Annotated in this window: 54 protein-coding genes and 2 pseudogenes (1 of these 56 only partly in view); 28 read left to right on the forward strand and 28 right to left on the reverse strand. The window is 71.8% G+C overall.

Annotated features, from left to right (window positions below):
• The 5 genes from polA to ASG32_RS13660 all read left to right on the forward strand — a co-directional run.
• Positions 1-2,893 carry the 3' portion of a DNA polymerase I gene (gene polA, locus ASG32_RS13645; RefSeq protein WP_056526885.1) on the forward strand. It extends 266 nt beyond the left edge of the window, so the window shows 2,893 of its 3,159 coding nt (coding positions 267-3,159); its start codon lies off the left edge, out of view; it ends in the stop codon at positions 2,891-2,893.
• A gap of 220 nt (positions 2,894-3,113) precedes the next feature.
• Positions 3,114-5,201: a PAS domain-containing sensor histidine kinase gene (locus ASG32_RS13650; protein ID WP_056526888.1), complete on the forward strand. Its 2,088-nt coding sequence runs from the start codon at positions 3,114-3,116 to the stop codon at positions 5,199-5,201.
• Positions 5,202-5,256: 55 nt separating this feature from the next.
• Entirely contained in the window at positions 5,257-6,228 is a 972-nt protein-coding gene (locus ASG32_RS13655) for an NADPH:quinone oxidoreductase family protein (RefSeq protein ID WP_056526891.1), read from the forward strand.
• Between the two features lie 120 nt (positions 6,229-6,348).
• Complete coding sequence (locus ASG32_RS35805) at positions 6,349-6,759, forward strand: MCP four helix bundle domain-containing protein (RefSeq protein WP_348271890.1); 411 nt, start codon at positions 6,349-6,351, stop codon at positions 6,757-6,759.
• Between the two features lie 120 nt (positions 6,760-6,879).
• Positions 6,880-8,100 (forward strand): HAMP domain-containing methyl-accepting chemotaxis protein, encoded by a 1,221-nt coding sequence (locus ASG32_RS13660; RefSeq protein ID WP_348271891.1) that lies wholly within the window; start codon positions 6,880-6,882, stop codon positions 8,098-8,100.
• A 54-nt stretch (positions 8,101-8,154) separates the two neighbouring features.
• Here the strand turns inward: ASG32_RS13660 and ASG32_RS13665 are convergent, their stop codons facing one another.
• The 7 genes from ASG32_RS13665 to ASG32_RS13695 form a co-directional block, all read right to left on the reverse strand.
• Positions 8,155-9,168: an adenosine kinase gene (locus tag ASG32_RS13665; RefSeq protein ID WP_056526894.1), complete on the reverse strand. Its 1,014-nt coding sequence runs from the start codon at positions 9,166-9,168 to the stop codon at positions 8,155-8,157.
• Positions 9,169-9,220: 52 nt separating this feature from the next.
• Positions 9,221-9,772: a Uma2 family endonuclease gene (locus tag ASG32_RS13670; RefSeq protein ID WP_244491937.1), complete on the reverse strand. Its 552-nt coding sequence runs from the start codon at positions 9,770-9,772 to the stop codon at positions 9,221-9,223.
• A gap of 76 nt (positions 9,773-9,848) precedes the next feature.
• Entirely contained in the window at positions 9,849-11,258 is a 1,410-nt protein-coding gene (locus tag ASG32_RS13675; protein ID WP_056526900.1) for an MFS transporter, read from the reverse strand.
• Between the two features lie 99 nt (positions 11,259-11,357).
• Entirely contained in the window at positions 11,358-12,287 is a 930-nt protein-coding gene (locus tag ASG32_RS13680) for a glutaminase (RefSeq protein WP_056526903.1), read from the reverse strand.
• 308 nt (positions 12,288-12,595) lie between these two features.
• Positions 12,596-14,365, reverse strand: coding sequence for an ABC transporter ATP-binding protein (locus tag ASG32_RS13685; protein WP_026604824.1), 1,770 nt, complete (start codon positions 14,363-14,365; stop codon positions 12,596-12,598).
• Between the two features lie 204 nt (positions 14,366-14,569).
• The gene (locus ASG32_RS13690; RefSeq protein WP_042669687.1) at positions 14,570-15,946 is read right to left on the reverse strand and encodes an MFS transporter; all 1,377 of its coding nucleotides are present in this window, start codon (positions 15,944-15,946) and stop codon (positions 14,570-14,572) included.
• Positions 15,943-16,752 (reverse strand): PRC-barrel domain-containing protein, encoded by an 810-nt coding sequence (locus ASG32_RS13695; RefSeq protein WP_056526906.1) that lies wholly within the window; start codon positions 16,750-16,752, stop codon positions 15,943-15,945. Before ASG32_RS13695 ends, ASG32_RS13690 begins: the two co-directional genes overlap by 4 nt.
• Positions 16,753-17,091: 339 nt before the next feature.
• Here ASG32_RS13695 and ASG32_RS13700 point away from each other — a divergent pair, with 339 nt between their 5' ends.
• Positions 17,092-17,499 carry a hypothetical protein gene (locus tag ASG32_RS13700; RefSeq protein ID WP_026604823.1) on the forward strand — a complete coding sequence of 136 codons (408 nt, stop codon included), beginning with the start codon at positions 17,092-17,094 and terminating at the stop codon, positions 17,497-17,499.
• 111 nt (positions 17,500-17,610) lie between these two features.
• Here the strand turns inward: ASG32_RS13700 and ASG32_RS13705 are convergent.
• The 3 genes and pseudogenes from ASG32_RS13705 to ASG32_RS35605 all read right to left on the reverse strand — a co-directional run.
• A pseudogene (locus tag ASG32_RS13705) lies at positions 17,611-17,964 on the reverse strand (PRC-barrel domain-containing protein); the annotation flags it as partial.
• A 118-nt stretch (positions 17,965-18,082) separates the two neighbouring features.
• Positions 18,083-18,568: a DUF2721 domain-containing protein gene (locus ASG32_RS13710; protein WP_042669689.1), complete on the reverse strand. Its 486-nt coding sequence runs from the start codon at positions 18,566-18,568 to the stop codon at positions 18,083-18,085.
• A gap of 49 nt (positions 18,569-18,617) precedes the next feature.
• A complete protein-coding gene (locus ASG32_RS35605; protein WP_020092516.1) occupies positions 18,618-18,740 on the reverse strand; it encodes a hypothetical protein in 123 nt (40 codons plus the stop codon).
• 243 nt (positions 18,741-18,983) lie between these two features.
• On the opposite strand from ASG32_RS35605, the gene ASG32_RS13715 reads away from it, so the two are divergent.
• Positions 18,984-19,343 carry an SWIB/MDM2 domain-containing protein gene (locus ASG32_RS13715; protein WP_012320460.1) on the forward strand — a complete coding sequence of 120 codons (360 nt, stop codon included), beginning with the start codon at positions 18,984-18,986 and terminating at the stop codon, positions 19,341-19,343.
• A 341-nt stretch (positions 19,344-19,684) separates the two neighbouring features.
• On the opposite strand, the gene ASG32_RS13720 is transcribed toward ASG32_RS13715, so the two are convergent.
• The 5 genes from ASG32_RS13720 to ASG32_RS13740 all read right to left on the reverse strand — a co-directional run bounded on the left by ASG32_RS13720 (position 19,685) and on the right by ASG32_RS13740 (position 25,475).
• Positions 19,685-20,482, reverse strand: a complete 798-nt coding sequence (locus ASG32_RS13720; RefSeq protein WP_056526909.1) for an SDR family NAD(P)-dependent oxidoreductase — start codon at positions 20,480-20,482, stop codon at positions 19,685-19,687.
• A gap of 68 nt (positions 20,483-20,550) precedes the next feature.
• A complete protein-coding gene (locus tag ASG32_RS13725; RefSeq protein ID WP_082557869.1) occupies positions 20,551-21,978 on the reverse strand; it encodes an MFS transporter in 1,428 nt (475 codons plus the stop codon).
• A gap of 221 nt (positions 21,979-22,199) precedes the next feature.
• Positions 22,200-23,546, reverse strand: coding sequence for a hybrid sensor histidine kinase/response regulator (locus ASG32_RS13730; protein ID WP_056526969.1), 1,347 nt, complete (start codon positions 23,544-23,546; stop codon positions 22,200-22,202).
• Entirely contained in the window at positions 23,543-24,745 is a 1,203-nt protein-coding gene (locus ASG32_RS13735) for an FIST N-terminal domain-containing protein (protein WP_244491938.1), read from the reverse strand. Before ASG32_RS13735 ends, ASG32_RS13730 begins: the two co-directional genes overlap by 4 nt.
• Positions 24,746-24,905: 160 nt before the next feature.
• Complete coding sequence (locus ASG32_RS13740; protein ID WP_026604819.1) at positions 24,906-25,475, reverse strand: c-type cytochrome, methanol metabolism-related; 570 nt, start codon at positions 25,473-25,475, stop codon at positions 24,906-24,908.
• A gap of 250 nt (positions 25,476-25,725) precedes the next feature.
• Here ASG32_RS13740 and ASG32_RS13745 point away from each other — a divergent pair.
• From ASG32_RS13745 to ASG32_RS13750, 3 genes and pseudogenes are all read left to right on the forward strand, one after another.
• The coding region (locus tag ASG32_RS13745; RefSeq protein ID WP_244491940.1) for a transglutaminase-like cysteine peptidase at positions 25,726-26,076 on the forward strand (351 nt) is incomplete at its 3' end.
• 3 nt (positions 26,077-26,079) lie between these two features.
• A pseudogene (locus tag ASG32_RS35075) lies at positions 26,080-26,210 on the forward strand (transglutaminase); the annotation flags it as partial.
• A gap of 103 nt (positions 26,211-26,313) precedes the next feature.
• Positions 26,314-26,640 carry a hypothetical protein gene (locus ASG32_RS13750; RefSeq protein ID WP_020092509.1) on the forward strand — a complete coding sequence of 109 codons (327 nt, stop codon included), beginning with the start codon at positions 26,314-26,316 and terminating at the stop codon, positions 26,638-26,640.
• 93 nt (positions 26,641-26,733) lie between these two features.
• Here the strand turns inward: ASG32_RS13750 and ASG32_RS13755 are convergent, their stop codons facing one another.
• The 4 genes from ASG32_RS13755 to ASG32_RS13770 form a co-directional block, all read right to left on the reverse strand.
• On the reverse strand, positions 26,734-27,144 hold the full coding sequence (locus ASG32_RS13755; RefSeq protein ID WP_234083060.1) for a low molecular weight phosphatase family protein: 411 nt from the start codon (positions 27,142-27,144) through the stop codon (positions 26,734-26,736).
• Between the two features lie 106 nt (positions 27,145-27,250).
• The gene (locus ASG32_RS13760; protein ID WP_020092507.1) at positions 27,251-27,733 is read right to left on the reverse strand and encodes a UPF0262 family protein; all 483 of its coding nucleotides are present in this window, start codon (positions 27,731-27,733) and stop codon (positions 27,251-27,253) included.
• A gap of 10 nt (positions 27,734-27,743) precedes the next feature.
• On the reverse strand, positions 27,744-29,039 hold the full coding sequence (gene hisD, locus ASG32_RS13765) for a histidinol dehydrogenase (RefSeq protein ID WP_056526918.1): 1,296 nt from the start codon (positions 29,037-29,039) through the stop codon (positions 27,744-27,746).
• A gap of 21 nt (positions 29,040-29,060) precedes the next feature.
• Entirely contained in the window at positions 29,061-29,507 is a 447-nt protein-coding gene (locus tag ASG32_RS13770) for a DUF2948 family protein (RefSeq protein WP_020092505.1), read from the reverse strand.
• A gap of 188 nt (positions 29,508-29,695) precedes the next feature.
• On the opposite strand from ASG32_RS13770, the gene ASG32_RS13775 reads away from it, so the two are divergent.
• Complete coding sequence (locus ASG32_RS13775) at positions 29,696-30,091, forward strand: hypothetical protein (RefSeq protein WP_056526921.1); 396 nt, start codon at positions 29,696-29,698, stop codon at positions 30,089-30,091.
• Between the two features lie 48 nt (positions 30,092-30,139).
• Here the strand turns inward: ASG32_RS13775 and murA are convergent, their stop codons facing one another.
• Complete coding sequence (gene murA / locus ASG32_RS13780) at positions 30,140-31,429, reverse strand: UDP-N-acetylglucosamine 1-carboxyvinyltransferase (protein WP_056526924.1); 1,290 nt, start codon at positions 31,427-31,429, stop codon at positions 30,140-30,142.
• Between the two features lie 86 nt (positions 31,430-31,515).
• Positions 31,516-31,695: a hypothetical protein gene (locus ASG32_RS35080; RefSeq protein WP_082557870.1), complete on the reverse strand. Its 180-nt coding sequence runs from the start codon at positions 31,693-31,695 to the stop codon at positions 31,516-31,518.
• A 320-nt stretch (positions 31,696-32,015) separates the two neighbouring features.
• Here ASG32_RS35080 and hemA point away from each other — a divergent pair, with 320 nt between their 5' ends.
• The 8 genes from hemA to ASG32_RS13820 all read left to right on the forward strand — a co-directional run bounded on the left by hemA (position 32,016) and on the right by ASG32_RS13820 (position 38,894).
• The gene (gene hemA / locus ASG32_RS13785) at positions 32,016-33,311 is read left to right on the forward strand and encodes a 5-aminolevulinate synthase (RefSeq protein WP_020092502.1); all 1,296 of its coding nucleotides are present in this window, start codon (positions 32,016-32,018) and stop codon (positions 33,309-33,311) included.
• 279 nt (positions 33,312-33,590) lie between these two features.
• Positions 33,591-34,388 carry an inositol monophosphatase family protein gene (locus ASG32_RS13790; protein WP_026604817.1) on the forward strand — a complete coding sequence of 266 codons (798 nt, stop codon included), beginning with the start codon at positions 33,591-33,593 and terminating at the stop codon, positions 34,386-34,388.
• Between the two features lie 70 nt (positions 34,389-34,458).
• Positions 34,459-35,004 (forward strand): adenine phosphoribosyltransferase, encoded by a 546-nt coding sequence (locus ASG32_RS13795; protein WP_012320444.1) that lies wholly within the window; start codon positions 34,459-34,461, stop codon positions 35,002-35,004.
• A gap of 168 nt (positions 35,005-35,172) precedes the next feature.
• On the forward strand, positions 35,173-35,307 hold the full coding sequence (gene rpmH, locus ASG32_RS13800) for a 50S ribosomal protein L34 (protein WP_007558110.1): 135 nt from the start codon (positions 35,173-35,175) through the stop codon (positions 35,305-35,307).
• Between the two features lie 79 nt (positions 35,308-35,386).
• Positions 35,387-36,007, forward strand: coding sequence for a ribonuclease P protein component (rnpA, locus tag ASG32_RS13805; protein WP_056526927.1), 621 nt, complete (start codon positions 35,387-35,389; stop codon positions 36,005-36,007).
• Positions 35,997-37,847 (forward strand): membrane protein insertase YidC, encoded by a 1,851-nt coding sequence (gene yidC, locus ASG32_RS13810; protein WP_020092499.1) that lies wholly within the window; start codon positions 35,997-35,999, stop codon positions 37,845-37,847. The genes rnpA and yidC overlap by 11 nt, the downstream gene beginning before the upstream one ends.
• Before the next feature lie 13 nt (positions 37,848-37,860).
• Positions 37,861-38,514 (forward strand): ribosome biogenesis GTP-binding protein YihA/YsxC, encoded by a 654-nt coding sequence (gene yihA, locus ASG32_RS13815; RefSeq protein WP_056526930.1) that lies wholly within the window; start codon positions 37,861-37,863, stop codon positions 38,512-38,514.
• Positions 38,511-38,894, forward strand: a complete 384-nt coding sequence (locus ASG32_RS13820) for a DUF423 domain-containing protein (protein WP_056526933.1) — start codon at positions 38,511-38,513, stop codon at positions 38,892-38,894. Before yihA ends, ASG32_RS13820 begins: the two co-directional genes overlap by 4 nt.
• 132 nt (positions 38,895-39,026) lie before the next feature.
• On the opposite strand, the gene ASG32_RS13825 is transcribed toward ASG32_RS13820, so the two are convergent.
• Positions 39,027-39,701 carry a metallophosphoesterase family protein gene (locus tag ASG32_RS13825; RefSeq protein ID WP_056526937.1) on the reverse strand — a complete coding sequence of 225 codons (675 nt, stop codon included), beginning with the start codon at positions 39,699-39,701 and terminating at the stop codon, positions 39,027-39,029.
• Between the two features lie 53 nt (positions 39,702-39,754).
• A complete protein-coding gene (locus ASG32_RS13830) occupies positions 39,755-40,918 on the reverse strand; it encodes a mandelate racemase/muconate lactonizing enzyme family protein (protein WP_056526941.1) in 1,164 nt (387 codons plus the stop codon).
• Positions 40,919-41,037: 119 nt separating this feature from the next.
• On the opposite strand from ASG32_RS13830, the gene ASG32_RS13835 reads away from it, so the two are divergent.
• A complete protein-coding gene (locus ASG32_RS13835; RefSeq protein WP_056526944.1) occupies positions 41,038-41,952 on the forward strand; it encodes a LysR family transcriptional regulator in 915 nt (304 codons plus the stop codon).
• On the opposite strand, the gene ASG32_RS13840 is transcribed toward ASG32_RS13835, so the two are convergent.
• A complete protein-coding gene (locus ASG32_RS13840) occupies positions 41,928-42,575 on the reverse strand; it encodes an RraA family protein (protein WP_020092493.1) in 648 nt (215 codons plus the stop codon). The genes ASG32_RS13835 and ASG32_RS13840 overlap by 25 nt on opposite strands.
• Before the next feature lie 113 nt (positions 42,576-42,688).
• Positions 42,689-43,183 (reverse strand): pilus assembly protein N-terminal domain-containing protein, encoded by a 495-nt coding sequence (locus ASG32_RS13845; RefSeq protein ID WP_056526947.1) that lies wholly within the window; start codon positions 43,181-43,183, stop codon positions 42,689-42,691.
• Between the two features lie 298 nt (positions 43,184-43,481).
• Between ASG32_RS13845 and ASG32_RS13850 the strand changes: the two genes are divergently transcribed.
• The 3 genes from ASG32_RS13850 to ASG32_RS13860 all read left to right on the forward strand — a co-directional run bounded on the left by ASG32_RS13850 (position 43,482) and on the right by ASG32_RS13860 (position 45,206).
• Positions 43,482-43,646 carry a Flp family type IVb pilin gene (locus ASG32_RS13850; RefSeq protein WP_012320434.1) on the forward strand — a complete coding sequence of 55 codons (165 nt, stop codon included), beginning with the start codon at positions 43,482-43,484 and terminating at the stop codon, positions 43,644-43,646.
• A gap of 207 nt (positions 43,647-43,853) precedes the next feature.
• The gene (locus ASG32_RS13855) at positions 43,854-44,405 is read left to right on the forward strand and encodes a prepilin peptidase (RefSeq protein ID WP_056526972.1); all 552 of its coding nucleotides are present in this window, start codon (positions 43,854-43,856) and stop codon (positions 44,403-44,405) included.
• Positions 44,406-44,471: 66 nt separating this feature from the next.
• Positions 44,472-45,206: a SprT family zinc-dependent metalloprotease gene (locus tag ASG32_RS13860; protein WP_056526950.1), complete on the forward strand. Its 735-nt coding sequence runs from the start codon at positions 44,472-44,474 to the stop codon at positions 45,204-45,206.
• A gap of 40 nt (positions 45,207-45,246) precedes the next feature.
• Here ASG32_RS13860 and ASG32_RS13865 read toward each other — a convergent pair whose 3' ends face one another.
• Entirely contained in the window at positions 45,247-45,621 is a 375-nt protein-coding gene (locus ASG32_RS13865) for a hypothetical protein (protein ID WP_020092489.1), read from the reverse strand.
• 231 nt (positions 45,622-45,852) lie between these two features.
• Here ASG32_RS13865 and ASG32_RS13870 point away from each other — a divergent pair, with 231 nt between their 5' ends.
• The 4 genes from ASG32_RS13870 (at position 45,853) to ASG32_RS13885 (ending at position 50,708) form a co-directional block, all read left to right on the forward strand.
• Complete coding sequence (locus ASG32_RS13870) at positions 45,853-46,341, forward strand: invasion associated locus B family protein (RefSeq protein WP_210383334.1); 489 nt, start codon at positions 45,853-45,855, stop codon at positions 46,339-46,341.
• A 23-nt stretch (positions 46,342-46,364) separates the two neighbouring features.
• Entirely contained in the window at positions 46,365-47,042 is a 678-nt protein-coding gene (locus ASG32_RS13875; protein ID WP_056526976.1) for a hypothetical protein, read from the forward strand.
• A gap of 127 nt (positions 47,043-47,169) precedes the next feature.
• Positions 47,170-49,077, forward strand: a complete 1,908-nt coding sequence (locus tag ASG32_RS13880; RefSeq protein ID WP_199866118.1) for a glycosyltransferase family 2 protein — start codon at positions 47,170-47,172, stop codon at positions 49,075-49,077.
• Positions 49,074-50,708: a glycosyltransferase gene (locus ASG32_RS13885; RefSeq protein ID WP_056526954.1), complete on the forward strand. Its 1,635-nt coding sequence runs from the start codon at positions 49,074-49,076 to the stop codon at positions 50,706-50,708. The genes ASG32_RS13880 and ASG32_RS13885 overlap by 4 nt, the downstream gene beginning before the upstream one ends.
• 6 nt (positions 50,709-50,714) lie before the next feature.
• Here the strand turns inward: ASG32_RS13885 and purC are convergent, their stop codons facing one another.
• On the reverse strand, positions 50,715-51,509 hold the full coding sequence (gene purC / locus ASG32_RS13890; RefSeq protein ID WP_010684691.1) for a phosphoribosylaminoimidazolesuccinocarboxamide synthase: 795 nt from the start codon (positions 51,507-51,509) through the stop codon (positions 50,715-50,717).
• Between the two features lie 241 nt (positions 51,510-51,750).
• Positions 51,751-52,431, reverse strand: coding sequence for an endonuclease III (gene nth / locus ASG32_RS13895; protein ID WP_056526981.1), 681 nt, complete (start codon positions 52,429-52,431; stop codon positions 51,751-51,753).
• Positions 52,432-52,670: 239 nt separating this feature from the next.
• On the opposite strand from nth, the gene ASG32_RS13900 reads away from it, so the two are divergent.
• On the forward strand, positions 52,671-53,192 hold the full coding sequence (locus ASG32_RS13900; protein ID WP_020092482.1) for a DUF2244 domain-containing protein: 522 nt from the start codon (positions 52,671-52,673) through the stop codon (positions 53,190-53,192).
• Positions 53,193-53,688: the final 496 nt, after the last annotated feature.

The raw sequence follows: 53,688 nt of genomic DNA on the forward strand, positions 1-53,688 counted from the left end.
CTCGTTCCGCAAGGAGATGTTCCCCGACTACAAGGGCCACCGCCCGGACGCGCCCGACGACCTGAAGCGCCAGATGCCGCTGATGCGCGACGCGGTGCGCGCCTTCGGCCTGCACGCGGTGGAGCTGGAGCGCTACGAGGCCGACGATCTCATCGCCACCTACACCCGCCAGGCCGAGGCGCGGGGCGCGGGCGTCATCATCGTCTCGTCCGATAAGGACCTGATGCAGCTCGTCGGGCCGCAGGTGCGGTTCTACGATTTCGAGTCGGGTGCCAAGGGCAAGCCCGGCTACCGGCCCGAGCGCAACCTCGACGTCGAGGCGATCGTCGCCAAGTGGGAGGGCCTGCAGCCGAACCAGATCGGCGACGCGCTGGCGCTCATCGGCGACACCTCCGACAACGTGCCGGGCGTGCCCGGCATCGGCCTGAAGACGGCCGCGGCGCTGATCAAGGAGTTCGGCAGCCTCGAGGCCCTGCTGGAGCGGGCAGGCGAGATCAAGCAGCCCAAGCGGCGGGAGACGCTGCTCGCCAACGTCGATCAGGCCAAGCTGTCGCGCAGGCTCGTGGCGCTGATGGAGGACGTGCCCGTCCCGGTGCCGCTGGACGACCTCGGCGTGCCCCAGCCCAATCCCGAGAAGCTGGTCGGCTTCCTGAAGGCGATGGAGTTCAACACGCTGACGCGCCGCATCGCCCAGATGCTGCACGTCGATCCCGAGGCGGTGAAGCCCGATCCGCGCCTCCTGCCGGGCGCCCGGCCGCACGGCTACGGCAACGCCGCCGGGGGCAGCGACGCGGTGCCGTTCTTCGGCGATTCCGTGCCGCCGGATCCCGAGACCGCGGCCGCCGGGGCCGAGCGACCGCCGGGCGCCGCCCCGCCGGAGGGCGGCGAGATCGATCCCTTCGCCGATCTCGACCTGCCGGACGCGCCCGCCAAGCCCCGGGCGCCCGTCGAGGCGACACCCGGCAACGTGGTGGCGGCCCGGGCCGCGGAATCCGTGGCGCCGTTCGACACCGCCGCCTACGAGACGGTCTCGTCCCTGGAGCAGCTCGACGCCTGGATCGCCGAGGCCGAGGAGGCTGGCGTGATCGCGGTCGACACCGAGACCGACTCGCTCGATGCCCACAGGGCCGGCCTCGTCGGCGTCTCGCTGGCGGTCGCCACCGGCCGGGCCTGCTACATCCCGCTGGCCCACGTCCAGGCCGCCAAGGTGCAGGCGGACGCCACCGACCTGTTCGGCGAGGGCGCCGCGCCCTCCGACGTGGTCGAGCCGGTGCCGGGCCAGATCCCCCTGAAGGAGGCCGTCGCCCGGCTGAAGCCGCTCCTCGAGCACCCCGGCGTCCTGAAGGTCGGCCAGAACCTCAAGTACGACTGGGTGGTGCTCGCCCGCTACGGCATCGAGGTCGCGCCGTTCGACGACACGATGCTGATCTCGTACGTGCTCGACGCCGGCAAGGGCGGCCACGGCATGGACGAGCTGGCCCGCCGGCACCTCGGCCACCAGCCGATCACCTTCTCGGACGTGGCCGGCACCGGCCGCAACAAGGTGACGTTCGACCGCGTCGCCATCGACAAGGCCACCGCCTACGCGGCCGAGGACGCCGACGTGACCCTGCGCCTGTGGCGGATGATGAAGCCGCGCCTCGTGGCCGAGCACCGGGTCGCCGTCTACGAGACCCTGGAGCGGCCCCTGCTGCCGGTGATCGCCCGGATGGAGCAGCGCGGCATCCGCGTCGACCGGGAGATGCTGAGCCGCCTGTCCGGGGATTTCTCGCAGATCCTCGTCCGCCTGGAGGAGGAGATCCAGGAGGATGCCGGGGAGAAATTCTCGGTCGGCTCGCCGAAGCAGATCGGCGACATTCTGTTCGGGAAGATGGGTCTGCCGGGGGCCAAGAAGACGCCGTCGGGCCAGTGGGCCACGCCCGCGACCTTGCTGGAGGAGCTGGCCCAGGCGGGCCACGAGTTGCCTAAGAAGATCCTGGAATGGCGGCAGCTCTCGAAGCTGAAATCCACCTACACGGACGCGCTCCAGGCCCATGCCGACCGCGAGACGGCGCGGGTCCACACCTCGTTCTCGCTGGCGGCGACCACCACGGGGCGGCTGTCCTCCTCCGAGCCGAACCTGCAGAACATCCCGATCCGCACCGAGGAGGGTCGCCGGATCCGCCGCGCCTTCGTGGCGGCGCCCGGCAACCGGCTGATCTCGGCCGACTACTCGCAGATCGAGCTGCGGCTGCTGGCCCACATGGCCGACATCCCGGAACTCCGGAAGGCGTTCGAGGACGGGATCGACATCCACGCGGCGACCGCCTCGGCGATGTTCGGCGTGCCGCTCAAGGCGATGACGCCCGACCTGCGGCGTCGGGCGAAGACCATCAACTTCGGCATCATCTACGGCATCTCGGCCTTCGGCCTCGCCGACCGGCTCGGCATCGGCCGCGAGGAGGCCTCGGCGTTCATCAAGCAGTACTTCGAGCAGTTCCCGGGCATCCGGGACTACATCGAGACCACCAAGAAGAGCTGCCGCGACAAGGGCTACGTCACCACCCTGTTCGGCCGCGTGTGCCACTACCCGCAGATCCGCTCCAACAACCCCTCCGAGCGCGCCAGCGTCGAGCGGCAGGCGATCAACGCGCCGATCCAGGGCTCGGCCGCCGACATCATCCGGCGGGCCATGACGCGGATGGAGGCGGCCCTCGCCGCGAAGAAGCTCAGGGCGCGCATGCTGCTGCAGGTGCACGACGAGCTGGTGTTCGAGGCGGCCGAGGACGAGGTGGAGCGGACGATCCCGATCATCCGCGGCGTCATGGAGGAGGCGCCGGCGCCGGCCCTGACCCTGAAGGTGCCGCTGGTGGTCGAGGCCAACGCGGCGGGCAACTGGCAGGAGGCGCATTGACGGGTCGGACCGAGGCTCAGCCGGCCGTCTTCGCGAGCGGAGCGAGGCGATCCCGTCGGCGCCGCGCTTGCCGACGTCCCGTAGCCCTGGGTCGCTTCGCTCCGCTCGCGAGGACGGCGGCGCGCTGAGACGACGTCGTCGAACCGCGACCGGGCAGCTTGGAGATGCCGCCGAAGACGGTCATACGCCGTACGCCCATGACCTGCATTGCTCAGAGCCCGTGACCGACCCCTTCCCCTTCCTCTCCGGCGGCGGCGAGGCCGCGCGGATGATCCGCGCGCGCGACTGGTCGGGTCATCCCCTGGGGCTTCCGGAGACATGGCCGGCGGAGTTCCGCGCGGCCCTGTCGCTCGTCCTCAACTCGCCGGAATCGATGATCCTGGCCTGGGGGCCGGACCTCCACTTCTTCTTCAACGACACCTACTTCCCGCTGCTCGGTCCGCGGCTGCCCTGGGCGATGGGCGAGCGGTTCGACGTGGTCTGGGCCGATGCCTGGGATCAGGCCAAACCGATCATCGACGCCGCCATGGCGGGCCGTCCGGAGCGCTTCGTCGATCTGCCGTGGCAGCTCGACACCGACCGCGGCGCCCGGGAGACGTGGTGGACCTTCTCGTACTCGCGGGTTCTCGACGCCGAGGGCCGGGTCGCCGGCCTGTTCATCCTCACCAACGAGACCACCGGCCGGGTCCTGGCGGACGCCGCCCTCAAGGAGAGCCAGGGCCGGCTCGAGGCGGCGCTCGCGGAGCTGCGCGACCTGAACGCGACCCTGGCGCACCAGGTCGAGGAGCGCACGGCCGACCGCAACGCCCTGTGGACGCTCTCGTCCGACATGATGCTGCGCTGCCTGTTCGACGGGACCATCACCGCGGTGAACCCGGCCTGGACCGAGGTGCTGGGCTGGCGCGCGGACGAGCTGATCGGAACGAAGCTCATCGCCTTCGTCCACCCGGACGATCTCGACCGCACCGTCGAGGGCGCGCGCCAGCTCTCCGCGGGGTCGAGCCTCGCGCGCTTCGACAACCGCTACCGCCACCGGGACGGCGGCTATCGCTGGATCAGCTGGGCGGCCCGGCCGGGGGAGGGCGTCATCAACGCCGTCGGCCGCGACTTCACCGCGGAGCGCGAGCGCGCCGACGCCCTGGCCGCCGCCGAGGAGGCCCTGCGCCAGTCGCAGAAGATGGAGGCGGTCGGCCAGCTGACCGGCGGCATCGCCCACGACTTCAACAACCTGCTCGCCGGCATCTCCGGCTCGCTGGAGCTGATCCAGACCCGGCTCGGCCAGGGCCGCGTCATGGACGTCGACCGCTACATCAACGCCGCGCAGGGGGCCTCGAAACGGGCCGCGGCGCTGACCCACCGGCTGCTCGCCTTCTCGCGTCGCCAGACCCTCGACCCGAAGCCCACCGACGTGAACCGGCTGGTGGCCGGCATGGAGGAGCTGATCCGCCGCACCGTGGGCCCCGCCGTGGTGGTCGAGGTCGTGGCGCCGCCCGGCCTCTGGCCGGCCCTGGTCGACCCGCCGCAGCTCGAGAACGCGCTCCTCAACCTGTGCATCAACGCCCGGGACGCGATGCCGGAGGGCGGCCGCATCACGATCGAGACCGCCAATGCGTGGCTCGACGAGCGCGCCGCCCGGCGCCACGACATGCCGCCGGGCCAGTACCTGTCGCTGTGCGTCACCGACACCGGCAGCGGCATGGCGCCGGAGATCGTCGGCAAGGTGTTCGAGCCGTTCTTCACCACGAAGCCCCTGGGGCAGGGCACCGGCCTCGGCCTGTCGATGATCTACGGCTTCGCGCAGCAATCGGGCGGCCAGGTGCGGATCCACTCGGAGGTCGGCAGGGGCACGACGGTCTGCCTGTACCTGCCCCGCCACCGCGGCGCGGTCGCCGAGGAGGACGCGCACGCCGCCGTCGGCGCGCCGCCGCGGGCCGCGCCGGGCGAGACCGTGCTGGTGGTCGACGACGAGCCGACCGTGCGCATGCTGGTCACCGAGGTGCTGGAGGATCTCGGCTACACGGCGATCGAGGCCGCCGACAGCGCGGCCGGCCTCAAAGTGCTGCAATCCGACGTGCGCATCGACCTGCTGGTGTCCGACATCGGATTGCCGGGGGGCATGAACGGGCGCCAGATGGCCGAGGCCGGGCGGCTCACGCGGCCGGGCCTCAAGGTCCTGTTCGTCACCGGCTACGCCGAGAGCGCGGTCTTCGGCAACGGGCCCCTCGAGGCCGGGATGCAGGTCATCACCAAGCCATTCGTGGTGGAGGTGCTGGGCGCCCGCATCCGCGAGATGATCGGAACGGCTTGACCGCACGGTCGGTTCGGGCCTGATCGGCCGGGACACGCCGGGGAGGAGGGACGCCATGCGGGCGCTGCTGTGCACGAGGCTCGACGGGCCGGACCATCTGGAGATCGTCGAGCGCCCCGACCCGGTGCCGGGCCCCGGGCAGGCGCTGGTGCGGATGCGGCTGGCGGCCCTGAACTTCTTCGACACGCTGATCACCGCCGGGCGCTACCAGGTGAAGCCGACCCTGCCGTTCTCGCCGGGCGGCGAGGGGGTCGGCGTGGTCGAGGCGCTGGGCGAGGGCGCCGCGGGCGTGTCCGTGGGCGAGCGGGTGATCGTCCATGCCGGGCACGGCTGCTGCGCGGAGCTGATCGCCCTCGACGCCGCCCGGCTCACACCGGTGCCGGACGGCGTGCCGGACGAGCAGGCGGCCGGGCTGACCATCACCTACGGCACCTCGCTGCACGCCCTGGCGAACCGCGCGCGCCTGCGGCCCGGCGAGTGGCTGGCGGTCCTCGGCGCCTCCGGGGGCGTCGGCCTCGCCGCCGTCGAGCTCGGCCGGCTGATGGGCGCCCGGGTGATCGCCTGCGCCTCCTCGGAGGAGAAGCTATCGGTCGCCCGCGCCCACGGCGCCGAGGCGGGCGTCGTCTACGACCCGGCGACGCTCAAGGACGAGCTGCGCCGGATCTCGGGCGGCGGGATCGACGTGGTCTACGACGCGGTCGGCGACGCCTACGCGGAGCCGGCCCTGCGGGCGCTCGGCTGGCGCGGGCGCTTCCTCGTGATCGGCTTCGCCGCCGGCGCCATCCCGCGGCTGCCGCTGAACCTGATGCTCCTCAAGGAACTCGACGTGCAGGGCGTCCACTGGGGCGCCTTCCTGGACCGGGAGCCGGAGGCGCACCGGGCCGATCAGCGCCGGCTCCTCGACTGGGTCGCCGCGGGCAGGCTCACCGCGCAGGTCCACGGCGTCTACCCGCTGGCGGAGTACCCGGAGGCCTTCGGCCTCCTGACCCGCCGCGCGGCGGTGGGCAAGGTTCTCCTGCGGCCCTGACCCGGGGCGCGGCCGCCCGCCTCAGCCCGGATCGGCGCGCGACCCGCGGCGCGGCGTCGGCGGGCGACGCGCTATGCGTTCCGCGCCGATCTGCGGCGCAGATCGCTGCCGCAGTATAGGTTGCGGAAAAATCTGTCTTTCATCTTCATGCATCCCGACGCGACGGTGTCGTCCTCTGTGGTGCCCGAGATGAGACTGCGAAGAAGTATCGTATCAAAGCTGATACTGCCCTCGATCGTCGGCTTTCTGCTTTTCCTGGCAAGCTCGGCCGTCGGCTTGATGCAGATACAGGCCATCAACGCCGCCGCTGTGGAGACCCGCGACGTCTGGGTGCGCAAGGACAACGATCTCCATACGATTCGATTCTTGATGCTGCGGTACCACACGACGACGATCCGCAAGGTGGTCGCCGTCGACGACGGTGAGAACCGGGACCTCGATGCCGAGTTCGTCGAGATGGATCGGTCCATCCCCGAGGCCTTCCGGAGCTACCGCGCGCGCGCGACGACGCCCCGGGAACGCGCGCTCTGAGACGCGTTCGAGGGGCGGTGGAAGGTCTATCGCGTCGCCCAGGAGGCGATCCTCGCTCCGCTCAGGCGCGGCGACCGGAACGCGGCCCGCGACGCCATCGCGCCCGCCCGCCCGCCGCTCGTGGCCGCCTTCGATGCCCTGGCGGATCTCGCCCAGGTCACCGCCGAGGGCACGAACGTCTCGGTCCAGCGCTCCGAGGACGCGTTCCGGACGGCGTGGTCCGTCACCGTCGCGCTCGCGGTCATCGGGTTGCTCATGACCGGCGCGGCGGTCTGGTGGGTCTGGCACCGGGTCGCCCGCCCGATCCGGTCCCTGGCCGGAACCATGGGCCGGCTCGCGGCCGACGACCTCGACGCGGCCGTCGGCGGTTCCGAGCGCGGGGACGAGATCGGCGTCATGGCGGCGTCCGTCCAGGTCTTCAAGGACGGCCTGATCCGGGCGCGCACACTCGAGCACGACGCCGCACAGGCCCGCGCCACGGCCGAGGCGGAGCGGCGGAGCGGCATGCACCGGATCGCCGACGCCTTCGAGGGCACGGTCGGCGGCATCATCGGCACGGTCTCGGCCGCCGTCGCCGCGCTGCAGGACACGGCCTCGGCCATGAACGAGGCGGCCGCCGACACAGCCGATCGCTCCATCCGGGTGGCGAGCGCGGCCGAACGCGCCGCCAGCACCGTCAGCGTCGCGGCGGCGGCGGCCGAGGAACTCGGCGCCTCTGTCCAGGAGATCGGCCGCCAGGTCGCGGGTTCGACGGAACTGACACAGTCGGCGGTCGCGGACGCGGAGGCGACCGCTCACTTGGTTCAGGATCTGAACGGGGCGGCGATCCAGATCGGTCATGTCGTGACCCTGATCTCGACCATCGCCGAGCAGACGAATCTCCTCGCGCTGAACGCCACGATCGAGGCGGCGCGGGCCGGCGCGGCGGGCCGCGGCTTCGCCGTCGTGGCCGCGGAGGTCAAGGAACTGGCCGCTCAGACCGCGCGGGCAACCGACGAGATCGGCGGCCACGTCGCCCGGATCCAGTCTTCTACCGGCGACGCCGTCACGGCGATCGGACGCATCGGCGGTCGGGTTCAGGAACTCAGCGCGGTGGCGACGCGGATCGCCAGCGCCGTGGAGCAGCAGGGCGCCGCGACGCAGGAGATCGTCCGCAACGTCTCCCAGGCCGCCCAGGGGGCAGCGGACGTCACCAGCACCATCACGGGCGTCGCCGACGCGGCGAAGGGGACCGGAGCGGCGGCCGATCGGGTTCTCACGGCAGCCTCGGAGCTGTCGAACCGGTCCGGCCACCTCAGGGACGAGGTGACGCGCTTCCTCGCGACCGTCCGCGCGGCCTGAGCGCACGGGATCGGCGCAAACGCGGACCTCCGGCCGCGCGCCCGGCGCGCCGGCTCAGAGGAGCCCGCGCGCCTTGGCCAGGCCGACCAGGTCCGCCTGCGGGCGGGCGCCGATATGCTGGATGACCTCGGCGGCCGCGAGCGTGCCCAGGCGGGCGCTGGCGACGTTGTCGAGCCCGCGGGCGTGCCCGGCCAGGAAGCCGGCGGCGAACAGGTCGCCCGCGCCGGTCGTGTCGACCACCGTCTGGACCGGGCTCGCCTCGACGGCCCGGACCTCGCCGCCCTGGACCACCAGGGCGCCGTCGGCCGAGCGCGTGACGAGGCCGAGCAGGTGCCGGCCGCGGGCGTTGCGCTCGTCGCGCAGGGCCGCCACGGCGGCATCTGGATCCTCGGTCTCGTAGAGGCTCTGCAGCTCGGCCATGTTGGCGAACAGGATGTCGATGCTGCCGTCCCGCACGAGGCCGAGGAACTCGTCGCGGTAGCGGCCCACGCAGAACGCGTCCGAGAGGGTCAGCGCGACGGCGTTGCCCGCCTGATGGGCGAGCTGCGCGGCCTTGCGGAACGCGTCCTTGGCGGCCGGCGGATCCCACAGGTAGCCCTCGAGATAGACGACGCGGGCCGAGCTCACGAGCGCCTTGTCGACGTCGTCGGGCGACAGGCCCTGGCAGGCGCCGAGATAGGTGTTCATCGTGCGCTCGCCGTCCGGCGTCACGAGCACGAAGCACCGGGCGGTGGCCGGCCCCTCGGCGGCGGCCGGGACGGCGAAGTCGACGCCGGTCGCCTTGAGGTCGTGGCTGAACAGGCCGCCGAGCTCGTCGTTCCGGACCTTGCCCACGAAGCCGGTCTTGGCCCCGAGGAGCGCCGCGCCGACCGCGGTGTTGGCGCCCGAGCCGCCCGACACGATCGTCGCCGGTCCCATCGCCTGGAACAGCGCCTCGGCCCGCGGCTCGTCGATGAGCTGCATCGCGCCCTTGGTGACGCCCTGCGCCGACAGGAAGGCGTCGTCCGTGCGGGCGATCACGTCGACGATCGCGTTGCCGAGCACGAGGAGATCGAGGGGTGCAGTCATCCGGGCGTCCTGATTCGCGTTCGCGCCGCTGTGGCATCCGCCTCGGATCGGATCAAGCGCCGTCGTCGGCGGGCGCGAGGTCGGCGAACAGCTCGGGCACGGGCAGGCGCAGGCCGGGGGGCGTCAGGTCCAGCGTCTCCCGGGTCGCGATGCGGGTCTCGATCAGGCCGCCCTGCGCGCGGCGGTGATGGATGACGAGACGCTTCACCGGATCCACGATCAGATAGTGGATGACGCTCTCCAGACCGAAGTAGCGGGTCAGCTTCAGGCCCGAGTCGACCGCGCGTGTGCCCGGCGACTGAACCTCGACGACGATGACGGGATCGGTGATCTCGGTCGCATCGGGGTCAGCGCGCATCCCGCAGTAAACGAGGGCGTCGGGCTCGAAGACCGTATCCCGATCGACGCGAACGCTGATGCCATCCGGCAGCGCGTAGCAGGCGCTCCCCGCTTGCTTCAGTGCGGACCGGAGCGCCAGATAGGTGGCCGCCTTGACCTCGGCATGCCGAACGCGCTCCGGTGACATCGCGAACACCTCGCCGTCGACCAGCTCGAAGCGCCCCGGCTGCCCCTCGGCCCAGGCGAGAAACTCGTCGACCGTCATCCGGGATCTCGGCTGAGCGACCATGCCCGAGGTTAGCACGGATTCGGCTTGCCGGGAGCGGTGCTCCTCACGGGCCTCACCCCGCGATCTTCTCCAGCGCGACGTCCCGCGTCCGGGGACCCAGCAGCCCGACGAGCAGGCCCGCGGCCAGCATCGCCGCCGAGATGAACAGGAACACGCCCGGCGTCCCGGCCTCCCGCAGCACGAACGCGATGACGAAGCCGGTGAAGATCGCCGAGAAGCGGCTCCAGGAATAGACGAAGCCGACCGCCCGGGCCCGGATGCCCGTGGGGAACAGCTCGGCCTGATAGGCGTGGAAGCTGTACGACATCACGTTCGAGGCCAGCGTCAGGCCGATGCCGAGCGCCACGATGACGGTGACGTCCCGCGTCTGCGCGAAGGCCAGGCCGCAGGCGATGTAGAGGAGGGCGGCGGCCACGATGACGTGCTTGCGCTCGAACCGGTCGGCGATGGCGAGGCCGATCAGGGGCCCGACCGGGGCGGCCAGCGCGATCAGCGCCGTGTAGGCGAGGCTCGACGTCACCGTGATGCCCTGGGCCACCAGGAGGGTCGGCACCCAGTTGGCGAAGCCGTAGAAGCCGACCGTCTGGAAGACGTTGAACCCCGCCATCATCAGGGCGCGGCGCCGGTAGGGCTGGACCCACATGTCGCGGAACGCGCCGCGCGGCTGCACCGGCTCCGGCGCGGCCGGTGCGGGAAGCGGGCGCCCATGCTCGGCCGCGATCCGCGCCTCCAGCCGCCGCAGGACCGCCTCGGCCTCCGCCAGACGGCCGTGCTCGACGAGCCAGCGCGGGCTCTCCGGCAGGCCCGCCCGCATCCACCAGACCACGATCGCCGCCGAGGCGCCGATCAGCACCACCCAGCGCCACCCGTCGATGCCGAGGGGCGCCGCCGGGATCAGCAGGTAGGACAGGAACGCCACGACCGGCACGGCGGTGAAGCCGATGCCCTGGCACAGGGCGAAGGCCCGGCCCCGGATCGCCTTCGGCACCAACTCGGACAGGTAGCTGCCGATCGTCACCATCTCCAGGCCGAGGCCGATCCCCGCGATCAGGCGCCAGAGATTGAGGCCGAAGGCGTCGCTCTGGCAGGCCATCACCACGTTGGCGGCGGTGTAGGACAGCAGCGACCACGTGAAGATCGCCCGCCGGCCGAACCGGTCGGCGAGCCAGCCGCAGGCGATGGTGCCGATGAACAGGCCGGTGAAGAGGGCCGCCACGAAGCTCGCGACGCCGCTGGCGCCGAACAGGCCCGGGGTCGTCGGCGTGAGGATCCCGGCCTTGACGAGCCCCGGCGCGACGTAGCCGGTGAACAGCAGGTCGTAGAGCTCGAAGAAGAAGCCGAGGCCGAGCAGCACCACGAGGCGCCAGACCGTCGGCGTCGCCGGAAGCCGGTCGAGGCGGGCCAGGATGGCGCCGGGATCGAGACCTTCCTCGGCAGCCCGGACTGCCGTACGCGTCGCCATGCCGGTGCGCCCCGTTTCGGCGCCGCGGCGCCCTGCCGGCGCAGTGCCGCGGAAGCGGGCGCCGCGCAAGAGGGTGCGACGCGGGGCGCGGCGCTCCCCTCAGGCGCCGAAGACGGACCAGCCCATGCGCTGCGTCAGCCGCTCCAGGGCGATGCGGCCGAGATGGGAATTGCCCGCCGCGTCGAGGCCGGGCGACCAGACGGCGATGGACGCCTTGCCGGGCGCGATCGCCAGGATGCTGCCGCCGACCCCGCTCTTGCCCGGCAGGCCGACGCGGTAGGCGAACTCGCCCGACCCGTCGTAGTGGCCGCAGGTCAGCATGATCGCGTTGATGCGGCGCGCGCGCTCGGCCGAGACCACCGAGTGCCCGGTCGACGGGTTGACGCCGTTATGCGCCAGGAACCGTCCGGCCCGCGCGAGCTGGCGGCAGTTCATCGCGATGGCGCAGTGGTGGAAGTAGACGCCGAGCGTGTAGTCGACCGGATTGTCGAGGACGCCGAACGACTTCATGTAGTTGGCCAGCGCGGTGTTGCGGAAGCCCGTGCGCTTCTCCGAAGCCGCCACCGTCTCGTCGATGGTGATGCTGGAATCCTGGGCCAGGAACTGCATGAAGCGCAGGATCTCGCCCAGCGCCTCGCGGGGCTCGTGGCCCGAGAGGATCACGTCGGTGACCGCGATCGCGCCCGCGTTGATGAAGGGATTGCGCGGCACGCCGCGCTCCCGCTCCAGCTGCACGATGGAATTGAACGGGTTGCCCGAGGGCTCGCGGCCGACCCGTTTCCAGAGGCGGTCGCCGACCATGCCGAGGGCGAGGGTGAGCGTGAACACCTTCGACACGCTCTGGATCGAGAACGGCGTCTCGCTGTCGCCGCCGGTGAAGACCTGCCCCTCGGCGTCGATCACCGCCAGGCCGAAATGGCCGGGATCGACCCGGGCGAGCTCCGGGATGTAGTCCGCGACCGCGCCCCGGTCGGGGCGCTGGGCCATCTCCTCGGAGATCTCCCGGATGACGTGGGCAAGGTCGGGCACGGTCGGGCTCGGGCGTCGCGTTGCGTCGGAACCGGGCCGGTTCGCGACGTCTCAGGCGATGCAAGGTCCAGTCCGGCCGCGGGGTGATCTAGCAGTGCCGGGCGGGCGTGGGAACCGGAGCGGCCGTGCCCGTGCGACGATCAGCCGACGAGCGCCGGCCGCCGGGCCGTCACTCGATCCGCACCGTCATCGCGAGCGCAGCGAAGCGACCCAGGGATGCGCCACGCTCGGGCATCGCGTGCCTCACTGGATTGCTTCGCTGCGCTCGCAAAGACGGCTGCGGTGCGTCCGCTCGGCGAGAAGGATCATCACGCGGCGGCGAGCGCCATCGCCATGGATTCCTTCTTCATCAGCTCCCGGAAGAAGCCGTCGAGATGGGTCAGCTTGTCGGGCGAGCCGTCCTGCGCGATGCGGCCGCCGTCGAGCACGACGATCCGGTCGAAATCCTGCAGCGTCGAGAGACGGTGCGCGATCGCGATGACGGTCCGGCCCTTCATCAGGTTGGCGAGGGCGTGACGGATCGCCTGCTCCGATTCGGCGTCGAGCGCCGAGGTCGCCTCGTCGAGCAGCAGGATCGGCGAGTTCTTCAGGATCGCCCGGGCGATGGCGATGCGCTGGCGCTGGCCGCCCGAGAGCTTCACGCCGCGATCGCCCACGATCGTGTCGAAGCCTTCCGGCAGGGCCTTGATGAAGTCGGTGCAGTGCGCCGCCTCGGCCGCCTGCCAGACCTCCTCGTCGGTCGCCTCGGGCCGGCCGTAGCGGATGTTCTCACGCAGGGAGCGGTGGAACATCGAGACGTCCTGCGGCACGACCGTGATGGCCTCGCGCAGGGATTCCTGCGTGACGCGCTCGATGTTCTGGCCGTTGATGCGGATCGCGCCGCTCTGCACGTCGTAGAAGCGCTGGATCAGCGAGAACAGGGTCGACTTGCCGCCGCCCGACCTGCCCACGAGGCCGACGCGCTGGCCGGGCTCGATGACGAGGTCGAAGTCGGTGAAGACGGGGCGCCCGTCCGGATAGCTGAACGCGACGTGCTCGAACTCGATCTTGGCGCCCTGGCCGCTGAGCGGCTGCGCCTCCGGATGGTCCACGAGGTCGTGGGGCTGGAGCAGGGTGTGCAGCGCCTCGGAGAGGCGGGCGGTGTGCTGGGTCGCGTCGACCAGCGCCACCGCGAGGTCGCGGGTCGCGGCGAGGATGCGGATGCCGAGCGTGCAGACGAGGACCACCTGACCGTTCGTCGCCTGGCCGGCCTCCCACATCTGGATCGCCCAGTAGAGCAGGCCGAACACGGCGAGCACGGTGAGCACCGCGTGCACGATGCGCAGCTTCTCGAGGTAGAGCAGGGACGAGCGGCGGGCGCGCATCTCGGTGGCGACGGTGCCCTCGAAGCGCTGGCCCTCGCGCTTGAACGCCGAGAAGGCGCGCACGAGCGACATGTTGCCGACGAGGTCGACCATCTCGCCGTCGACGGAGGCGGCCTTGGCGGCGAAGTCGTGGTGCAGCGGCTTGCCGGCCGCGGCCATCTTGAACATCAGCACGACGACGGCGGCGAACACACCCGCCAGGATGCCCGCCATGGTGAGGTTGACGGTGGCGATGTAGGCGATCGACCCGAAGGCCGCGACCGTCGGCGGCATCACGTTGAACACGAACATGTTCTCGACCGTGAAGATCGCGTTCGAGGTCGCCGTGATCCGCGACGCCAGGGTGCCCGGCTGGCGGTCGGAGAAGAAGGTCGGGGAGTGGCCGGTCAGGTGCCGGAACAGGTCGCGCCGGATGTCGCCCGTGATGCCCACGAAGGTGAAGGCGCCGGTCAGCGCGGCCACGCGCCAGAGCATGTTGTCGGCGGCGATGAAGGCGATCAGGACCGCCAGGGCGCCCCAGATCACGGTGTTGTCGGGGCCGGGACCCTTCGTCAGCGCGTCGACCACGCCCTTCAGGGCGTAGTCGGTGGAGACCGAGAAGCCGACGGCGCCGAGCACCGAGATCAGGATGACCAGGTGCGGCAGCCAGCGGCGCCGGAGATACCGTCCGACGAAGGCGAAGGGCCTGTCGGCGTATCGGTGCAGCTCTTCCATCGCGGTGACCATTCCGTATTCGCGCGGCTTTGGCTTACGGGCTGAGGCGGAGTGCAGCGCGGGCGCAGTCTGACCCGCAGCGCCAACGCGAGAGCGTTGCCATATGTTTCACCGGCTCGCACCTTCGCCGCGCTTTTATCCGCAGAACCTGAACGCCGCTTGAGCGGCTTGGAAACACCCAAGCGAATCCGATGCCGCGCCGGGTCAGGCCGCGCGCTCCGGCTGGCGCGTCTCCGGCATGATCAGCGCCACCAGCATGAAGGCCGCGAAGCCGACGACCGCGAGCCCCAGGAAGGCGCTGTGGCTGCCGAGATGGTCGGCCATGATGCCGGCGAGCGAGGTCGAGAGGGCCGCACCGATGCCCATGGCGGTCCCGACCGCACCGAGGGCGAGGTTGAAGCGGCCGGTGCCGCGGGTGAGGTCCGACACGATCAGCGGCACCATCACGCCCAGCACCGAGGCCGAGATCCCGTCGAGCACCTGGATGGCGACGAGGCCGTAGGGGTTGGTCGTGTAGGCGAGCAGCAGGCCGCGGACCGGGAGGGCGCCGAAGCCGAACAGCAGCACCGGGTAGCGGCCGAAACGCTCGGCGGCCCGGCCGACCGCCGGGGCGCTGACCGCGAGGACGGCTTGCGGGACCATGATGCAGGCCGCCACCAGCGCGGTCGCGGTCTCGCTCGCCCGCAGGGTCAGGACGCTGCCGACGAGGGGCAGCATCGCGGCGTTGGCGAGGAAGAACAGCACCATGCAGGCCGCGAAGCACAGGAGGCCGCGGTTGGTCAGGAGCGCGCGGATGCCGTCCTGGCCGGACGCGGGCGCCGTCGAGGCCGGCGCCGCCTGGGCCGGGGCCGGCTCCTTGAACACGCCCGGATCGATGTCCTGGGCGCGGATGCGCGCCAGCGCGATCACCGTCGGGATCCCGAGGGCGGCGGTGAGGTAGAAGACGGCGCCGTTCGACAGGTAGTAGCCGATGGCGCCCATGCCGGCCGCGCCGAGGGCGTTGCCCAGGGCGGCGAAGCTCGCGTTCCGGCCGAGGCGCTCGCCGGCCCGGGCGCGCCCGACCAGGCCGATGCTGATCGCCGCGATGGCCGGCGTCAGCACGCAGCTCGCGGCCGAGTGGAGCGCCATCGCCAGGAGCACGATCAGGAAGCTCGGCCAGACCGCCAGCGCGAAGGCGCTGCCGGCGATCCCGATGACCGCCACGGCGGCGGCGAAGCGCTTCGAGCGCACGACGTCGACGAAGGCGCCCCCCGGCACCTGGCCGAGGAGCGCCACGAGGCTGCCCACCGTCAGGGCGAAGCCGATGTCGGACTGGGTCCACTTGGCCTGGGAGAAGTAGACCGCCAGGAACGGCCCGAACCCGGTCTGCAGGTTCGCGACGAAGAACGCGAAGGCGTCGAGGCCGTAGCGGCTCGCCGACGAGATCGCGCGTTCGCCGTGGACCGCCGAGCCTGCCGGCGCGCGCGCGGCCTCGGCCGCCTGATCCTTCAGGCGGGTCGGACGGGAGCGGATGTCCTGCCGGGGCACGTCGCGCTCGCGGGGGGCGGCGGCGGTTCTGACCTTCAACCGGGCCACCGTCACTTATCCGGTGCCTTCTCCGGGGGCGGGGCGGGCGCGGGCGCGGGCACAGGCGCGGCGGGGGTCGGCGGGGTCGCGGCGGCAGGCGCCGCGGCGCCCGAGGCCGCGTTGCCGGGCGCCGGCGCGGCCGGGGCCGGGGCCGACTGCGGCGGCGTCGCGGAGCCCGCCGTCGGCGCGGCCGCCTGCTCGCCCTCGGCCGCGGGCGCGGCCGGGCTGGCGGGGCCCAGGACCACGATCGGCTCGCCGGCCTTGTATTCCGGGGAGACGCGGACCTGATTGCGGGTCAGCGCGACCGACAGCTTGCGCTCCTTCCCGCCGTCCGGCGTGAAGCGCAGGGCGCGCCAGTCCACGGCGATCTTGCGGGTTCCCACACCGAGGAAGCCGCCGAAATCGATGATGGCGGCGCGGGGATGGCCCTCCTTGTCGATGATGATGTCGATGACGCGCCCGAGCTCGTCGCCGCCGGCGCTGCGCACGCTGCGGCCGAGCAGGCTCTCGTAATCCTGCGTGTCGAGGACGGTGGCGGGTGTCCCCTGCTGCTGGGCCTGGGCCGCGGAGGGCGGCGCGCCCGCGGCAGCCGGCGGGCTGGCGGGCGGGGCGGCCGGGGTCGCCGCGGGCGGTGGCGTCGGGGCCGGTACCGGGGCCGGCGTCTGGCCCGGGGTCTGGGCAGGCGTCTGGGCCGGCGGTGCGGATGGCGGCGCGGCCGGACTCTGCGGCGCGGCCTGACCGGCAGGACCCTCGCTGCCGCTCACCTGGGCCTGCGCCGCGGCCCCCGACGCCCAGAGGGCGAGCGTCACGGCCGCGATCATCCGGTTGGTTCTGAACACGCTTCGTCCTCTGAGGAAAGGCCGGGCCGCGCCGGCGTGCCGGCGCGTCCACGACCGCATTCGGCCGGTTCCGGGTCCGCCGCCGGCAGGATCCCGCCCGCGGATGGCGTCGTGCCGCAGGACCTGGGCGAAGTTATGGACCGCGGCGGCCTCGCAGCAAGGCTCGGGCCGCGCGGGGCGCCCGCACGGCCCGAGGGGGCGGCGTCATCCCCCGGCGTCCCGCGGCGCTGTCTGGTTTTCGCCGCATCCCCAGCGTAGACAACCGCGCATAAACCCACGCGAGCCGCGGATGGCACCGTGGCCACTGTCGAGGACTACACGATGTCGACCCTCACCACGTCGCGATGCGCGGCAGCGCGCGGCCTCGCGCTCGGTGCTGCCCTGTCCGGTCTCGTGGCCGGCTGTCAGGCGCTCGGCGGAGGCGGAGGCGTGATGCCGGCGACGGAGGTCGGGCTGCCGCCGTCGCTGCGCGGTTCGCTGCCGAACCGCGAGCCGCGCAACGCCGCGGTCGATGCCGACGGTCAGCCTCTCCAGACGGCGCCGACGAGGCAGCTCGCGATTCCCAAGACCGCCGGCGGCGCCACGCGGACGGCCGACAGCGGCGAGCGCCGCATCCGGCGCGAGGATCTCGACGGCGGCAACGCGGCCGTCGGCGGCAGCGGCGGCAGCGGCTCGATGGGCCCGATGCTGTCGCCGGGCGGCAGCGTCGGCCTCGGCGGGAAGTTCTGAGCCGGCACGTCCTGGGGCCCGCACCGCTCCGCAGCGGGGCGTCCGCGCGCCGCGACGCGGGATGATCCGCGCCCGACAGCCCGCTTCGACGAGCCGGGCCTAACCGGCCGCCTGGCTCGGCGCCTCCGCGAGCACGCCGGGCTCGAGATCGACCACGTAGCCGCCGAGTTCGGTGCTGTAGCTCAGCGCCTTCCAGGGCAGCGGGTGGTGGGTCTCGCCGAGCCCGAGGAAGCCCCCGAAGGCCAGAACCGCGTAGGCGACCTGTCCGGAGATCTTGTCCACCATGAAATTGTGGATGGCGCCGAGGTGGCGGCCGCTGCGGTCGTAGACGGCGGTGCCCTCGACCCTGTTGGACGCGATCAGCCGCGGCGTCTCGTCGATGGCGACGCCTTCGCCGGCGGCGGGGTCGAGCTCCAGCGTGCCGGGCTTTCTCAGGGTGCGCTCGTTGGGCAGGTCCGTCGGCATGATCTCTCCCGGTTCGCGCGCGGGCTCGTGCCCGCACGGCGGTCCCTCGGCTCACTAAGCGCGCCGGTCGGGACCGGTTCCGCCGGCGGGGCGCGGGGTCCGGACCCGCACCGAGCGCTCAGCGGTCGGGCGGCATGCCCGCGCTCGCCCGCCGCTGGTTGATCCGGTCGCGGACCGAGCGGTTCGCCAGCAGCATCTCGAAGCCGAAGGCCACGAGGGCGCACAGCGTGCACAGGATCGCCGCGCCGAACAGGCCGAACAGCAGGGTCGCGACCGTGCTGTCGCGCAGCGCGCCCACGAACAGCGTCAGCACCGAGCCGCAGGTCGCCACGCCGCCGAGCGCGGCCAGGAACACCGCGGCGTCGAGCGCGAGGGAGCGCCGATGGAGGCGGTCCAGGCGCTGCCCGAGGCGGACGCGCTCGGCGTCGCCGGCCCCCGCCAGCAATCCGGAGACGTGGTCGGCCTGGTCCGCCACGCGCGCGAGGCGGGCCCCGAAGACGTTGAGGAGCGTCGCGATGCCCGACAGCAGGAAGACGGGGCTGAGCGCCACCTGGACGACGTGGGCAGTCCCTTCCAGGCTCGCGAGGGTGATCGGGTCGGTCATGCGGTCGGGCTGATGCACCCGGCGGACCGGCGCGGCAATCCCGGGTCGCTCAGATCAGTCCGCGCCCCGGCGCGGTGCCGGAGGCCGTCGTCTCCGCGCGGATCACCAGCCCGAGACCGGTGACCAGTCCGGTGGCGAGCAGGAGCGCGAGCGTGAGGGCCGGGGCGAACATGTCTGTACTTCGCGCGCAGGATTGTTAAGAGCAGGTTTCGCGCCCGGCATCGGGCCGAATAATCTTCACCACGGCGTCGATCGGGCGATCCCACAGGGGATTCTCGTGCGTGCCTTGTGGATGAGGGGGCTGCAAAGGCAATTTCCCCTTGGAACGGCGGCGGCACCGCTTAGTTGCTGCTATGCTGGCTCGGCCGTGGGGCGATCATGCCCCGGCCTGCGGCCCGAGAACCGGAGGAAGTTTATGGCCACAAAGACCGAGAAGGCTGCGCCGAAGGCGGCCAAGACCACCAAGACTGCGGAGAAGGCCGCCCCGGCGAAGGCTGCGAAGCCGGCTGCCGCCAAGTCGGCCGGCACCAAGCCCAACGCTCTGCAGCAGCCGCTGAAGCCGTCGGCCGAGCTCGGCGCCATCGTCGGCACCAGCCCGCTGCCCCGCGGCGAGGTGGTCAGCAAGGTTTGGGACTACATCAAGAAGAACAATCTTCAGAACCCGCAGAACAAGCGCGAGATCGTTGCCGACGACAAGCTCAAGAAGGTCTTCGGCAAGGACAAGTGCTCCATGTTCGAGATGAACAAGCATCTCGCCGCCCACCTGAAGGCCTGATCACGACCTAGAGCCAAGTCCGGCGTCTCGTCTGGGCCGACGGCTCTAGGTGCCTCCGCGACGCTCCAGTCGGGCCGGACGACCGGCCGACATGACGCGGCGCGCCGCGGGCGAAAGCTCGGTATCCAGAGCCGCCGGTCAACCCGGCGGGCTCGGGCGATTCGCGGAGCGGGGCGCGTCCACAGGTCTGGATCCCACGGGTCTGGACCCGGGCTTCCTCGCGCGCTCTCGCCGGGCCATCGCGGTGTCGCGCCCGCGGGTTGGTCGACCGTGCCACCGCTTCCGAGACCGGCGGGTGATGCCCGGACCGGCCTGAGGGCGGGGCCGGGCCGTGCCAGATCCTAGGCGAGACCCTGCAGGACACCGCCGTCGACCCGCAGAGCTGCGCCGGTGGTGGCGCTCGCGGCCGGGCTGCAGAGATAGGCGACGAGGCTCGCCACCTCCTCCACCCGCGCGAGGCGCCGGATCAGCGAGGAAGGCCGATGCTCCGCGACGAACTGGCGGCCCATGGCCTCGAGGTCGGCGTCGGTCGCGCCGCCGGCCATCTGCGTCATGAACTCCGCGACGCCCTCCGACAGGGTCGGGCCGGGCAGGACGCTGTTGACCGTCACGCCGCTGCCGGCCACCGTCTGGGCGAGCCCGCGGGAAATCGCGAGCTGCGCGGTCTTGGTCATCCCGTAATGGACCATCTCGGTCGGCGTGTTGATGCCGGACTCGCTGGAGATGAAGATCACCCGGCCCCAGCCGCGCTCCGCCATGCCGGGCGTGTAGGCCCGGGATAGGCGCACGCCGCTCATCACGTTGACGTCGAAGAAGCGCTGCCAGTCGGCATCCGGGATCTCGAAGAACGGCTTCGGCTCGAAGATCCCGGTGTTGTTGACCAGGATATCCACGACCGGCAGCCCCTGGACGAGCGCGGACACGCCGTCCGCGGTCGCGACATCCCCCGGTGCCGCGAAGGCGCGGCCGGCCCGCGCCTCGCCCCGCAGCCTCGCCAGCGCTGCCTCGACGCGCTCGGGCGTGCGGCCGTTGATGCCGACCTCGGCGCCGAGATCGAGGAGTTCCTTGGCGATGGCGTAGCCGATGCCGCCGGTCGAGCCGGTGACCAGGGCCTTCCGGCCGGAGAGATCGAGATCCATGGGACGCTCCTGCACGTGACTCGTCGCGTCAACGCGGTCCCGCGCCCGCGGTGGCATACGGGGTCGGTCTAGCCGCTCCGACTCCGCCGCAGGACGCTGGCGCAGCCGCCGATCACCGAGAGCGCCACCGCGCAGGAGAGCGAGATGGTGACGGCCCGCTCGGCCCCGAGCCCGTGCGTCAGGCCGAAGATCACCGCCACCAGGGCCGCGCCGAGCGACTGCCCGGTGAGCCGCGCCGTCGACTGCATCCCGCTCGCCCCGCCGGCCCGCTCGCGCGGCGCCGAGGTGACGATGACCTTGTTGTTGGGCGACTGGAACAGGCCGAAGCCGAGGCCGCACAGGGTGAGCCTCCAGACGATGTCGAGGGTGGCGGGGGCCGCGGGCAGGAGCGTCACGCTGACGAGCCCGGCGGCCATCATGGCCAGCCCGACGCCGCCGAGGATGCCGGGCGGGTAGCGGTCCGCGAGGCGGCCGGAGATCGGCGCCATCGCGGCGACCGCGATCGGCCAGGGGGTGAGCAGGAAGCCGGTCTGGGTGCTGGAGAGGTGCAGCACGTCCTGGAAGTAGAAGGGCAGCGCCACGTAGGAGACCATCTGGGCGCAGAACGAGGCGACGGACGTCGCCATCGACAGGGCGAAGGCGGGGATCCGCAGCAGGTCGACCGGCAGGAGCGGGGCGGGCAGCCGGATCTGGCGCCGCACGAACACCGCGCCGATGACCAGGGCGGCGGCGAGCTCGACGATCGCGACGCCGCGCGCCTCCGGATCGCCGAGACCGTCGATCCCGATGATCAGCAGGCCGAAGGTCAGCGCGTTGAGCACCGCGCTCGCGAGGTCGAAGGGGCGGCCGCTCGCCGGTGTGACCGGCAGGGTCCGGGACGCCACCGCCAGGGCCAGCAGGCCCACGGGGATGTTCACGAGGAACAGCCAGGGCCAGGTCGCCACCGACAGGATCGCCGCCGCCACGGTCGGGCCGGCGGCCGAGGCCACCGCCACCACCAGCGCGACGTTGGCGACCCCCTGGCCGATCATCCGGTGCGGGTAGATGAAGCGCACGAAGCCGATATTCACGCTCATGATCGCCGCGCCACCGAGGCCCTGGACGATGCGGGCCGCGATCAGCATCGGCAGGTTCGGCGCGACCGCGCAGGCGAGCGACGCGGCGACGAACAGCGCGAGCCCCGGCAGGTAGACTTTCCGGAAGCCGAAGATGTCGCCGAGGGCCGCGAACGGCAGGAGGCTCGCCGTGACGGCGACCTGGTAGGCGTTAACCACGAAGATCGCGTCGGCCGGCCGGACCGCGAGGTCCTTGGCCATGACGGGCAGCGCCACGTTGACGATGGCCCCGTCGAGGACCGCCATGGTCATGGCGAGCCCGATCGCCGCCATGGCGAGGACGCGCTCGCGCGGCGGCAGGCCGTCCTGGACGGGCCCCTGCGCGGTGCCCTGAGGATGACCCGGCGGGCTGCCTGTCGGACCGTGCGGGACCTGCGCCATGGGTGCGCGCTCCTGCGGCGTCCCGGCGGGTCCGTGACGTCGATGGCGGGGGGACATCCGGGCACGGGACGCGCCGCGGATGCTGCTCCCTGTCGCGCAGGCGGGGAGGCCCGTCGAGGGGTGCCGTGTGTCCTATGTCACGGCGCGGACGGGAGTGTTCGCCGCGGACGCCCGCGGCTCGGATCCGGCGCGAGCCGGCGCGTCGCGGCGCCCGATCGGGTTCAGGCCAGCATGTAGGTGAGCAGGGAGCGGAGCTGGGCCGGCTTGATCGGCTTGTGCACGAGCTCCGCGCCGGCGGCGGTGACGCGCTCCTCGACCGCGCCGGTATGGTCGGCGGTGGTGACGATGACCGGGAGCGGCCCGGTATGCAGAGCCCGGAGATAGGCGGCCACGTCGAGGCCGCAGGCGCCGTCGTCGAGATGGTAGTCGAGCACCAGGATGTCCGGCGCCCCGGCGCCCGCCGCGACGGCGGCCTTCACCCCCGCGAGGTCGCGGAAGGTCGAGACCCTTGCATCCCAGTTCTGGAGCAGGCGCGCGAGGGCGTCGGCCGTGGAGGCGTCGTTCTCCACGACGAGGACGTGGGCTCCCGAGAGCCGGGTCGCCACCGGGGCGGGCGGCGCGGCGGCGGCCGGGACCGCGCTCAGGGGCAGCGTCAGCGACACCCGGGTGCCGTGGCCGACCCGGGAGCGCAGCCGCAGGGGATGATCGAGGGCGAGGGCCATGCGGCGGACGATCGACAGGCCGAGGCCGAGGCCCGGCTCCTCGCCGCTGCTCGGCCGGTCGCCGCCCCGGAAGAACTCGTCGAAGACGAGCTCGCATTCCTCGGCGGCGATGCCGCAGCCCGTGTCGGTCACTTCGATCCGGACGCCGCCGGACCGGCGCCGGGCCGCCAGGACGATCCCGCCGGTGCGGGTGTAGCGGACGGCGTTGGAGACGAGGTTCTGGAGGATCCGCTGCAGGAGCACCACGTCGCTGGTGACGGTCAGGTCCGGGCAGTGCACCGACAGGCGCAGGCCCTTGCGCTGCGCGAAGGGTTCGAAGCTCTCCGCGATCCCCGCCAGCAGGTCGGGCAGGAAGACGGGCTGGACCTGCGGCCGGACGATCCCGGCATCGAGCTTCGAGATGTCGAGCAGCGTCTTGATCAGGTCCTCGATGGTCTGCAGGCCCCGCTCCACCTGTCCGGCGATGGTGCGCGCCTCCGGCGGCACGTCGAGGTCGGCGAGCGCCGAGATCGAGAGGCGGGCGGCGTTGACCGGCTGCAGCAGGTCGTGGCTCGCCGCCGCCAGGAACCGCGTCTTCGAGCGGTTGGCGGTCTCGGCCTCCTCCTTGGCCGCGGCCAGCGCCTCGTTGGAGCGCTCCAGCCGGTGCATCAGCCCGGTCAGCTCCTCGGTGCGGGTGCGGACCCGGCCCTCGAGCATGATCGCCGTCTGGAACAGCGAGTAGGCGCTGCCCCGCTGGTCCATGGAGCGCTCGACATGGGACATCAGCGCGGCGTTGATCCGCTCGAGCTTCTCGATCCGCCGGTGCAGGGACGCGTCGGTCTCGAGGCCGTTCGGGTGCAGGGTCACGACGCGGCCGGGGCGGGGGCCGCGGCCGGCGCGCACGCGGCGAGGGTCTTGCCGATGGCGATGCCCGTGAAGGTCTGGTTCAAGTGCATCGCCCGGTACTGCTCGCCGAAGGTCTCGAAGCCGACGACGTTGTAGCGGCGGTAGAGGTCGGCGATCCCGTGGCGGACCTGCCGGCTCTCGGCGTCGAGGCGGCGGAGCACGCACTCGAAGCCGATGATGAGGTCGACGCCGCCGAGCACGGCGTCGAGGCGCGCCAGCTCCGCCCGGGTCGAGGCGACGATGTCGCGCGGCTTGGCGAGGGTGAGCACCACGCCCTCGTCCACCGCGCAGAAGAAGCTGAGCGAGCCATCCTCGTTCATCCGCCGGATCGAGCGGCAGAAATACTCGCCCCCGACCTTCACGGCGAGCGGGTAGGCGGCGAAGCTCATCGGCGACAGGCCCTCGGGGTCGAGGCCGATCGCCATCGCGTATTCCCGGGCCGCCGGCTCGGCGTTGAGCTCGTGCACGGTGCGGCGCTCGCCGTCCGAGGCGGTGACCACGAACTTGGTCCGCGTCGGCTCGAAATTGTCGCTCTTGAAGATCTCCACCGAGAAGTCGGTCTCGACGAGCACCAGGACCGCCGCCTTGCGGTGGATCTTCCCACCGTGGAGCATGACGGCGTCCCGGAAGCGCAGGTCGTCGCCGGCCGAGCCGCCGACGATCGGGATGCCGTCGAGCGCCCAGGCGATCGCCGAGACCACGGTCTCCTCGGCGTTGGCGAGCCCGTCGATCAGCGACAGGGCGAAGCGGTGGCCCGTGCCGGCCGCGTCGACATCGCGGCACCGGTCCAGCGGGTCCAGGGTCCGGCGCAGCGCCCGGACCGCCGAGGCGGTCCGCTCCACGTCGAGGTGGTCGATGGCGTCGAGGACGGTCGAGACGATCCGGAACCGCTCGGCCGGGAACGCGATGACGACGAGCCCGCGGTCGAGGCCGCCGGCCGGGGCGATGCCGCCCGACATCGAGCAGCCGGCCACCGGCACGCCGGGGAACCGGGTCTCCAGGGCACGGGCCAGGATCTCGGCATCGTAATCGGCGGAGAAGAACGCGACGACCTGCGACAGGGCGGTGTCACCGACCGCGCGCGCGACCTCCGCGGCCGCGTCGGCGGGCCCGGCCGCGTCCGTCCAGGCCGTCCAGATGCCGCACAGATGGCGGCGCACTCCCGATCCTTGAGCCACGTTCCACCCCCTGCGACCCCCCTCGGCAGGCTTGGCGCCCGCTCTTCAGCGTCTTGCGCGGAGTATGTCGTGCGCAATCGAGCGGTGCAACGGGGCGTGTCGACCCGGTCCGGTTCGCGCGGGAAGCCGGACCGGGGCGGCCTCACTTCATGCAGGCATCCTCGGCCTTCTCGAAGGCCGCGGGCTTGGGTTCGTGCTCGGACGGCCGATTGCGGCCGAGCGCCCCGTCGGAGCGGGCGCGGAGATAGGTGTAAATGTCCGGCAGGTAGCAGGTGACGTTCTTGTTCTCGCCGAAGGCGGGCATCACCAGCTCCTGCGAGGCGTTCACGTCCCTCTTGCCGCCCACGACGATGCCGGCGAACTGCGCGTAGTCCATGCCCTTGAGGGCGTCGACCAGCGACGGCGCGTAGGTCGATCCCAGCCCGTCGGGGCCGTGGCAGGCCATGCAGTTCGCGCTGTATCGGACGTAGCCGGACATGGTGTACCAGTCGACCATCTTGCCGCCGTCCGTGACGTGGTAGGTCGGGTTACCGTTCTTGTCGGTGTACTGACCGTCCTGGACCTTGGCCGGCTGCGTCGGCCCCTCGCTCTTCAGGTCGGTCGCGGGCGGGGCGGTGGTCGGAGCCGCGGCGGAGGCCGGCAGCATCCCCAGGGTTCCCGCTGCGAGCCCGGCCAGGACGAGGCCGGCCACTCTGTCTGCAACGCACCGCATACGTCTTCCTCCTGCCGCCCACAGGCTTCTTCTTGGTGGCGCGGTGCCGGGATAACGGCGGATCTCGTCGGAGAACACCTTGAGGCGCCTTCACGTTTTCGCGCACGGCCGGTGAGCGTCACGATGACCGGCCGAGAGTGCGCTTATCCGCGTTGCGCACAGCATTAACCTTTTGTTAATCGGCGGATTGCCGCCGGCCCGCCGGCGTGAGAGCTTTCGTTAACGAGAGCTTAACGGTTGGGTCCCGGCGATGCGGTTCGCGGTTTCCATGATGCAGGGCCTGGTCAAGGGACCCGCCTCGCGTCGGCTCTCCCGGAGCCGCCGGGCGGCCCTGGCTGTCCTCGCCGTCGCGGGGCTCGCCGCCCCGGCCCAGGCGCAGACGCTGGCGAGCCTGCCCACCGAGGCCGGCGCCCGGGTGCAGGGCGATGCCAAGCCGATCGCGGCGTGGGTGACGTTCTGCCAGACCTACGCGGCGGAGTGCGCGCTGGACCGGGGCGAGCCCGCCCGGATCAGCCTGACGCCCGCCACCTGGGCGACGATCGTGTCGGTGAACCGGCGGGTCAACAAGGCGATCGAGCCGATGACCGACCAGGACCACCTGNNNACAACAAGACCAGCGCGATCCTGCCTTGGCACAAGACCGGCTACGTGTTCATCAAGCGCGAGAGCCAGGACGCCGTCGCCTGGGTCTCCCTCGGCGGCGTCACCTCCCCGGTCACCACCGCAAACCGGTGAACAAGCCACGCGGCGAGCAGTGGAACCTCGGCCGCGCGCGCCGTTCCTTAACGGATCGCTAACCCTGCGGCGCCACTCTGTCGGGTGACGGAGTGCCTTAACGATGCCGCGAGCCCGCCACGTGACGCCGGTCCCGCTTCTGGCGGTCGTCCTCGTCGCCGCCGCCTGCGGCACCGCCCGGGCCGCGAGCGAGACCGAAGCCCGCCACGCCGCGTGGCGCGACTGCGTCAGCCGCAACTTCCGGATCCAGGCCGCACTGACGGACCGGGATCTCGCCGCCGACGCCGCCTTCCGGGCCTGCCGGACCGCCGAGGACGCCTATCTCGCGACCCTCGCGGCCTCGCCGCTGCTCGACGACGAGGATGTCGGGCGCGCCCGGCCGCTCCTCGCCGGCCGGATGCGCGCTTGGCTGGTCGGCAACCGCGGCTGACGTCGGCGATTCCTGGCAGCGGCCATCGGGAAAGGACGTTTCCGCCAAGCGCGTGAGGTCGGCCAGCAAGGCAGCGTCGCAGAGGCCTGCCGCCTATGCCTTCAGGCGCGCCTTGATCCGCCGGGTCAGCCCGTCGCGGACGTCGCGGTAGGCGTCGAGGCGCTGCTCGCGCGAGGCGTCCTGCAGCAGCGTCGGGTCGGGGGTCGGCCAGTACTCGACATCGGCCGCGAGGGTGTGCGTCAGGTCCAGTGCTCGGTGGTGCGCCTCCGGCGCGAGTGTGATGATCAGGTCGAAGTTCAGGCCCTCCCAGTCCTCCAGCTCCTCCACGGTGCGCGGGCGGTGCCGGCTCGCGTCGATGCCGACCTCGTCGAGGGCCGCGACCATGAACGGGTCGGTGGGCTCGCCGGAGCGCACCCCGGCCGACTGCACGTAGGTGGACTTGCCGAAATAGGCGCGCGCGATCGCTTCCGCCGCCACGGAGCGCACGGCGTTGTAGTTGCACATGAACAGGACGGACTGCACCCGCCGCTTCTTCGGGGGCGCGTCGGGAAAAGGCTCGGGAGGAGGCTCGGGAGCGGGCTCAGCCATCGCCGGTCGGCGCGGAGGGCGCCTAACCCTTCCAGTGCAGCGCGAAGATCAGGGTGAACAGGCGGCGCGCCGTGTCGTGGTCGAGGTCGACCTTCCCCTCGAGCCGCTGCTTGAGCGTCTCGGACGCCTCGTTGTGCAGGCCCCGCCGACCCATGTCGATCGCCTCGATCTGCGACGGCGAGGCAGTGCGGATCGCGTTGTAGTAGCTCTCGCAGATCATCTCGTAGTCGCGGATCACCCGCCGGAACGGCGTGAGCGACAGGAGGTGCGTCATCACCGGCTCACCGTCCACCGTGGTGATGGCGAAGGACAGCTTGTTCTCGACGAGTCCGAGCGTGAGCGCGTAGGGGCCCTCCCGCCCGGGGATGGTGAAGGAATTGTCCTCCAAGATGTCGAACAGGGCGATCGCCCGTTCGTGCTCCTGATCCGGATTGCCGCGGGCGATGGACCCCTCGTCCAGGCTCACCTTCGCGAGGCGGTTCGGCCCGCGCTGCTTCTCCGCCATCCCCAAAACCTCACAGGTTCAACCGGATCGCGACGGAGCGGGCATGCCCCTCCAGGCCCTCGGACCGGCCGAGGTTTATCGCCGCCGGGCCGAGCGCCCGCAAGCTCTCCGGCGTGCAGGCGAGGATCGTCGTCCGCTTCATGAAGTCGAGCACGCCCAGCCCGGACGAGAATCGGGCGGAGCGCGCGGTCGGCAGCACGTGGTTGGGGCCGCCGACATAGTCGCCGATCGCCTCCGGCGTGTGCGAGCCCAGGAAGATCGCGCCGGCATTGCGGACCTTGGCGGCGAGCGCCTCCGCGTCCTGCGTCTCGATCTCCAGATGTTCGGGGGCGAGGCGGTCGACCAGGGGCACGGCCTCGTCGAAGGTGCGGACCCGGATGACGGCGCCGTAATCGCGCCAGCTCGCCCGGGCGATCTCCTGACGGGGCAGGGTGGTGAGGGCGCGCTCGACCGCCGCCTCGACGGCGCCGGCGAGTTCGGCGCTGTCGGTGATCAGGATCGCCTGGGCGGCCACGTCGTGCTCGGCCTGGGCCAGGAGGTCGGCGGCGATCCAGTCGGGGTTGGCGTGGCCGTCCGCCAGGATCAGCACCTCGGAGGGGCCGGCGATCATGTCGATCCCGACCTGGCCGAAGACCCGGCGCTTGGCCGCCGCCACCCAGGCATTCCCGGGCCCGACGACCTTGGCCACGGGGGCGATGGTGGCGGTCCCGTAGGCGAGGGCCGCGACCGCCTGGGCGCCGCCCACCCGGTAGACCTCATGGACCCCGGAGAGCTGCGCGGCGGCCAGGACCAGCGGGTTTATCTGGCCGTCCGGCGTGGGCACCACCATGACGAGGCGCGGCACCCCGGCGACGCGCGCCGGCAGCGCGTTCATCAGCACCGAGGAGGGATAGCTCGCGGTGCCGCCCGGGACGTAGAGGCCGACCGATTCCAGCGCGGTCCAGCGCCAGCCGGCCGTGACGCCGAGGGCGTCGGTGGCCCGGTGATCCGCGGGCCGCTGCGCCCGGTGGAAGCTCTCGATCCGCTCGGCGGCGAGGCGCAGGGCCTCCAGCGAGTCCGGCGGGCAGGCCGCGACGGCCGCTTCGATCTCCGCGTCCGTGACCCGCAGCTGCGCGGCGGAGAAATCGGCGCCGAGCCGGTCGAACCGCCGGGTGAAATCGACCAGCGCCTCGTCCCCGCGGGCGACGACGTCGGCGATGATGCCGCGCACCGCCTCGTCCACGTCCTCGGCGATCTCGCGCTTCACCGTGAGGAGGCGCGCGAAGGCGGCGGCAAAATTCGGATCGCTGCTGTCGAGCCGGACCATCGGGAAGCCTCCTGTCTCGCGTCAGGCCGCCGAGCCGGCGGCCGTATCGGTGTCGATGTCGTGCCCGGGACGGTTCGCCGATTCCCAGACCGGGCCGAGATCCTTCATCCGGACCTCGATGCACTCGACCTCCAGCCGCAGGGCCGCGCCGCCGGAGAAGACGAGGTCGATGTGCCCGGAGGGCGCGTCCGTCGGCTCGAAGGTGAGGGCGAGCAGGCTCATCGGCGTCGCGTCGTCCGGCTTCAGGCCGCGGCTCTTCACGCCCAGCACGCGCTCGATGTGCAGGCCGGCGAGGCGCCGGCGCGGCGGGGCGCTCGGCGTCCAGTCGAAGCGGCGCACCGCCATGAGGAAGCGGTGCTCGCCGGCGAGGAAGGTCAGGTCCTGCGGTCGCAGGATCGCGTCCTGCAGATGGGCCGAGATCACGGTCAGGTCCTCGGTGTCGAGGGCGGCGAGCCTGAGCAGCTCCATGCAGAGGGTCCTCGGGGAATACGGGGCGCGGGTCGGGCGGCGAGGGCCGGTCCGCGGCACGGCGTAGGTAGCGGCGCGGCCCCGTTCGGGCAACGGCTGGGCTGGGGATCGCGATCCCGCCCGGGCACAGGCTCGGGCCAGCGTCGCCGTTTAGACGCGCCGTCGGACGAGCCGGGGCAGGGTCTCATATGGCGGCACTCACCGAGCGCGCGGTTGTGGCGGTGCTGGCCGTCGGGCTGCAGGCGGCCGGACCCGCCGTCGCGCAGGTCGGTCCGGACGCGCGGCCCTACATCTACGGTCGTCCGGCGCCGGATCGGGATCTCTACGCACCGCCGCCGCCCGGCGGGCGTCCGCCGCCTCCGCCCGCGGATGACGGGTATGGCTGGCGTCCGCCCCCGCCGCCAGTCGACGATGCGTACGACAGGCGCGGCTCGCGCTGGCGCGGCGACTTCGGGCGCCGGTGGGACGACAGCGTCTGCGTGACGGCCCGCGGCACGTGCAGGGTGCGCCCGGGGCCTCCCGACGCGCCCTGCGGCTGCGAGATCCCCGGCTTCGGCTACAGGCGCGGGCAGATCGAGGACTGAGCCTCGGGCGTCGCCGCGCGCCGGCCGGCTCGGACCGAGCGCTGCCGCTCAGGCCCGAACGCGCTCGATCTGCGCGCCGCACCGGCCGAGCTTGGCCTCCAGCGCCTCGAACCCGCGGTCGAGATGGTAGACCCGGTTGATCTGGGTCTCGCCCTCGGCGGCGAGGCCCGCGATCACCAGGGAGACCGAGGCGCGCAGGTCGGTCGCCATCACGGGGGCGCCCTTCAGCCGGTCCACGCCCTCGACGATGGCGAGGTCGCCCTCCAGGCGGATCTTCGCGCCGAGGCGGGCCAGCTCCTGCACGTGCATGAACCGGTTCTCGAAGATGGTCTCGCGGATGTGCGACTGGCCCTTGGCCAGCGTCATCAGCGCCATGAACTGCGCCTGGAGATCCGTGGGGAAGCCCGGGAACGGGTCGGTGGTGACGTCGACCGCCGCGATGCCGGCGCCGTTGCGGCGCACGCGGATCCCGCCCTCGACCTGGGTGATCTCCGCGCCCGTGGTCGAGAGCACGTCGAGGGCCGAGTGCAGCAGGTCGGCCCGCGTATCCTTGAGCACGACGTCGCCGCCGGCCATCGCCACCGCCATGGCGTAGGTGCCGGTCTCGATCCGGTCGGGCAGGACCTCGTGGCGGGCGCCGTTCAGGCGGGCCACGCCCTCGATCTCGATGCGCGGCGTGCCGGCGCCGCGGATCTTGGCGCCCATCTTGTTCAGGCACTCCGCGAGGTCGACCACCTCCGGCTCTCGGGCGGCGTTCTCGATCACCGTGGTCCCGTAGGCCAGGGCGGCGGCCATCAGCGCCACGTGCGTGCCGCCCACGGTCACCTTCGGGAATGCAAACTCGGCCCCGCGCAGGCCGTTCTTGGTCCTGGCGACGACGTAACCGGCGTCGATCTCAATCTCGGCCCCGAGCTTCTCCAGCGCCATGATCAGCAGGTCCACCGGCCGGGTGCCGATGGCGCAGCCGCCGGGCAGCGAGACCTTCGCCTCGCCGAACCGGGCCAGCAGCGGCGCGATCACCCAGAAGCTCGCCCGCATGGTCGAGACCAGCTCGTAGGGCGCCGTGGTGTCGATGACGTTCGAGGCGGTGAGCCGGATCGTCTGGCCCGTCTCGGTGGTCTGACCGGGGCGCTTGCCCACGACCATGTGGTCCACGCCGTGGTTGCCGAGGATCCGCGTCAGCGCGGCGATGTCGGCGAGCCGCGGCACGTTGATCAGCTCCAGCGTCTCGCCGGTGAGCAGGCTCGCGATCATCAGCGGCAGCGCCGCGTTCTTGGCGCCCGAGATCGGGATCACGCCGTTGAGCGGCGCGCCGCCGGTGATGTGGATGCGGTCCATCGTGTGTCCTCGGGCGGCGCACCCGCGAGGGCGCGCGGCCGGCCGTGCTGATCGCGGGCGCAGCAGCGCCCAGGCTTGGCCGTGCCCTATAGACCGGATTTGTCGGAATCAGGACCGTTTCCGTCCGATTCCCCCGCGCAGGACTGATCCGCGCCGGGAGACGGTCTTCCTTCGGCCCGCCCGCGGCCCTGCGCCTTGCGGCGGCGCAGGTTCTGGCGCAGCGCGGCCTTGAGGCGCTCCGCCCGCTCGTCCCTGGAGTCCGTCACGGCGCGACCCTTGGTCGCCGCAAGGTCGAAGCCGCGCGGTCCACGCCGGACGAGCCATCTGCGGTCCGAGACATGAGCTGTTGCAGGGGGCGGGAGCCAAGTTCGGGTCGGAAGAACGTGCCGGACGCTAGCGGGTTCACGCGGGCCTCTCAACGGATGCAACGCTGCGATGTCGGAACCTTACCTTGAACCAGTTCCAGATCCGCGCGTATCTTGCGGCCCTCACGCGAAGGACTGGACCGAGGCCGGACCTCGATCGCGGGCCTGAGACGCCGCTCACGCGGTGTCGCCCGCGCGGCCGAACACGCGAAGGACGCTCGATGACCGTCACCCGGATGCCCAGCACGATGCTCGCCCAAGCGGGATCGACGCGCGCCGGATCCGGCTACGAGCGCTACTTCCGCGGAGCCCTGGATCAGCTGCACGGGGAACGGCGGTACCGGGTGTTTGCCGACATCGAGCGGATCTCGGGGCGTTTCCCGACCGCCAAGTGGCGCCAGCCGGACGGCAAGACCACCGAGATCACCGTGTGGTGCTCCAACGACTACCTCGGCATGGGCCAGCACAAGGAGGTGGTCGCCGCCATGACCGAGACCGCCGCCCGCTGCGGCGTCGGCGCCGGAGGCACCCGCAACATCGCCGGTAACACCTCGCCGCTGGTCGACCTGGAGCGCGAACTCGCCGACCTGCACGGCAAGGAGGCCGGTCTCGTCTTCACCTCCGGCTACGTCTCGAACCAGGCCGGCATCTCGACCATCGCCAAGCTGATCCCCGACTGCCTGATCCTGTCGGACGCCTTCAACCACAACTCGATGATCGAGGGCGTGCGCCATTCCGGGTGCGCCAAGACGATCTTCCGCCACAACGACCTCGCCCACCTCGAGGAATTGCTGCGGCAGGCCGGCGACCGGCCCAAGCTGATCGTGTTCGAGTCGGTCTACTCGATGGACGGCGACGTGGCGCCGATCGGCGCGATCTGCGACCTGGCCGAGCGCTACGGCGCGATGACCTACCTCGACGAGGTCCACGCCGTCGGCCTGTACGGCCCGCGCGGCGGCGGCATCGCCGAGCGCGACGGCGTCATGCACCGGGTCGACGTGATCGAGGGGACGCTGGCCAAGGGCTTCGGCTGCGTGGGCGGCTACATCACCGCCTCGGCGGCGATCTGCGACGCGGTGCGCAGCTTCGCGCCGGGCTTCATCTTCACGACGGCGCTGCCGCCGGCGGTGGCTGCGGCGGCGCGGGCGTCGGTGCGCTACCTGAAGCGCTCGAGCGCGGAGCGCGAGGCGCACCAGCGTCAGGCGGCGGCCACGAAGGCGGCGCTGAGCGCGGCGGGTCTTCCGGTCCTGGAGACAGAGACGCACATCGTGCCGGTGATGGTCGGCGATGCCGAGCTGTGCAAGGCGGCGGCGGACCATCTGCTGGAGCACCACGCGATCTACATTCAGCCGATCAACTACCCGACGGTGCCGCGCGGGACCGAGCGGCTGCGGATCACGCCGTCGCCGTTCCACGACGCGGCGCATATCGAGCGCCTCGCCGCGGCGCTGGGCGAGACCTGGCAGGCCCTGGACCTGCCCCGCGCCGGCACTGTCTTCGTCGAGGCCGCGGAGTAGGATCCGCGCCGCCGTCCCGGCCGGGCCGTGTTGCGGGCGCCCGTCTTTGCGAGCGGAGCAAAGCAACCCAGGGATGCCACATCCGCGGCCGGCCTGCTGCCCTGGATTGCTTCGCTCCGCTCGCAAGACGGGTGCGGCGGTGTGCGGAGGCCGGCCTGACCGCGCCGGCTCCGCGCTGAGGCAGCGACCCGCAGCGCTTCCATGTCCCGTCCCCATCTCGTCTTTTCCGGCGCCGACCTGTAACGACGGCGCCAATCCTCATCCGCGAAAAGTCCGCCTATGATCTCCTCACCCCTCATGACCGTCATGGTCGATGCCGTGCGCAAGGCCGCGCGCGGCCTGCGCCGGGACTACGGCGAGGTCGAGAACCTGCAGGTCTCGCGCAAAGGTCCGGGCGACTTCGTCTCCGCGGCCGACCGCAAGGCCGAGGAGGTGCTGCGCGACGCCCTGATGAAGGCGCGTCCGGGCTACAGCCTCGTCCTCGAGGAGAACGGGATCATCGAGGGGACCGACAAGAGCCACACCTGGCACATCGATCCCCTCGACGGCACGTCGAACTTCCTGCACGGCGTGCCGCATTTCGCGGTCTCGGTCGGTCTCGAGCGCGAGGGCCAGATCGTGGCCGGCGTGATCTTCGACCCGATCAAGGACGAGCTGTTCGTCGCCGAGCGCGGCAAGGGCGCCTATCTCAACAACCGGCGCCTGCGCGTCTCCGGCCGCCAGGACATGGCGGACGCGCTGGTGGGCTACGGCACGCCCTATCTCGGTCGCGGCAGCCACCCGCGCCTCTTGCGCGAGCTCGGCGCCGTGATGGCGGTGGCCGGCGGGACCCGCCGGATGGGCTCGGCGGCCCTCGACATGGCCTACGTGGCCTGCGGCCGCCTCGACGCCTACTGGGAGCGCGACCTCCAGACCTACGACTTCGCCGCCGGCGTGATCCTGGTGCGCGAGGCGGGCGGCTTCGTGACCTCGGCGGACGGCGCGGCCGAGCCGCTGGCGCCCAGATCGGTGGCCTGCGGCAACGAGGGGCTTCACCGGGACCTCGTCGCCATCCTCAAGAAGGTCCAGGCGGCCTGAGCCGCCACCGACTGGTCAGGCCGTCGGGCTTCTGCTTTAAGCCCGCGGTTCCCCACGGAAGGCCGAACGCATGGAAGCCCGCCGCCACGTCGCGCTGAAGGAATCGGTCCGCTCGATTCCCGATTACCCGAAGCCGGGGATCATCTTCCGCGACATCACCACGCTGCTGAGCGACCCGCGTGCCTTCCGGCGGGCGGTGGACGCCCTGGTGCATCCCTACGCCGGCGGACAGATCCACCAAGTGGCCGGCATCGAGGCCCGGGGCTTCATCCTCGGCGGGGCCATCGCCCACCAGCTCTCCTGCGGCTTCGTGCCGATCCGCAAGAAGGGCAAGCTGCCCCATAAGACTGTGTCGATGGCCTACGCCCTCGAGTACGGGACCGACGAGATCGAGATCCACGTCGACGCCGTTCGGCCCGGCGACAAGGTGCTGCTGGTCGACGACCTGATCGCCACCGGCGGCACCGCGATCGCGGCCGTGAACCTGCTCCAGAAGATCGGCGCCGAGATCGTGGCCGCCTGCTTCGTCATCGACCTGCCCGAGATCGGCGGCGCGCAGCGCCTGCGCGACCTGGGCGTCGAGGTGCGCACCCTCATGCAGTTCGAGGGTCATTGAGGCGCGCGAAACGTTGACTTCGCGGGGCCCATCCGCCATAAGCCCGCCACTCGCGACGTGGCGCCCCGCATGGGCGCCCTTCGTGTTTGCAGACAACCAGGACGCGTGAAGGTCGGGTGCAGCAATAGCTGCCCGCGAGCGCGCCTCGACCTTTGAAGGCTCTGAGCCATGAAGAGAACCTACCAGCCGAGCAAGCTCGTCCGTAAGCGCCGTCACGGTTTCCGTGCGCGCATGGCCACCGCCGGCGGCCGCAAGGTCATCGCGCGCCGTCGCGCCCATGGCCGCAAGCGCCTGTCGGCCTGAGGCCTGATCCTCGCCGGCGCGGACGCTCCGACGCATCCGCGCCACGAGGCAAGTGGTATCGGCCGGGATCGAACCATCGATGGCGACGATCGAGCGGCTCAAGAAACGACCCGACTTCCTGGCGGCGGCCGAGGGGCGTCGCTTCCACACCGAGCGTATGACCGCGCAGGGGCGTCTTCGGAACCCGGACGTTTGCCCCGGCCTCCGTCTCGGCTTCACCATCACGAAGCGTGTCGGCCACGCGACGGAGCGCAACCGCATCCGCCGCCGACTCCGCGCTGCCGTGGGGTTGGTCGCGTCCGATCTGCCGAGCGAGCTCGCGGGCCTTCCAGCCGACATCGTGCTGATCGCCCGCCGCCCCGCCCTCGAAGCCTCCTTCGAGGCCCTCGCCGAGGATCTGCGCCGCGCGATTCCCGCGGTGACCCGCGCGGCCGCGCCCCGCGGGGACAGGTCACCCGGCCGATCCGGCGGTCGGCGCGCCAAGCCGGCCCCTGACACGGCCACTTCTCAGTCGTCCTCTTTCCCGCACGAAGCCGGCCGCGCCTCCGCGCAGGCGGCCCCACCCGGCGGTGCCGACATCGGCCCGTCGCAGGGGTGCGACAGAGATCCCCGAATCACAGGCGCGCGCAGGTCCTCCGGGGCCGGCGACGTTCCTGTTGCCACTCCGAACGCGTGCGGCGGTGTCCCTGATGGGCAATGACAAGACGAACATGTTCGTGGCCATCGGCCTGTCGCTGCTGGTGCTGCTCGGGTGGCAGTACTTCGTGGCCGGCCCGCGCATGGAGCAGCAGCGCCAGATCGAGGCGCAGAACAAGGCCGCGCAGCAGCAGCCCCCGGGCGTGACCCCGGACGGCGTGCCCTCGCCGTCCCCGAAGGAGGGTGGCCCGGCGGCCCCCGCGCCCGGCACGCTGCCGACCGCCCAGGGCGGCCCGGTCTCCCGCGAGGCGGCGCTGGCCCGCTCGCCGCGCGTCCGGATCGAGACCCCGGCGCTCTCCGGCTCGATCGCCCTGAAGGGCGGCCGCGTCGACGACGTCTCGCTCAGGAACTACCACGAGACCATCGACCCCAAGAGCCCCGAGATCGTGCTGTTCTCGCCGGCCGGGACCGAGACGCCCTACTACGCCGAGTTCGGCTGGGTCGGCGCCAATGCCGGTCCGCTGCCGACCAACGACACCCTCTGGACCAGCGATGGCAAGACGCTGTCGCCCGGCATGCCCGTGACCCTGACCTGGGACAACGGCGCCGGCCTCGTCTTCAAGCGGATCATCGCGGTCGACGACAAGTACATGTTCACGATCCGCGACGAGGTCGAGAACAAGGGCTCGGGCGCCATCACGCTCTACCCGTACAGCCTCGTCTCCCGCTGGGGTAAGCCGCACACCCAGGGCTACTACGTCCTGCACGAGGGCATGATCGGCTATCTCGGCAACGACGGCCTGCAGGAATTCACCTACGACAAGCTCGCCAAGGAAGGCGCCTACGGCGGTGCCAACACCAAAGGCAAGGCCTGGAGCGGCGTGACCGGCGGCTTCGTCGGCATCACCGACAAGTACTGGGCGGCGGCCGCGATCCCCGATCAGGACGCGCCCTATACCGGCGCCTTCACCGACCGGACCGACGGTGCCACCAACGTCTACCAGGCCAGCGTGCGCGGCGACGCCGTGAATCTCGCGGCGGGCGCCTCGGCGACCGCGACGCAGCGGCTGTTCGCCGGCGCCAAGGAAGTCAACGTCATCAACAACTACGAGAAGGACCTCGGCATCAAGCACTTCGATCTGATGATCGATTGGGGCTGGTTCTTCTTCATCACCAAGCCGATGTTCCGGGCGCTGGACTTCTTCTACCACCTGTTCGGCAATTTCGGCGTCTCGATCCTGGTGGTGACCTTCTGCCTGAAGCTGCTGTTCCTGCCGATCGCGAACCGGTCCTACGTCTCCATGGCCAAGATGAAGGCCGTGCAGCCGGAGATGGCCGCCATCCGCGAGCGGTACAAGGACGACCGCATGAAGCAGCAGCAGGCTACGATGGAGCTGTACAAGAAGGAGAAGATCAATCCGGTCGCCGGCTGCTGGCCGGTGCTGATCCAGATTCCGGTCTTCTTCGCGCTCTACAAGGTCCTATTCATCACCATCGAGATGCGCCACGCGCCGTTCTTCGGCTGGATCCGCGACCTCGCGGCGCCGGATCCGACGAGCATCGTGAACCTGTTCGGCCTGCTGCCGTTCCCGGCACCCGACTTCGTGCACCTGGGCGTCTGGCCGATCATCATGGGCATCACGATGTTCGTGCAGATGAAGATGAATCCCGCGCCGCCGGACCCGGTCCAGGCGCAGATCTTCACCTTCATGCCGATCGTGTTCACCTTCATGCTGGGCTCGTTCCCCGCCGGCCTGGTGATCTACTGGGCCTGGAACAACACCCTGTCGGTGATCCAGCAATACGTCATCATGCGCCGCAACGGCGTGAAGGTGGAGCTGTGGGACAACCTCCGCACCACGTTCAAGCGCGGCGGCACTAAGGCGGCCGCCACTAAGAGCTGACGGGCGAGACGCCGTGAGCGAGACCAACGACGACGCGGCCGACCTCCTCGAGGCCGGCCGCCTTCTCTTCGCCGGCCCGGCCGACTTCTACGCGGCCGCCCAGATCCTCGACCGGCTGCCGCCCATGGAGGGCGTCGAGATCGCCTTCGCGGGGCGCTCGAATGTCGGCAAGTCGAGCCTGATCAACGCGCTCACCGGGCGCAACACCCTGGCGCGGACCTCGCACACGCCGGGGCGGACGCAGCAGCTCAACTTCTTCCGGATCGGCGAGCGCCTGTCGCTGGTCGACATGCCCGGCTACGGCTACGCCGCCGTCGAGAAGGCCAAGGTCGAGGCGTGGACCCGGCTGATCCACGCCTACCTCAAGGGCCGCGCCAACCTCGCCCGGGTGTTCATGCTGATCGACGCCCGGCACGGCTTCAAGTCGATCGACACCGACGTTCTTGACGGCCTCGACAAGGCCGCGGTGAGCTATCAGGTCGTGCTGACCAAAGGCGATTCCCTCAAGAAGGGCGAGGTCGCGAGCCGCATCGCCGGGATCGAGGCGGGGCTCGCCAAGCGGCCGGCCGCCTACCCGCAGGTGATCCTCACCTCGAGCCGGGACGATTCCGGCGTGCCGGATCTGCGGGCGGCCATCGCCAAGCTCCTGGCGGAGCGCGGCGCGTGAGACTCGCGGGTGCCGACCGCGCGCTCGCGGCGCTCGCCGCCCTGGCCGGGCTGCTCGGCGTCGCGCTGAGCGCCGCCGCGGCGCACATCCCCGGGGCGGACTCGCTGAAGACGGCGGCGCAGTTCCTGCTGTTCCACGCCCCCGCCATCCTGGCGCTGGTCGGTCTCGGGGCCGCGGGCCTCGTCCGGGCCGGTCTCGCGCGCGTCGCGGCCGGGCTGCTGGTCGCCGGCCTGATCCTGTTCTGCGGCGACCTCTCGGTGCGCGCGTGGCTCCAGCACGCGCTCTTCCCGATGGCGGCGCCCACTGGCGGCTTCGCCCTGCTGGGCGGCTGGCTCACCGGGATCCTCTGCGCGCTGGTGCCCACGCGACGCGGGGTCTGACAGGTCCGGCCGGCGGCCCGCCGGCCAGCGTCTTCGCGAGCGGAGCGAAGCAGTCCACTCGGTGCCGGGCCGCGCGATGCGGCGCTGCCCTGGGTTGCTTCGCTCCGCTCGCAAAGACGGCGCCGTCGCGCCCTATGATGCTCTCACCTGCAGGAATTCCAGGGCCGGCCCCTGCGCGTCCGAGAAGATCCCGGCGGTCAGCGCGCCGCCGTAGACGGCCGCGGTGTCGAGGTTGGTGCGGAACCGGCGCACTTCCGGGCGCCCGCTCCGCTGCGGCGTGTGGCCGTGGACCACGTACCGTCCGAAATCGTGGTCGCCCTCGAGGAACGGCTCGCGGATCCAGAGGCGATCGTGCGCGTCCGAGCCGAGGGCGTCCGCGCCGGGCCGCAAGCCGGCATGCACGTACCAGTGGGCGCCGTCACCGTGCAGCGTCGGGAGCGCTTCGATCCAGTCGAGGGTGTCCCGGGGCAGGCCGGCGGGATCCCGCGCGCCGAACGAATCGAGCGTCGCCTCGCCGCCGTTGTACATCCAGTGCGCGGCCGCGCTCTCCGTCTGAAGTGCGTCGAGCAGCATCCGCTCGTGATTGCCCATCAGGCAGACGACGCGCTCGGGCTCGGCCCAGTTCAGGCGGCTCACGGTGCGGAGCACCGCGGCGCTGTCCGGGCCGCGGTCGATGTAGTCCCCGAGGAAGACCAGCCGGTGGGGACGGTCATCCGCGTGGTCGGCGATCCGCTCCAGCAGCGCGTCGAGGAGGGCGGCGCAGCCGTGGACGTCGCCGATCGCGTAGGTGAGGGGGCCGGAATCCATGCGCCATCGTCCACCGCGGCGCCGCGCTCCGCAAGGCCGCGCTGAGCGATGCGCTACGCCGCGAGGGCGCGCATCTCCGCGATGAGGTCCGACTTGCCCTCGAAGCCGATGCCCGGCAGGTCCGGCATGGTGATGTGGCCGTCCTCGACCCGCACCCCGTCGGGGAAGCCGCCGTAGGGCTGGAACAGGTCCGGGTAGCTCTCGTTGCCGCCGAGGCCCAGCCCGGCCGCGATGTTGAGCGACATCTGGTGCCCGCCATGCGGGATGCAGCGGGCGGGCGACCAGCCGAACTCGGCCAGCACGTCGAGGGTGCGCAGGTACTCCACGAGCCCGTACGACAGGGCGCAGTCGAACTGCAGCCAGTCGCGGTCGGGCCGCATGTTGCCGTAGCGCAGGAGATTGCGCGCGTCCTGGTGCGAGAACAGGTTCTCGCCGGTGGCCATCGGCCCGGGATAGTAGGGCGCGAGCGCCGCCTGGAGCGCGTAGTCGAGCGGGTCGCCCGCCTCCTCGTACCAGAACAGCGGGTACTGCCGCAGCATCCGGGCGTACGCGATGGCGGTCTCGAGATCGAAGCGGCCGTTGGCGTCCACCGCGAGACGGCCCCGTCCGTCGATCTCGGCGAGCACGGCCTCGATCCGGCGCCGGTCCTCTTCGAGCGGCGCGCCGCCGATCTTCATCTTCACGACAGTGTAGCCGCGGTCGAGATAGCCGCGCATCTCGGCGCGGAGGGCGGAATCGTCCTTGCCGGGATAGTAGTAGCCGCCGGCCGCGTAGACGAAGACCCGCGGGTCGGCGGCGACGCCCTTCCGCTCGGCGAGCATCCGGAACAGTGGCTTCCCGGCGATCTTCGCCGCCGCGTCCCAGATCGCCATGTCGAGGGTGCCCACCGCCACCGAGCGCTCGCCGTGGCCGCCGGGCTTCTCGTTGCGCATCATCGCGGCCCAGACCCGGTGCGGGTCGAGGTTGTCGCCCGCATCGACGAGGAGGCTGTCCCGGTCGGCCTCCAGGATCCGGTCGCGGAAGCGCTCGCGGATCAGGCCGCCCTGGCCGTAGCGGCCGTTGGAGTTGAAGCCGTAGCCGACGACCCGCCGGCCGTCGCGGATCACGTCGGTGACCACCGCGACGAGGCTCGTGGTCATCTTCGAGAAGTCGATGTAGGCGTTGCGGATCGGCGAGGCGATCGGCTTGGTGACCTCGCGGACGTCGACGATGCGCATGGCTCACTCTCCCCGGTGCGTCCCGGTGCCATAGCGTCGGCGGCCCCCGGTCAGCCAATGCCGTTTCCGGAGCGCGCGATGCGCGGGCGGCATCGGCCCCGTCCTGTCGGAGAGGCGCTATGGATCTGGACTGGGTGCGGGACTTCCTCGCGCTCGCCGAGCACCGGACCTTCTCGCGGGCCGCCGAGGTCCGGCACGTGACGCAGCCGGCCTTCAGCCGACGGATCCGCGCGCTCGAGGCGTGGCTCGGGACGCCCCTGTTCCTGCGGAGCGCGCAAGGGGCGCACCTGACCGCCGCCGGAACGGGCTTCCGCCCGCACGCCGAGGAGTTGATGCGGGGCCTGGACCGGGCGTGCCGCGAGGCGCGGGCCGTGGGCGCGCGCGCGGATGCGAGCCTCGCGATCGCGGCCACGCACGCGCTGTCGTTCACGTTCTTTCCCGGTTGGATCCGCCGGCACGCGCCCTTCGAGACGCTGGGCGCCCTCAACCTGATCTCGGACAGCATGGCGGCCTGCGAGGCGATCCTGCTGGCCGGCGAGGTGCAACTCCTCCTGTGCCACCACCGCGCGGACCTCCCCACGCCCCTGGACGATGGCCGCTGCGAGTCGGTCCGCGTCGGCGCGGACAGCTTGGTGCCGCTCTGCGCACCGACGTCCGAAGGGGCGCCGCTCTGGCCCCTGAGCGGCGCGGTCCGCTACCTCGCCTACGGCGAGGCCTCGGGGCTCGGCCGGATCCTGGCGGCGAGCGGGGCGGCGGCCGGCCACGAGCCGGCCTTCACGTCGCACCTCGCGGCGACGCTGATGACCATGGCCCAGGGGGGCGACGGTGTCGCGTGGCTCCCGGTGACGCTCGCGGAGGCGGCGATCGCCCGCGGACAGCTCGTGCGGGCAGGCCCGGAGGAGCTGGACGTTCCGGTGGAGATCCGGCTGTTCCGGACGCGCGAGGGCCGAGGCGGCGCGGCCGATGCCCTGTGGCGGCGCCTGCACGCGCCCGAGGGCGCCCGGCCGGATCAGGCCTTCGCCACCCGGGCGTAGCGGCCGTCGTAGCGACCGGCCCGGATCTGCTCCAGGACCTCCGCCTCGCGGGCCGCCTGCGCCCGCACAGCGTCGAGCAGGGCGGCCGCGTCGCCGGGCGGGAACGACACGACGCCGTCGGCGTCGCCGACCACCACGTCCCCCGGGCTCACCGTCCAGCCGCCGACGCAGACCGGCACGTTGATCGCGCCGGGGCCCGTCTTGAACGGCCCCCGCGGCGTCGCGTCGCGGGCGTAGCAGGGAAAGTCCGCGCCCGCGAACGCCGCCGTGTCGCGCACGGCGCCGTCGATCACGAAGCCGGCCACGCCCCGGCTCTCGGCGATGGCCTTCATGATGTCGCCCACGAGCGCGCGGCTCGTGTCGCCGGCGCCGTCGACCACGATCACGTCGCCGGGGCGGACCTCTTCCAGAGCCTGATGGATGGCCAAGTTGTCGCCGCTCCGGACGCGGACCGTGAAGGCCGTTCCCACGAGGGCCCCGCCGCGATGGAACGGGCGCAGGCCGGCCAGGACCGGCATCCGCGCCAGGCAGTCGCTGATCGTGGCCGTCGAGACATCGCGGAAGGCCGCCAGCACGGCCGGGTCGACGGCGGGCGGCGGCGGATTGCGGGTGATGGCGGACATCGGCCTCGACGTCTCCCTGGCGTCAGCGCCCCCGCGGCATCGCGGCGAATCGGCGAGGGCCGGGGGATCCTGCCCCAGGCCGCGGCCGATGTCGCGATGGAACCCCGGCCCGGTCAGTGATCGGCCGCCGGGACCGTGCCCGCGCCGCCGCCGGTCGCGAGCTTGCGACGGGCATCGGCCTGACCGCTCGTGGCACCGAAGTAGCTGGCCGAGTCGCCGAGCTGCACCGACGGCTGGCAGCCCGGCGTGCACGACAGGGATTCCCGATCGAGACCGCGCTGCACCGTGATCGTCGAGTCCCGCGACGCCTCGACCCGGATGGTCGTCTCGGCGATCATGGCGCCGCCGTTGTCGAGGGCGATCAGGTTGGTGGAGCCGAAGCTCTTGCCGGTGAGCACGAGGACGCCGTTCTTCTGCGGCGTCACCTCGGCGATGATCGGGTTGCCGACGATGACGGTCGACGTCTTCTCCGGCAGGCGGAGCACCTTGGCGTTGTCGACGAGAACGGTCACGACGGGCAGCAGATCCGGCTGGCCGGCCGCGGCCGCGGCGCCCGTCAGCAGGACGACGAGGCCGGCGCGGCCCGTGATCGACAGGGTGCGACGCATCGGGGTTCCTCAAGACGGCGGGCGGTCGAAGAGAGCCTACCCGAGGCCCGAGGCTAGCGCGGAACCCGTGAAGGAAGCGCTAAGCAAGACCAAGTCGCGGCACTGTGCCGTATCGGTGAAACCCAACCTTCACCAAACTCGCAGCGAGACAGCCTTTTAGGTCGGTGCGGGATCGATTTAACCGATTTTCAAGGCGTAATCGGCAGTCTGTGCAGGCCGCCGATCGAGACCTGAAAATTCTTCATCGGGCATCGCGCAAGTTTTATCTCGCTCTGTGTTGATCGAAGGATCACCCTCTATGAAGACCCTGTTCACGCGTTTTGCTTCGGACGAGTCCGGCGCCACCGCGATCGAGTACGGCATGATCGCGGCCCTCATCGCCGTGGCCATCATCACCGCCCTGAAGACGGTCGGCACCAGCCTGACCAGCAAGTTCAGCCAGATCTCCGGCAACCTGAACTGATCGAGACACGTCCGATCTGCGGCAGGTTCGAGACATCCCGCCTCTCCTCGCAACCCGGAGAGAGGCGGGGGTTCCCGGCCTGCCGGGATCGCCGTTGTTCGCGGCGGCGCTCGCCGCCCGGCACATCCGAGGTCCGGACCGGCCGGCAGTCCGCCGGGGCGGACCGCATTGTGTGACGCGACAGGCTGCGACGAGATGGGCGCCGAGATGGTCGGTTCAGCGACGGCAAGCCTGGGACTGGCGGGTCTGGGCCCGGCCGGTTTCGGTCTCCTGATCCTGTTTCCCTTCCTGATGGCCTACGCGGCCGCCAGCGACCTGCTCACCATGCTGATCCCGAACCGGATCTCCCTCGCCCTCGTGGCCGGGTTCGCGCTGCTGGCCCTGACGAGCTCGATGAGCTGGACCGAGATCGGCTTCCACTGCGCCGCCGGTGGGGTCGTCCTGCTCGTCACGTTCACGCTGTTCGCCTTCGGCGTCATCGGCGGCGGCGACGCGAAGCTCGCGGCCGCCACGGCCCTGTGGCTCGGCTTCGACGGCCTCGGCGACTACCTCCTGGTGGCCTCGGTGTTCGGCGGTGCCTTGACCCTGGCGATCCTGTTCGCGCGGACGCATCCGCTGCCCGGCCGGATCGCGCGCATGCCGTTCGCCCTGCACCTGCACGACGCCAAGACCGGGATCCCGTACGGGATCGCGCTGGCCGCCGCCGCGCTCCTCGTCCTCCCCGAGACCGACGTCTGGACCCGGGCCCTCGCCAGCTGAGGCCGCCGCGGCGATTCAGAGACGCGGGATCTGGAGCCCCGGGCCCGGCCCAGCTAGAAGTCGCGCATGCCCCTCGCGCTGCTGCGTCGCCCCGATCCCGATCATCTTGAGGTCCAGCACGAGGGGGCCAGCCTCCGCATCGCCCTCCGTCGGCGGCCGACCGCGCGCCGCATCACGCTCCGCGTGTCGGCCGCCACCGGCGAGGCCGTGATCACCCTGCCGAGCCGCACCGCCATCAACACGGCGCAGCGCTTCGCGGCGAGCCACGCGGAGTGGATCGCCGCGCGCCTGGCGCGCGTGCCGACCCGCGTGCTCTTCGAGCTCGGAGCCAGCCTGCCGCTCCGCGGTGAGCCCCACCGGATCAGCCAGCGCGGCACCCGGAGCGGTCCCGTCCGCATCGAGTCCGTCGAGGGGGAGGCGGTGCTGTCAGTGTCGTGCGACGCCGCCCACGTGGCGCGCCGGGTCCGCGACTTCCTGGCCCGCGAGGCCAAGCGCGACCTGACCGAAGCGATCGAGCGCTACGCGGCGCGGCTCGGGCAGCGGCCGGTCCGGGTCACGCTGCGCGATACCCACAGTCGCTGGGGATCCTGCACGGCCCGCGGCGAGCTGAACTTCTCGTGGCGCCTGATCCTCGCGCCGCCGATGGTGCTCGACTATCTGGTCGCCCACGAGATGGCGCATCTGCGCGAGATGAACCACTCCCCGCGCTTCTGGGCGCTGGTGCAGGCGCTCTGCCCGAACACCGACGCTGCCGAAGCGTGGCTCAAGCGCCACGGCACCGGCCTGCATCGCTACGGCTGAGCCGACCTCAGACCCGCCTCAGCCCCGCCTCAGCCCAGCATCAGCCCTTGACGCGGAGCACCCGCTGGCGCGCCACGGCATCCGCCGGCCAGCTCGGGCGGGGATCGACCTGCCCGGGGCTGAGGGTGCGCGGCGCGACGCTGTCGCAGATCTCCCGCTGGCGGATGATCACCGGGTTGCCGAACTCGTCCCGGCGGCGGACCAGGCCGCCGTCCCTGCAGTAGCCGGCGATGGCCGCCTGGCCGTTGCGGCGGCCGTACGGGTTCGCCGCCACGGGCGGATGCTCGATCACCAGCGTGTCCGAGTGGTTCAGCGAGCGTTCGATGTAGGTGGTCTCTCCGACCGGCAGGGACTGGGCTCCCGCCTGCGCGAGGGTGGCCACCAAGCAGGCGGCCGAGAGAGTGAGCGGGCGCATCACGGCGTCAAAATCCGGCGCTGGAGGAGTGTTCGAACACAATCTAGGCCGCTGAAACCGTTACGGGTAGCGCCGACGCGCAACACCGCGCCCGCATCGCTTGACAGCGCGGGGCGGACCATGGTCGGAACACGCCCGATTGTACGGCTCCCGCCGGTCCTCGGCCGGAGCGTTCCGAAGGGATCGGTGGTGCCGCTTCACGCGAGGCTCGTTCGTTTCCGGCGCGCCGCGCTGCCGGTTCTCCTCGCCCTCGTCGCGGCGGCACTGGCGCCCGCCGGGCCGGCCGCGGCTCAGGGCATGGTGCGCAAGACCTTCGACGATTGGCAGCTGCGCTGCGAGACGCCGGCCGGCGCGAAGGCCGAGCAGTGCGCCCTCGTCCAGTATCTCGCCGCCGAGGACAGGCCCAACCTGACCCTCGTGGTCATCGTCCTCAAGACCGCCGACAATCGCGGTTACCTGCTGCGGGTGGTGGCGCCGCTGGGCGTTCTCCTGCCGTCCGGACTCGGCCTGAAGATCGACCAGACGGATATCGGCCGCGCCGGCTTCGTCCGCTGTCTCACCACCGGGTGCGTGGCCGAGGTCGTGATGGATGACGGGCTGATCCGCCAGTTCAAGAACGGCACGCAGGCCACCTTCATCGTGTTCCAGACGCCCGAGGAAGGCGTCGGCATCCCGCTGTCGATGAAGGGCTTCGCGGCCGGGTTCGACAGCCTGAAATGACGGTGCGGTTCGGGAGCCGTGCGATGATCGGACATCGGAACAGGAGCCTCACGCGGTCCCCGGACATGGCCCGGCGCCGGACCGTCGCTCTCCGGCTCGGCGGCTTTGTGCTCGCCGCGTCGCTCGCCGCCCCGGCCCAGGGCCGGGCCGAGGAGGGCAACATCTTCTCCAACCTGTTCAAGTACGGCGGCACGACGGTCCCGCCGTCGCAGCCCGAAGCCCTCGACCCGGCCTATTGCCCGACGGTCGAGGTCGCCGAGGGCGGGGCCGCCTCGCGCACGCTCGCGGGCGAAACGGTGCGCACCCAGTTCTCCCTCGGCCGTCTCGCCCGCGAATGCACGCGGCGTCAGGACGGCTCGATCACCGTCAAGGTGGGCGCCGAGATCAACGTCCTGCTCGGGCCGGCGGGCGCGCCGGGCCGGTTCGATGTGCCGGTGACGTTCCAGATCCGCCACGACGGCAAGACCGTCTCGAGCCGCACCGAGCGGGCCAGCGTGATCGTCGGGCCCGGAGAGGCGCAGGGCTTCGCCACGGTCGTGGCCGACGAGCTGCAGGTTCCGGCCGCCATGACGGCTGATTACGACATCGCGGTCGGTGTCGGGACCGGCAAGGGAGCGGGCGGCAAGCCCGCCGCGAAGCCGCGCCGCCGCAAACCGGCTGTCGCCGCGGCGCCACCCGGCGGAGGCGACGCTGCCCAGTGACGCCGCGGCGCGCCTCGGCGATCCGACCCCGCTGATTGCCCGGACCGGCCGCGACAGGCTCTGGCTCGGCCGGAAGACCCGGTTCCGGCTGGAATCCACGGACGATCCCGTCTTCGATCGCCGCCTCGTGCTCCCGGACCATCCCGCCGGCTGGATCGTGCTGAGCTATGCCGGCGATCCGACGAATGCGCCCCGGCGCCCGATCCTCCGCGTCCTGCGAGGGCCTGACGAGACGGTCCAGGACTTCCTCCTGCCGGGAGCCGCGCAGGGGCTCGCCCACTGGCTCGGGCTGATCCCCTCCGATACCCGGGAGATCCGTCTCTCTGCCGGTGCGGACTTCGCCCTGGAGCGGGTCGGCGCCCGGCGCGAGGTCGAGGTGCTCGCGCAGTGCCTCCTGCGCAGGCCCTGGCGCTGCGTCTCCGCCCTCTACGAGCGCGCCCGCGGCTCGGAACGGCGCTACCGCGACATCCTGCGCGGCGCCTGCGCGGTGACCCCGATGGCCCGGTTCCCGGCCTGGGCCGCCGCCCGGACCCGGCCCGCCCGCGTCGCGCCCTCCGCCCTGCGGATCCGCTGCGTCGTTCTCGCGCGAGCCGAGGACGCGGCGGCGCTGTCGGCCACGTGCGACGCGCTGAACGCGCAGACGCACCGCCCCGAGTCGATCCAGGTCGCGTGGGCGGGGACGCCGCCCGCATCGGTCGACGGGCCGCTGTCGCATCGAACCTGGGATGGGGCTTCCGGCTTCGACGCACTTTCCGGCGAGGCGGACGCCCTGTGCCTGCTGCGCCCCGGCGACGTCCCGGAGCCGGAGGCCCTGGCGCTGCTGGCCCAGGCCCTGTCGGGAGCGGACATCGCCTACGGCGACGCGCTCGGCCCCGACGGTCGCCCGCAACTGAAGCCGGACTGGAGCCCGGACCTCGCCCTGGCGACCGGCTATCCCGGGTTTCCCCTGCTCCTGTCGCGGGCGTGGCTGGCCGCGGCCATGGCGCGCCCGGTCGGCCCGATGGCCGCGCTCGCGCCGGCCATCGCGATCGCGGCGATGACCACCGCCGCGCGGGTGGCGCATGTCCCGCGGATCCTCGCCCGCAGCGCCGGAGACGGTCTCGACCCGTCGGCCCGGGCCGCGGCCCTGGACGCGCACCGGTCCGGACAGCCGCTGTTCCGCGCCGGGATCCACGACGGTGCCGTTCGCCTCGCGTGGCCCCTGCCGGATCCGGTGCCGCTGGTGAGCGTCGTCATCCCGTCGCGCGACCGCCTCGACCTGATCACCCGCGTCTGCCGCGGGGTGCTCCACGAGACAGCCTACGCGGCGATCGAGCTGATCATCGTCGACAACGGCTCCACCGATCCAGCGGTGCTCGACCACTACGCGACCCTGCGCGGCGATCCGCGCGTCCGGATCCTCATGGACCCGCAGCCCTTCAACTTCGCCGCGATGGTCAACGCCGGCGTCGCCGCGGCGTCCGGGACGATCGTCGTCCTGCTGAACAACGACGTCGCCGTGCTGGAGCCGAGCTGGCTCGAGGCCATGGTCCGGCAGGCGTGCCGGCCGGAGGTCGGCGCCGTCGGGGCGAAGCTTCTCTACGGCGACGGCACGCTGCAGCATGCCGGCGTCGTCGTCGGACTCGGCGGCCGGGCCGGCCACATCCTGCGCCGCCGGCCCGGTGACACGCCGGGCCATCTCGGCCAGCTGCGGGTGGCGCACGAGGTCTCGGCGGTGACGGCCGCCTGCCTCGCCGTCTCGCGGGAGAAGTATCTGGCGGTGGGCGGCTTCGACGCCGAGGCATTCCCGGTCGATTTCAACGACGTCGATTTCTGCCTCCGCCTCGCCGCCGCCGGCTGGAAGACGGTCTGGACGCCGGCCGCGACGCTGGCCCATCTCGAATCCGTCAGCCGCGGTCCGTCCGTCGGGGCCAAGCGCGCGCGCTTCGAGCAGGAGGCCGCCCGCTTCTCCGAGCGCTGGCGGGCCGTGATCCGGCACGATCCGTTCTACCACCCCGCCCTGTCGGTCACGACGTTCGGCGAGGATCTGGAATGACGCCGCGGTCGGACGGCGCATCGGACGGCGCGTCGGGCCACGATGCCGCGACGTATCTCGGACCGTCGCGCCGCTCCTGGCGCGCGCTGGCGGGCGCGACGCGCCAGCTCCTCGCGCATCCCCGGGCGGCGGCCGCGATCCTGCGCGCGCGCGTGACGGGTAAGCGCCTGCGCGCCCGGCAGGCGCTCGCCGCCCTGGTCGGGATCGACCATCGGCTCGCCCTGCCGCCCGGGATCCTCGACCGCTTCCCCCCCGCGCCGGCCGGTCCGGGAGACGCGATCCGCCTGATCGGCGACGGGGCCCTCGTCGCCGGTGCGCCCGGCCGGATCGCCGCCGCGTTCGCGCGCGAGCCCGACCTGCAGGCGCTGTACGGCGACGCCTTGGTGCAGGAGAGACACGGCGGCGCGGTGCTGCCGCTTCTGCCGCCGGTCTTCGACGCCGACCGGCTCGCGGCCCTCGATTATCTCGGACCCGTGCTGGCCTGCCGACGCGGCGCCCTCGAGCCCGGCGACGATCCCGGCAGTCCCGCCGAGGCCGCGTTCCGCATCGCGGAGCGCTTCGGTCCCGGCGCCATCGGCCACCTGCCGGAGATCCTGTCGGTCCGGCGCGGCGCCTCGACCGCGACGCGGGGCGGCGAAACCGGGCGCGTCCCCCACCACGCGCTGGTGCGCGATCACCTCGACCGGACAGGGCGGGAGGGCGTTGGCGTGGCCGTCGTGCCCGACGGTCTCGTGCAGGTCGAGCATCCCCTGCCGGACGAGCGGCCGCTGGTTAGCCTCATCGTGCCGACCCGCGATCGCCTGGATCTCCTGCGCCCCTGCCTCGAGAGCCTGCGAGGCTGCACCGACTGGCCGTCGACCGAGATCATCGTCTGCGACAACGACAGTCGCGAGCCCGAGACGCTGGCCTACCTGCGGGCGCTGGAGGGGGAGGGGAGGGGGCACGTCGTGCCCTGGCCCGGGCCGTTCAACTTCGCCGCGATGAACAACGCCGCCGCGGCCCGCGCCCGCGGCAGGCTGCTGGTCTTCGTCAACAACGACGTCGAGGCCTTCCGGCCCGACTGGCTGTCCCGCTTGGCCCGGGAGGCCCTCCGTCCCGACGTGGGGGCGGTCGGTGCCAAGCTCCTCGACGGCGAGGGCCGGATCCAGCACGGCGGCATCGTGCTCGGCACCGGAGGCCTCGTCACCCACGGGCACCGGCACTTTCCCGGCGATGCCCCCGGCTACCTCGGGGCCCTGCGCGTCACCCACACGGTATCGGCGGTGACCGCCGCGTGCTTGGCTGTCGAGGCGGCGAAGTTCCGCGCGGTCGGCGGCTTCGACGAGGCGGTCTTCGCGGTCGACTTCAACGACGTCGATCTCTGCCTGCGCCTGAACGCGGCCGGCTACCGCACGCTCCTGGCCCCCGGGGCGGTCCTCCATCACCGCGAGGCGGCGAGCCGCCGCTGGACCCGAGAGGCCCGGGCCCGCCACGCGCGCGAGATCGCGGCGCTGAGAACGCGATGGGGGTCGCTGCTGGTGCAGGACCCCCATTATCACCCGGGCTTCGACCCGGAACTCTCGACCCACGCGCGGCTGCGCGCGGGGTTTCCCGAGGCCGGACCGGCGCCCCTGCGCCGGCCGGGCGCCTGACCGGGCCTACTGCACGAGGCGCGGGCCGCCGCCCTGGACCTTCTCGTTCTCCGACATGATGCCGAGCCGCTTGGCGACCTCGGTATAGGCCTCGATCAGGCCGCCGAGATCCTTGCGGAACCGGTCCTTGTCGAGCTTGTCGGAGGACTTGATGTCCCACAGCCGGCAGGAATCCGGAGAGATCTCGTCGGCGACCACGATCCGCATCATGTCGCCCTCCCAGAGACGGCCGGTCTCCATCTTGAAATCGACCAGCCGGATGCCGACGCCGAGGAAGAGACCCGACAGGAAATCGTTGACGCGGATCGCCAGCGCCATGATGTCGTCGATCTCCTGGGGCGTCGCCCAGCCGAAGGCGGTGATGTGCTCCTCGGAGACCATCGGATCGTTCAGCGCGTCGTTCTTGTAGTAGAACTCGATGATCGAGCGCGGCAGCTGCGTGCCTTCCTCCAGGCCGAGGCGCGTCGCCAGCGACCCGGCCGCCACGTTGCGCACCACCACCTCGAGCGGGATAATCTCGACCTCGCGGATCAGCTGCTCGCGCATGTTCAGCCGGCGGATGAAGTGCGTCGGCACGCCGATGTCGTTGAGGTGCTGGAAGACGAACTCCGAGATCCGGTTGTTCAGCACGCCCTTGCCGTCGATGACCTCATGCTTCTTCGCGTTGAAGGCCGTCGCGTCATCCTTGAAGTGCTGGATGAGCGTGCCGGGCTCGGGCCCCTCGTAGAGGACCTTCGCCTTGCCCTCGTAGATGCGACGGCGGCGATTCATAGGCGTGTACCGTGGTTTGAGGAAGTCCATGGGCCGAGGCTCCTGATGCGCGACGATGGGGAGGAATCCGCGGCGCGGCGACCGGACGCGAGGTCGGGCCGCCGGACGGCCTCTGCCCGAGGGCCCCGGCGACCGGCCGCCAAACTAGCGGAAGCGGGCTTCCAGCACAACGCGTTAGCCCGCAGGGCGGGATTGCGGAGGCCGGTCGGGACGTGCCCGGGACGACCTCCGCGACCCGTCGCGCGCGCGTCTCGCGGTCGTCGTGCGGTCGTCAATCGATCGTCTTGGACGGGTAGCGGCAGAGGTCGGCGATGAGGCAGCGCGGGCATTCGGGCTTGCGCGCCTTGCAGGTGTAGCGTCCGTGGAGAATCAGCCAGTGATGGGCGTGGAGTCGGTAGGCATCCGGCACGATCGCCTCGAGCCCGGCCTGGACCTTGTCGGTCGTCGCGCCGACGAAGAGTGGGATCCGGTTCGAGACCCTGAAGATGTGGGTGTCGACGGCGATCCGCGGAACCCCGAAGGCGATGTTGAGCACCACGCTCGCGGTCTTGGCACCGACCCCGGGCAGGACCTGCAGGGCCTCCAGGCTCGCCGGGACCGCGCCGCCGTGCGTTTCCACGAGGATGCGCGAGAGGGCGACGACGTTCTTCGCCTTGGTGTTGAACAGCCCGATCGTGCGCACGAAGTCGCGGACCCGGTCCTCGCCGAGCGCCAGCATCTTCTCGGGCGTGTCGGCGATCGCGAAGAGCGGGCCGGTGGCGAGGTTGACGCCGCGGTCGGTCGCCTGGGCCGACAGCACCACCGCGACGAGGAGCGTGAACGGATTGACGTAGTGGAGCTCGCCCTTGGGCTCCGGCTCCGCCGCCTGGAAGCGGCGGAAGATCTCGGCGAGGGCCGCCGCGTCGACGGCCTCGGGGGCCGTATCCACCTGCGCGGTGACGGCCGGCCCGATCGGACCCCCGAGCCGCGCGGAGACGGCGCTCTCGGATGCTCCCTTGGACGCCCGCCCGGACGCCTTCTTGGACGCTCCCTCGGCCTTGCTCCCGGACCTGCCCTTGCCTCGCCGCGTCGGGGCTGTCCCGGATACCGTCTCGGACGCGGTCTCGGCCGGTCCCGCGGCGGCGCGACCGGCGCGATCCGTCACGGGCGGGGGAGTCTTTCTGGTGGGCATCGGCGCGTTATATGGATCGCATGGCGAGCGGCAATCCTTCCGTCCACCCGTACGGGCTCGATCCGGACACGATCGACCGGCCCGTCTTCACCGCGACGATCCGGCCGCACCAGTCGTTGAGCCGGCGCGGCTTCCGGGTGGTCATGACCGGCTGCTGCGCGGTCTCGGTCGCCGTGTCGGTCTGGGCGTGGCGCATGGGCTTCTGGCCCGTGGCCGGCTTCTTCGGCCTCGACATGCTGGCGATCTACGCGGCGCTGAAGGTGAGCTTCCGGCGCGGACGCTCGTTCGAGGAGGTGATGATCTCGCAGATCGAGATCCTGCTCGCCCGGGTCAGCCACCGCGGTGAGCGGCGGGAGTGGCGGTTCAATCCGCTCTGGACCAAGCTCGAGACGGTCGAGGACGACGAGTACGGCCTCCAGCGCCTGACCCTGGTCTCGCGCCGGCAGCAGGCGCTGGTCGCGCGCGACGCCGGGCCGGACGAGCGGGCGCGGGTAGCCCAGGGGCTCAGCGCGGCGCTCGCGCAGGTGAAGAAGGGGTACTGACCGGACCTCGGACCTCTCTGGCCTCCTGAGAGGGCAGGGAGGCGTCGCGGCAGCGATCGCCCGGGCCGTGCGAAAAAACAGCCCGGAGATGGAACAGGGCTGTTGACGGGCAAATTCGAGGGCTCTATACCCCGGCTCATCGGCGCCGGCCGCGGAAGTGGACCGGGCGCTGAGCCATCTTCTGACAAGCGGCGGGATTGGCCGGCGGGATTGCCGGGCGGTCTTCTGTTTGAGGGCATGTTCGGCTCCGCGCGAGANTCTATACCCCGGCTCATCGGCGCCGGCCGCGGAAGTGGACCGGGCGCTGAGCCATCTTCTGACAAGCGGCGGGATTGGCCGGCGGGATTGCCGGGCGGTCTTCTGTTTGCCTCTGATGAGCCTCGGGCGACCGAGGCGCTCTTTGACAAGTTGGAATGAGGAAGGGAGACGCGGGCGGCGTTTGTCCTTGCGGCTAGGTCGAGAGATCTAGCGTGAGTAGACTTGTGCCGATCTGTTG

This window comes from Methylobacterium sp. Leaf361 (assembly GCF_001424445.1).
Taxonomy (GTDB): Bacteria; Pseudomonadota; Alphaproteobacteria; order Rhizobiales; family Beijerinckiaceae; genus Methylobacterium.

Coding starts and splice junctions, on each gene's coding strand:
- ASG32_RS13655 (WP_056526891.1), top strand. CDS start 5,257: ATGCGGGCGCTGCTGTGCACGAGGCTCGACGGGCCGGACCATCTGGAG.
- ASG32_RS13665 (WP_056526894.1), bottom strand. CDS start 9,168: ATGACTGCACCCCTCGATCTCCTCGTGCTCGGCAACGCGATCGTCGAC.
- ASG32_RS13670 (WP_244491937.1), bottom strand. CDS start 9,772: ATGACGGTCGACGAGTTTCTCGCCTGGGCCGAGGGGCAGCCGGGGCGC.
- ASG32_RS13675 (WP_056526900.1), bottom strand. CDS start 11,258: ATGGCGACGCGTACGGCAGTCCGGGCTGCCGAGGAAGGTCTCGATCCC.
- ASG32_RS13685 (WP_026604824.1), bottom strand. CDS start 14,365: ATGGAAGAGCTGCACCGATACGCCGACAGGCCCTTCGCCTTCGTCGGA.
- ASG32_RS13695 (WP_056526906.1), bottom strand. CDS start 16,752: ATGATCGCGGCCGTGACGCTCGCCCTCTGGGCGTCGGGGGCCGCGGCG.
- ASG32_RS13700 (WP_026604823.1), top strand. CDS start 17,092: ATGTCGACCCTCACCACGTCGCGATGCGCGGCAGCGCGCGGCCTCGCG.
- ASG32_RS13710 (WP_042669689.1), bottom strand. CDS start 18,568: ATGACCGACCCGATCACCCTCGCGAGCCTGGAAGGGACTGCCCACGTC.
- ASG32_RS35605 (WP_020092516.1), bottom strand. CDS start 18,740: ATGTTCGCCCCGGCCCTCACGCTCGCGCTCCTGCTCGCCACCGGACTG.
- ASG32_RS13715 (WP_012320460.1), top strand. CDS start 18,984: ATGGCCACAAAGACCGAGAAGGCTGCGCCGAAGGCGGCCAAGACCACC.
- ASG32_RS13720 (WP_056526909.1), bottom strand. CDS start 20,482: ATGGATCTCGATCTCTCCGGCCGGAAGGCCCTGGTCACCGGCTCGACC.
- ASG32_RS13725 (WP_082557869.1), bottom strand. CDS start 21,978: ATGGCGCAGGTCCCGCACGGTCCGACAGGCAGCCCGCCGGGTCATCCT.
- ASG32_RS13740 (WP_026604819.1), bottom strand. CDS start 25,475: ATGCGGTGCGTTGCAGACAGAGTGGCCGGCCTCGTCCTGGCCGGGCTC.
- ASG32_RS13750 (WP_020092509.1), top strand. CDS start 26,314: ATGCCGCGAGCCCGCCACGTGACGCCGGTCCCGCTTCTGGCGGTCGTC.
- ASG32_RS13755 (WP_234083060.1), bottom strand. CDS start 27,144: ATGTGCAACTACAACGCCGTGCGCTCCGTGGCGGCGGAAGCGATCGCG.
- ASG32_RS13760 (WP_020092507.1), bottom strand. CDS start 27,733: ATGGCGGAGAAGCAGCGCGGGCCGAACCGCCTCGCGAAGGTGAGCCTG.
- hisD (WP_056526918.1), bottom strand. CDS start 29,039: ATGGTCCGGCTCGACAGCAGCGATCCGAATTTTGCCGCCGCCTTCGCG.
- ASG32_RS13770 (WP_020092505.1), bottom strand. CDS start 29,507: ATGGAGCTGCTCAGGCTCGCCGCCCTCGACACCGAGGACCTGACCGTG.
- ASG32_RS13775 (WP_056526921.1), top strand. CDS start 29,696: ATGGCGGCACTCACCGAGCGCGCGGTTGTGGCGGTGCTGGCCGTCGGG.
- murA (WP_056526924.1), bottom strand. CDS start 31,429: ATGGACCGCATCCACATCACCGGCGGCGCGCCGCTCAACGGCGTGATC.
- hemA (WP_020092502.1), top strand. CDS start 32,016: ATGACCGTCACCCGGATGCCCAGCACGATGCTCGCCCAAGCGGGATCG.
- ASG32_RS13790 (WP_026604817.1), top strand. CDS start 33,591: ATGATCTCCTCACCCCTCATGACCGTCATGGTCGATGCCGTGCGCAAG.
- ASG32_RS13795 (WP_012320444.1), top strand. CDS start 34,459: ATGGAAGCCCGCCGCCACGTCGCGCTGAAGGAATCGGTCCGCTCGATT.
- rpmH (WP_007558110.1), top strand. CDS start 35,173: ATGAAGAGAACCTACCAGCCGAGCAAGCTCGTCCGTAAGCGCCGTCAC.
- rnpA (WP_056526927.1), top strand. CDS start 35,387: ATGGCGACGATCGAGCGGCTCAAGAAACGACCCGACTTCCTGGCGGCG.
- yidC (WP_020092499.1), top strand. CDS start 35,997: ATGGGCAATGACAAGACGAACATGTTCGTGGCCATCGGCCTGTCGCTG.
- ASG32_RS13825 (WP_056526937.1), bottom strand. CDS start 39,701: ATGGATTCCGGCCCCCTCACCTACGCGATCGGCGACGTCCACGGCTGC.
- ASG32_RS13830 (WP_056526941.1), bottom strand. CDS start 40,918: ATGCGCATCGTCGACGTCCGCGAGGTCACCAAGCCGATCGCCTCGCCG.
- ASG32_RS13835 (WP_056526944.1), top strand. CDS start 41,038: ATGGATCTGGACTGGGTGCGGGACTTCCTCGCGCTCGCCGAGCACCGG.
- ASG32_RS13840 (WP_020092493.1), bottom strand. CDS start 42,575: ATGTCCGCCATCACCCGCAATCCGCCGCCGCCCGCCGTCGACCCGGCC.
- ASG32_RS13845 (WP_056526947.1), bottom strand. CDS start 43,183: ATGCGTCGCACCCTGTCGATCACGGGCCGCGCCGGCCTCGTCGTCCTG.
- ASG32_RS13850 (WP_012320434.1), top strand. CDS start 43,482: ATGAAGACCCTGTTCACGCGTTTTGCTTCGGACGAGTCCGGCGCCACC.
- ASG32_RS13855 (WP_056526972.1), top strand. CDS start 43,854: ATGGTCGGTTCAGCGACGGCAAGCCTGGGACTGGCGGGTCTGGGCCCG.
- ASG32_RS13860 (WP_056526950.1), top strand. CDS start 44,472: ATGCCCCTCGCGCTGCTGCGTCGCCCCGATCCCGATCATCTTGAGGTC.
- ASG32_RS13865 (WP_020092489.1), bottom strand. CDS start 45,621: ATGCGCCCGCTCACTCTCTCGGCCGCCTGCTTGGTGGCCACCCTCGCG.
- ASG32_RS13875 (WP_056526976.1), top strand. CDS start 46,365: ATGATCGGACATCGGAACAGGAGCCTCACGCGGTCCCCGGACATGGCC.
- ASG32_RS13885 (WP_056526954.1), top strand. CDS start 49,074: ATGACGCCGCGGTCGGACGGCGCATCGGACGGCGCGTCGGGCCACGAT.
- purC (WP_010684691.1), bottom strand. CDS start 51,509: ATGGACTTCCTCAAACCACGGTACACGCCTATGAATCGCCGCCGTCGC.
- ASG32_RS13900 (WP_020092482.1), top strand. CDS start 52,671: ATGGCGAGCGGCAATCCTTCCGTCCACCCGTACGGGCTCGATCCGGAC.